The following is a 57,671-nucleotide window of genomic DNA, read 5'->3' as shown; positions in this document are numbered from 1 at the left end:
TGGCCGGGTTGGCCACCCAGATCAGGGCGTCCACGAGGTCGCGCGCGGAGGAGTGCCGGGGGCAGGCGCTCCACAGCGGGCAGGCGTGCGGGGTACCCATGTGATCTTCGTCGGCGTCGTCCGCAGGGGTCTCTCTCCCGGTGACTCCGCGGGCGCGTTCGAGTTCGCGTACAGCACGCTCGGCCGCAGGTTCCTCGATGGTCTCCTTGCGCCGTGCGGGGTGGAGGGCACCGCACGGCGCGTCGGTGTAGCGCAGCGGCTCCGAGGCGTCCAGCGCGCGCAGGGCGTCCAGCGGGCAGGCGGTGCTGAGGTGCGTGAACACCGAGCCGGTGTGAGTCAGCAGCGAGTGCGCTCCGCGTGCGGCGAGCCGGCGGTGTAGTCGCTGCGTGTGCTGGGGCCGTGTCGTCCCGCCCTGGACCAGGGCCGCGCTCAGATCGAGTGCGCGGAACAGTTCGGTCAGGGCGAGCTGTTCGGCCACGTCACCGACGACGAGTGTGATGCGCAGCCCGTTCTGGTGCGCCCAGACGGCGAGCAGCGTCATCAGGGTCGACTTGCCCGCCCCGACCATGCCGACGAGGTGGGTGAGCTGGTCGAGCGGCAGTGCGGAGGCTGCTTCGAAGGCCGTCCCGTCCGCGGTGCGGGTGTCGAGGTCGAGGTGGCCGAGGCGCTGCTCCCAGTTTCCCGCCTTGAGTCCACGCCGTGCTCCCTCCTCGTCCATCCACCGTGCCACGTTGGAGAGTTCATCGAGTGGGACGTCGAGAGGGCCGGCAGTTGCCGGGCGTTCGGCGGCGAGGGGATGGCCGGGGAAGGGTTCCCGTACGAGGTCGGCGGGGACGGTGACGGAGGTGCGCCGATGGTGGCGGTCCATGAAACGGTGCTCACCGGCTTCTGCCTGCGGGAGCGGCTTGGTGGCGAAGCCCGGGAGGTTCGCGAGCGCATCGTCGTAGGTGGCGAAGCGATCGGCGGCCAGCTTGAGGGGAACCCGGTAAGCGGGTTGGCCGGCAGCCGGGACACGGTACGCGCGCAGCCGTTCGGGCAGTGCCAGGTAGGCGTCCAGGCTCTGCCGCCACATCCGGCCACGGCGCATCGGCCACAGCAGGTGTCGGGCGGCGGTCAGCGCGACCTGTTCGGCCGCGTCGGTGGGGAGTTTCGCGGCGCGCACGAAGGCCGGACCGTAGCCGCCGAGAAGAGTCCACGTCCCGTCGACGGCATGGCCGGGAGCCACGGTCTCCATCAGCCGCAGAGCGAGTTCGACCTGGCAGAGCAGGGCGGGCCGGGTCCGGGCGTGCTCCTCGGGCCAGGGGCCGAGCGCGGCGACGATCGGCTGGTACCAGCTGCTGCGGTCACGCACGGGCCGCTCCGTCCTTTCCGGCGCCGCGGGTCGGCGTCGCGTGTTCTCCGGTCGGCAACGACGCCGTATGCCCGGTTGCCCGGTCCCTTCTCGGTGCCGGGATCTGCTCGGTTCGGTGGGGTGCGATGGAGGCATCCGGTCCACGTTCACCGGACAGCCGCAGCCGCGCGGCCCGCTTCAGCTGGTCGTACGTCAGCAGGCGCAGACCGCCCGCCTCAGCGCTCCGTTCCCTGGCGTAGATGTCGAGATAGTCGCGGCGCGCGCGCACCCTGAACCCCGGCACCACCCAGCAGGCTTCGTCGTACGGGGGTTCGGCGCGGACCGCGGTCGCGGAGCGCCCGAGGAAGGCCGGGTGGGCCCAGTCCTTGACGTCGACGGCCCACACATGACCGTCGGGGAAGGTCACGCGCAGGTCGTACGCGTCGAAGCCCGGCCACATCTCGACGGTGAGCCCCAGGGCACGCAGCTCGGTCTCCAGTGAGGTCTCGGCCTGTCCGGGGCCGGTAACGAACTGTCGTATCGGTTTGCGCAGTTGACGCAGCTCTCCTGCCTCTGACGCGACGAGCATCCGGCCATGGGGTGCGGGGCCCCGGTGCCGGCACTGGTCACGCTCGCACCACCACTCGGTGTCGGACACCGGGTGGAGCAGCGTCAGACAGCGGTGGCAGCACAGGTACGCCCCGTCCCGCCGGAACCCGAGGGGGACGGGGGCGTAGATCTCCTCGACGAGGAAGCGGACGGGGTCGAGGAAGAGGTCGGTGCTGACCTCGACCCAGTCCGCCTCGGTGAGGACGGGCCGGGTGACCAGAAGGCGGCGGAAGGCCGTGTACGACTCCGGCGACGACATGGCGCGGCAGGCGCGCAGGGCTTCGTGGATGACCAGGCGGTCGTACTGCCGTCCGGTGCTGTCGCCGTATCCCCGCACGGCCAGTTCGTGGCAGAGTTGCGAGGGCTCTCCCGAGTCCTTGTCGATCAGCCGGTCGCCGGCATCGAACAGGTCGGTGGGCAGGCGGTCGAGGGGCCAGCTGCCCAGGGGACGGGCGCGGGCCCAGCGCATCATCTCGGGCACCCCGGCCGGGGGCCTGGCCCCGTTGCGCAGGCACTCGAGCACCAGGGCATCCAGGGCCCGCTGCGCGGTGGCCGGGTAGGGCAGGACGAAGGAGTCGAGCCGGTCGACGGCCGCCAGGTGCAGGACGGCAGTGGCGACATTCCGCAGCAGGACGACATCGGGGTTGGACAGCCAGTCCGGTACGAGTTGCTGGTCAGTCATGGGCCGGGGTGTCTCCTCGCGGCGGGGCCTGCGCGTCGGATCCTTCCGGGCGCGGGTGGTCGGTGACGTAGGCCGTGCCGGGCCGGCACCAGGTCCGTGCCTGACAGCCGTGGCAATGGCGCCCGGTCCTCGGCGCGTACGTGGTGTCGTCCAGGAGCGGCTGGGCGAGGTCGGCGATGACGGTCCGGGCCTCGTCGACGTTCTCGGTGCGGCCGGGATCGACGCGTTCGAGCCGGCTCTCACCGTGCTCTTCCCGCAGATGTTCCAGCTCCACCCAGGAGTGGCGCGGAGAGTCACCGAGGGCTCCCGCGTGAAACAGCAGTACACCGAGGGCGAGTTGCGGGTACGTACGGAGCAAGGACTGCCGTTCCCACAGGGGGCGCCCCGATGTCTTGGTCTCACGCCAGATCCACCGCCCACGATGCGTGTACACCAGGTCGGGTTTGGCGAGGACGACGACATCGAGTTCGGGCACGTAGGCCGTCACCCGATGCTGTACGAGCACCTGCTCGTCGGCATCGAGTCCGTTGAGCGGGCACAGCAGCCGGTGCTCGGCGAGCATTCCGACGGCCTCACGTGCGGAGGCGTCGTCGAGTCCGGTCCTGGCGCGTATCGCGGCCAGGTCGGGTATCTTGCGATCCCGGCAGCCCTGCACCGGGCGTTCGGCGTGCTGCTCGTCGAGCCATGCGTCGACGGCGCGTCCGCGCTGGGCTCCCCGGTTTTCGGTGGAAAGGTCGTTGAGGTGCAGACGGCGCACCAGGTGGTACTGGGCGGGGCATTCGGCGTGCAGGCGCAAGTCCCAGGCGGAGACGGAGCGGCGATTGCGCACGAGGGCAGGGGGTAGCCCGCCCCACAGCCGCGGGGTGCGCTTCAGGTCCGTGCAGCCGCTGGTGGCCTTGCAGTCGACACAACTCTCCCCCGGCCGTGTGCCGGTCCCGGACGCGGCCGCGCGGAAGGCGGGCACGGCATGGTCCGTGAACCGCTGCTGCGCCTCGGCGGGACCCTCATAGAGCAGTCTCTCCACTGAGCCGTCGGCACAGCCGACGTCGAAGACGCGGACCAGTCGGGGCGGGTGGGTGCCGTCGGTCTCGGTGGCTGGAGGAATGGCGCGGGCCTTGCGCCGGGGTGTTGGCGCCCCGTACGCCATGACCTGGGCCACGGCCGCGAGTTCCGCGTCGGGGCGTCCCCTCTTGGCCCGGCCCAGGGAGGGGAGCCACAGGTCGCGCACCGTCCCGTCGGCGGAGGCGTACATGCGGCCCCAGAGAGTGTGTTCGTACTGCCGTGCGCCGCGCGGGTCGGGGGCATCCGTGAGGCGTGTGCGCAATGTCCACGGCTGTTTGACCGGGGCGGTCAGGGGCAGTCCGGCCACGGCGGCGGCCTGTTCCCGTGTGCGGGCAGTCACGTAGCGCTCCAGGGCGTGGGCAGTCCAGGCCAGGTGAGCGGGGTGGACGGGCGCGCCCCAGCCCCGGAAGGAGCCGCGGGTGTTGCGGAGTTCCTCGCGGATCCGCTCGACGGGCCAGCCGTCGTGCTCCCAGAGGTCGAGTGCTGTGAAGAGCGGGCCGAAGGGGAACTCCTCGCGCGGGGTGGGGCGGAACGGTACGGGCGGTTCTGCGACGAGCAATGGCCGCATGGCGGTGCGCTGGTGCGTTGGGCAGGCCGCGGCATCGGGCCGGGCCATCCGGGGACTTGCCCTGATCAGCCAGTCTTGGCCGGTGATGCCCGGTAGGTTCTGCATGGTGACCCCCGTGGACGGCGGCATGGCAGGAGAGTGCCCAGGGCCGGCGGAACTCCGGGGAATCCGGGCGCTGTGCGAGCATGTCATACGTCTGTGAACTAAGTCCATGCACGTTTCATGCCGTGATCGCTTCACGTTACTCTGGTGTGCCTGATATGGCGCAGGAGTGCGAAGGGGCACGGCGTGGACGCGGATACGTACCAGCCCGGCGCGGGTGATCTGATCGACGGGCGTTACGAGTTGAAGGACTCACTCGGCAAGGGCGGGATGGCCCATGTCTGGCGGGCCCGAGAGGTGTCCGGGGGCCGCGAGGTGGCGGTGAAGTTCCTGCGCCACGACGCCGAGGCCCTGTACTGCCTCGACCCGCATGAGCGGGAGGCCGAACTCCGCGTCAGGAACGCCCGGTTCCGGCGAGAGGCCGGGCTCCTGGGCACGCTCGACCACCCGGGCATCACGGAGCTGTACGGGAGTGGATCGCACCAGGGCGTGCCGTACATCGCCATGCGCCTGGTGGCCGGAGTGAGTCTGCGGACCTTCCTCGACGAGCACAACCCGCTGCCGCTGGCCGCGGCGGTCGCCGTCGCCGTGCAGATGGCCGGGGCGCTGGCCTGCGCGCACACGCTTCCTGTGGTGCACAGGGACCTCAAACCCGCCAACATCATGATCGACAACGGCGGCGCGGTCGTCCTCATCGACTTCGGCATCGCCAAGCCGCTGCGCGCCGACGCCACGCGGTACACCGCGCACGGCTCGACACTGGGCACCCGCGGCTATCTGGCACCCGAGCAGCTCCTGGAACTGGAGCCCACCCCACGCACGGATGTCTACTGCTTCGGGTGCATCTTCTACGAACTCCTCACAGGGCGCCCCCCGTTCCCGCTCGGCGCAGAGTCCGGGCTGGCCGACAAACACCTCCACGAGGAGCCGCTGCCGCCGAGCGTGTACGCTGCGGGCATCCCGGAGGCGATCGACGACCTCGTGGTGCGGATGCTCGCCAAGAGAGCCGAGCAGCGCCCGCCCGTCGAAGAAGTCCTTGAGACCCTCGCTCCGTTCGGCCCCCGGCCCGGCGACCCGGAGCCCCGGCCGCGCACCTGCCCGGACCCGACCGCCCCCCTGCGCCGGCCACCGGACAGGGCTCCACAGCCACATCCCGCCCCCGCCGTCCATGCTGCCACATCCGCGACGGGTGAGGAGGAGTGGCTGGACAACCGTGAGATCGAACATCTTTGCACGCTGGCCGAGTCGGAGATCGACGCTGGTGAACCGGGCGAGGCGGCCGGACGCCTGCGGGGGCTGACCGCCCGGGTCCGCAAGGAATGGGGAGAGCGCCGCCCCCTGGTGCGCCGCGTGTGGCAGGGGGCCGCGGACGGGTTGCGCCTCGTCGGTGACTTCGGCTCCGCGGCCCGCCTCTACCAGGGAATCGACGACGACCTCATCCACGGGGAGGGGCCGGCCGAGCGCGCCGAACGCGCTGTGGTCCGGTTGCGCCTCGCCGAATGCCGCCTCGCCTTCGGTGAGCTGGACGCTGCCATCACTGTGGTCGACGCGGCGGGACGCACGGCCGCGGGCCTGCCACCGGAAATCGCGGCTCGCGTCGAGGCCGTGCGCGGCGCGGTCGACGCCCAGCTCACGGCCCGGCTCGCGGGCCCGGGTGAGCTGGGGGCGTGACCGCCGGCTGGGCGCCCAGGGATGTGGCCCGGGAGTGGTACGGACCCGGCCACGCGGTCCTCGCCGGCCGAGCGCGACTGCCTGGAGGCCGCGCCGGCGAGGGCGCCGGAATCCGCTGCCCCTACGCTCCGCCCGCCAGGTGTCCGGCCGCCAGTTCGTCGCCGAGGTCACGGACGAGACCCCGGCCGAGATCGGCGGCGCGGAGCACCGTCCGCTCGAAGGCGGCCAGTTCGCGGAACGCCTCGCCGTAACGCCGCTGCTCACCGAGAGGTACCTGGCGGACCTGGAGGCGACGGACGTCGATGCGGGAGGAGCTGGTCGTGTGGGTTCCGGCCTGCCGGGCGTTGGCCGGGGCACGGAGCGAACCGGCGAGGAACCACGGGTCGAGCTGCTCGGGATGCACGCGCACCGCGTGCAGTTGCGGGCCGAGGGCGGTCGGCGGCCCTTCGTGGACCCAGGCGGAGAACGCCCGGGTCACCCCCACCACCACGATGTCCCCGGGTTCGGCGATCACAGCCCCGCAGGCCACCGCGTCATCCGGGGCGAGCCGGCCTCGCGGCTCGCCGCCCGTCAGCAGGTCGGGGACGGTGAGCAGGGGAATATCGTCGCCGGACGGCGGACCGGTACGGATCGACTCCTCCGGCGGTTGCTGGCCGCTGCGCAGGGTGAGCGCCCCGGCCCGGGCCAGTTCGGCGACCGTGGTCGCCGTCGGCGTGTCCGCCGTGGCCGCGGTGAGGTGGAGCGTCCCAAGCAACCGGGCCGATGTGTCAACGCTCCGCGTCAGTCCGGTGAACTCCCGCCAGGATTCGGTGAGCCGGTCCGCGACGTTCGCCGGGGACGGGTTGATGTGTCGGCCCGGCGTGAGGTCGACTTCGCCGTCGAGGAGTTCAATGACGGGCACCTGCCGCACGTAGGCGGAGGTTTGCGAGGGATCGGCCTCGGTGACGGCCTCGTGTACGAAGGCGCTGATCGCCGCCCAGTCGGGGAGCCACTCCCGCTCCGTGGGCCGGGGGAACCGTGACACCGCGTCGACGACCAGCAGCCGTCCACCCGCCTGTGGCTCCTCCCCGGGTGCCGGTGTCCGCAGCACCCACAGGTGCAGGGAGACGCTGTGCGGGGCCGCGCATCCCGGCGGCAGCGCGACCACGGTGCGCAGATGACCGGTGCGCAGCAGCGAGCCGCGGACGCGCCGGCCTGCTTTCCGGGCCGCCACCGTGGGTGGCAGCAGCAGTACCGCAGCGCCGCCGGGACGCAGCTGGGCCAGGCAGTGCTGGACCCATGCCAGTTCGGGCTCGGTGCGGGGTGGCAGCCCGTGGCTCCAGCGGGCGTCGGTGGCGAGCTCCTCGTATCCCCAGTCCCGTTCGTTGAACGGCGGATTGCACAGGACGATGCCGGCCGGGGTACCGGCGAAAGGATCGTCGCGCAGGGAATCTCCCGCCCGTACGTCGATATGCGTCCGCTCCCCTTCCCCCGCGCCCTTGGTGAGGTTCAGACGGGCGTCCGCCAGAGCGGCGAGGACTGGGTCGCGATCGCCTCCGAGCAGCGTGACCGTCCCGGCACCGGAAGCCTTCACGGCTTCGGCGGCGGCCGCGAGAAGGTGCCCGGTGCCGCAGGCCGGGTCCATGACCGCGACGCCGCCCGCGGCGTCGGCGGTGCTGAGGGCGAGGTCCGCCATGAGCGCGGCCAGTGGCTCCGGGGTGGTGGCGATCTGGCGCACATGGACGTCGAGCCAGCGGCGCAGGAGGAACGTGAAGGTCTCCGCGCCCCCCTCGCGCCACCCGATGTCCACGGCTTGTTCGATCAGCTCCCGCTTCTCGTCCGGGAGCTTTTCGCTCCCGCCGCCCTTACGCCCGGAGAGAAGTCCTCCCACCTCCGCGATGGCAGCCCCGGTCGCGTCGCGGCCGCCGAGCGCTTCGAAGCGGGGCCAGAGCCATTCCCGCTCGGCGGACTTCTTGAGCTTTTTGTTGTCGCGCAGCCAGCTCTCGATGTCGGTCATGGCGAACTGCGGGTTCACGTCGGTGCCGGCGATCCGCTCAGGGAAGGATGGATGTCGTCGCCGCCAGTTACTCACGGCGGCTCGCCCCACCCCCGCGAGACGGGCGATTTCCGCCAGGGTCACTGGTACGACACGCGATGTGGACATCTGAACTCCTCAGGGCGTTTTTGGTCGAACGAGGAGATTTCCCCACGGGTGCGTGATCAAGCCACCCTGCGCCCCCCTACTGCGCCCGTCAGGCTACTACGACCATTGACTTTGTTCACAGGTCGGGGGTGGCCGTTTAGACGCCATGCTTCACCAGTCGAGAAACGCGCTCGGCCGCGCGCTGTACGACACGTGCAGTGCCTCCCTGGCCTGGATGCACGCCACGAAGAGCAGGCGCCGTTCGGTGGCACCTCGGCGCGGTTGACAGGGGTCGCCACGCCGATTACCGACTACCCAAGTCCTCGTGATCTCCCTACCGTGGCTTCGGTGAGTTCGCTGATCTGTGGTGCGAGGGGGATCGATGGAGGCCGAGTTGGCGGCGCTGGCGGCGTCGGGGGCGACGACGTTGGTCGGGCTGATGGTGTCGGAGACCTGGTCGCAGGCGCGCGAGCGGGTGGTGCGGTTCTTGGCCCGGGGTGGGGCTGGTGGTCCAGTCGACGAGGAGCTGCGGTTGTCCGAGGAAGAGCTCGTGGCGGCTCGTGAGTCCGACGACGAACCGGCTGTGACGGACATCGAGGCAGAGTGGCGGATGAGACTGCGTCGCGCTCTGCAGGCGGACCCGGGCGCCGCGGAGGAGCTTCGGTTGCTCCTGGCGGAGCTTGCGCCTGGAGTGGAAAGTGACACCTCCATCACCGTGCGCAACAGTATCAGTGGTGGTGTGCAGAACGGGCCCGTGTTTCAGGGCCAGCAGTTCTCCAGCCTGACGTTCCACAGCTCGGGTACTGTCCCGCCGGGACAGAGTGCGGGGCAGTGAGGTGGCTGAGGGTTTCGGTGACCGGTGCGCGGAGCCGTACGTCAGGAACGAACTGTCCGGGAGCGTCAACGGGCCGAGCGTTCAGGCGCAGCACATCCATGGTGGGATCACATTTAACGTGCACGCAGTGTTCCCGTCCGGCCCCGAGGCTCGACCTGATCAAGTGCCCGCCCTGACAGTCAGGTTCATCAACCGTTCGGCGGATCTCGCTTTGCTGGACGGCTGCTTGAGTGAAAGTGGAAGCGGGTCAGGCGGAGTGGGTTATGGCGTGATCTCGGGCATGCCCGGAGTCGGCAAGACCGCCATGGCCTGCCGGTGGGCGGAGAAGGCCCGGGCGCGGTTCCCGGACGGGCAGATCTACATCGACTACGCGGCGTTGCGTAACCGGGCGGGTGGTGATGTGGCAGAAGCGGTGGGTATGTGCCTGAGAGCGCTTGGGGTGGACGATGCCTACGTCCCGAAGTCTTTGGAAGAGCGGGCTTCGCTGTTCCGGTCGAGGACCGCGGACCGGTGCGTCCTCGTGGTTCTCGACGACGTCAACCAGCCGGCCCAGGTCACACCCCTCGTACCCAAGGGGCCGGGGAGCGTCGTGCTGGTCACGAGCAACGGAAAGCTTTCCGAACTGGCCCTGGACGGGGCCCGTCCGGTCCACCTGGACCCACTGGGCATGGACAGTGGCCTGCGGTTGCTGGCCGACCGGTGCGGCGAAGCGGCCGTGGCGTCCGAGCGACAGGCGGCCGAGCGACTCGTAGGGTTCTGCGGGGGCCTGCCGAAGGCCCTGCAGTTAGCGGCAGCCCGCCTCCTGCCCGCAGGAGACCTGACGATCAGTGAGCTCGCTGAGGAACTGGCTGACGAAACCCGTCGCCTGCAAGGGCTGTCGCTGGGAGGGGACCACTCCGTGTCGGCCGTACTCGAAGTGAGCTACCGCGATCTGCCACCGGACGCCGCGCAGCTCTACCGAATTCTGGGGTGGCTTCCCGGCCTCACCTTCGACGCCGGGACGGTCGCCCGCGCCGCGGACGTCGATGTGTCGACAGCCAGAGCTCTGCTGGGCACCTTGGTGAAGTCGCACCTCCTGGATATGACGAAGGACCGCCGCTACCGCTTCCACGATCTTGTACGCCTGCATGCCCGGGAGCGCGCCGAGCAGCAGGACTCGCGGTCGACGCAGCGTGCAGTGGTGGACCGCGTGGCCACCCACTATCTGGCTCTCACCGCATTCGCCGACCGTGCGGTACGGGAGGATCGGTTGCGGATCGCGAACCTGACTGAGCTCCTTCGTAGCGCCCCGAACCCCTTCTCGGCAAAAGAGGGGCCGGCCCCTCTGGAGTGGTTGGACACTGAGCGCGCAACGATCCTCGCCGTACTGCGGGAGGCATCACGACTGGCTCTGCACAAGCATGTATGGCAGCTGGCGGAGGCTTTCACGGTGTTGTTCCTGCACCGCAGATACCTGGGGGAGTGGAAGGAGTCCCTGGAGCTGGGCGCGAGGGCGGCGGCGGAGGCCATGGTGCCGGCGGCGGAGGCCCGGCTGCGCAGCCTCCTGTCGCGTCCGCTGATGGATCTCGGGCAGTACGACCAGGCGCGCACGGAGCTCGAGACAGCCGTCGCATGTGCGGAGGTTTCTGCCCACACCGCGCTGAGCGCTTCCGTCCACGAGTTCTTCGGGCGCTACTGGGACCGCTTCGACGCCGACCACGCCGTACAGGCATACCGGCGGTCTGTCGAGCTCAACATCGAGGCCGAGGAGTGGCGCGGGGTGGCCATCGCCACGTATTTCCTGGGCTGCGCGCAGGACACCGCCGGTCACCATGGCAAGGCGCTGACCACTTTGCGCAGTGCCCATCAGGGACTCGTGGATCGCCGCGACAGCCGTATGGCGGCCAGGGTCATGGTTGCCATCGGCGTCGTCCACGAGCATCTTGGTGACATGGACGCGGCGAAGCGTGTGCTGAGCGACGCGGTCCGGGAACTCGAGGCGCAGCAGGCGAGCCACTACGAGGCGCAGGCCCGGGTCCGGTTCGCAGACCTTCTCGAACGGACGGACGGCGCCCAGGACGCCGTACGTGAACACCTGACGCGTGCCCACGAGATCTACCAGGCAGGCGGCAGCCCGGAGGCCGAGATGCTGACGGAACGCCTTGACCGCATGGAGGCATCGGATGACGGTGTGGGCTGACGGGGCAGGGCTCGTGTCAGGGCCAGGAGCCGGTCGACGACCGAGGCCGCAGGCGTAGCGTGACCTCTTCCTCGCGCACGTCACCGATCCGCAACGTCATGAACGCATCGTCGAGCGGGAGCCCGGCACGCAGGCAGGTGTAGACCACGGCGGCCGACAGCTCCGGGGCGATGGTCGGGCCGGTGACTGTCGCCTCCACGATCCGCCCGTCACGTGTGCCCACCAGGAAGCCGCCTCCGCTCAGCGCCACGGCAACGACGCGACTGCCGGGAAAGCGGCTCAGTGTGTCCTGGATCCAGACAAGGGCCCTGATTGTGGTGGGAGCAAGGTCTCGGCGCACCAGTACCGAGGCGCTCTCAGCGAGGCGGTGGTCCCGTTCCTCCTGGTCGCAAGCAAGATGCAGATATGTATCAGCCGCTTCCTCGTGGTCGCCGGAAACGGCCGCAGGGTGACGGCGTACCGTGACCACCGGGTGTCCGGCCGCGGATGAGGTGACGGCGGTGCTTACCATCCATGAGGTGACGGTCGCGGCCGGCGGGCCGGGCTGGGGCAGCGACAGCAGGGGCGGTGGGCCGGTGGTGGGCTCCGTCAGCTTCAGCAGGCGGTACAGAGTCGTACGGAGCCGAGCGAGTGCCTGCCCCGGTTCCGCGAAGGCGAGCTCGGAGATCGCGGCGTATCGCTCGCGAGTGTGGTCCTGCACTGCGGCCTCGATTTGCAGGCGCAGGTCGCCTCGCGGATCTAGGCGGGGAGCGGTTTGCCCCAAGTGGGCGACCGCTGTGCCGGGTACCGCGTCACTGCCGAAAGCCGCGAGCAGTACCGGTTTGCCGAGCGCGGCGCCCATGAGCGTCACCGATCCGTGGTCCCCTACGACCACAGACGCTGCAACGAGCGCGGAGCGCCAGGCATGGACCGTCGGCATCATCAGCAGCCCGGCCTCCAGCGCCGCAGCCTGCAGGGTACGGACCTGCCAGGAACCGTGTGCAGACCACACGTTGGGATGGATGATCGCAGCTACCCGGTACTCGTCATAGGGCAGCGAGGCCAACAGCTCGGCCGACAATTGCGGGTATTGGCTGAGCAACGACGTCGGACCCCAGGTGGAGCTGACCACGACAAGACGCCGGTTCTCGGCGACACCCAGGGCGCGCCGGTAGGCGTCGGCTTGAGGGAGACTGATGGCCAGCTCGTCGAAGCACGGGTCCCCGATCAGCAGTGTGCGGCCCGAGGTCTTCGGATGGGTGACGAGTAGCTGCTCTTCCTGATCAGGGTGCGATACGGCCAGCCATGCCCGCCCGGACTCGAGCAGCGAGTCCGGTACGACGCCGGACAACCGAGACCGTGGGGCCCGGGAATCCGGCACGAGCTTTTGGAATCCGATGCCGTGCGGTAGCACAAGGACCGGGCAGTCGCCTTGAGGAACCTCGATGTTCTCGCTGGCGGACAGGATGAGGTCAGGTGCCATGCTCCCCAGCTGCGACCAGGGCATGATCCGGCAGCCGGCGTCGCGGAGCAGATCGAGAACTCCGTCGTTGAAGGCGGAGGTGGGATCGTAGGCGAACACCACGGTGACCCGGCTGTCACCCCGCAGGAGCGCCGGCAGACATTCCAGAACTCGGGCGGTCGACGTGACCGTACGTGCTGCCACCACCAGCGTTTTCTCGCCGTGGAACGTGCTCCACCGATGAGCGTCGTCGCCCACAGGAACACGAAGATGAGTGCCGCTCCTACCGTCCACGGCCACCCCGGACGACTACCCGAGGCCCCTCGCCGGCCAGGTACGACTCAGCCGGTTCGCGGTTCGCGGTTCGCGGTTCGCGGTTCGCGGTTCGCGGTTCGCGGTTCGCGGTTCGCGGTCATGGTCGGCTATCGCATCTCAAGCGGCGGGGCAACCCTTCTGATAAACCAACTGGTCGGGAGAGGGAACCTACGATACCGGGTGGGGCGGATGAGGCTCCGCCGCCCCAGGCGCGAGCCCCACGGCGGGCCGAGGCGGTGCCCGTAAACTCCTGTGCCGCCCGGAGCCCGGTGGGCTGCGTCAGATCCAGGATCGGCATTGTCGGTGGGGGCCGTATCGTCGCTGCCAAGAGGTCCTGGTGGGGCGAGACGATCGAGGACGGACACCGTCATGCAGGCTAAAGAGACACTGTTTGCCGACCTGGTGCAGGGGCGGGCTCAGCAGTTCCAAGTCCCTCTGTACCAGCGTACGTACTCCTGGTCGGAGAAACAGCTGGCGCAGTTGTGGAACGACATCCTCGAGCAGGCTGAACTGCTCGAGTCCGGTGCCATGGTGAACACGCACTTCCTCGGTCCGGTCGTGCTTGCCCCGTCCCCTCAGAACGAGGCGACGTTCCCCCGTTGGCTCGTTGTCGACGGCCAGCAACGGCTGACCACTCTGTCCCTGGCGCTGGCAGCGATCCGTGACCACCTTGTCGACGGGCGGCCGGACGAGGCCGAGCGGATCGACGAGGAATACCTCATCAACAAGCGCAAGAAGGGTGACGACTACTTTCGCCTGCTGCCCACCCAGGCAGACCGTCCGCAGTACGCCGCACACATCCGCAGTGTCCACTCGGAGCGGTCCTCGGGGGACAGAGTCGCCGCCGCCTACCGCTTCTTCCGCCGCAAGCTGGTCGAAGCGGATGATCCGGCAGGCGTACAGGACGTGTTGCGTATCGAACAGGCGATTACGTCCCGGCTCACCCTGGTGGCGGTGACCGCCGAGCGCGGTGACAACGTCCACCGCATCTTCGAGTCGCTCAACAACACCGGATTGAAACTCAGCCAAGCGGATCTGCTGCGCAACTATTTGTTCATGCGTCTGCCGACTAGGGGTGAGCATGTCTACGAGACTCATTGGCTGCCGCTGCAAGCCAGTCTGAGCAATGACGAGCTCGAACAGCTGATGTGGCTGCAGCTGGTGCTTGACGGGGAGGACAGGGTCCGTCGGCAGGACCTGTACGCGGCGCAGCAACAGCGCTTCGAGCGCGGGAGGACGGAGGGGGCGGGTGCCGAGGCGGACGTCGAGTCCTACATCAAGGAGTTGCACCGTCGCAGCTCGCTCTTCCGCAAGCTGATCCACCCGGCGGAGGAGACCTCCCCCCTGGTCCGCGGCCACTTGAACCGGCTGCACGATTGGCAGGCCGTGGTGACCTATCCGGCGCTGATGCTGTTGCTCGATCGACGGGGCCGGGGAGAGCTGGACGACCGTGAGACAGCGCGGGCCATGTCGTACATCGAGAGCTTCCTGGTACGGCGGACAATCTGCCGGGTGCCGACGAACAACCTGAACAGGATCTTCCAGTCCGTGCCCGCCCAGCTCCCGCAGGACATGCCGGTGGCCGACGGGCTGCATCAGCTTCTTTCGGCCGATAACCGCTTCTGGCCGGATGACGAAGAGCTGCGTCAGAAGATCCGAACCGCGCCTTTCTATCAGTACGGGCGGCCGAATCAGCGCAGGCTGGTGCTCCAGAGGCTGGAAGAGAGCCATGAGCACCCCGAGCCGGTGGATTTCGGCTCGGCGCAGCTGACCGTTGAACACGTGATGCCGCAATCGCCCGGCGGGGAATGGATGCGGATGCTGCGTGAGGACGTGGCCGAGGACGAGAGCCCGGAGGACCTCCACGCCCGGTTGCAGCACACGCTCGGCAATCTGACGCTGACCGGTGTCAACTCGGAGCTATCCAATCACCCCTTCGGGCGTAAGCAGGGGCTTCTGCAAGGTAGTCATCTGGAGATGAACAGGCGCATTGCCGCAACCGAGCGCTGGGGGGCCCGGGAGATCCTCGACCGAGCTGACGAACTCGCCGACCGGGCGGTCCGGCTGTGGCCCGCCCCGCTGAGCGGTGTCGGACGCGCGGAGCGCAGCCGCGACTGGCACCTGGCCCACCAGGTTCTCGCCGGCCTTCCGCACGGCACCTGGACGTCCTACGGGGATGTGGCCGCGTTCATCGGGTCCGGAGCCCAGGCCGTGGGCAGCCATCTCGCCAAGGCGGACGGAGTGGCCAACGCGTACCGGGTGCTCAACGCCGATGGCAGGGTCGCCGAGGGTTTCCGGTGGACTGGACAAGACGGCGGCGATGTCCGTGCCCGGCTCAGTGCCGACGGCATCCACTTCACTGTCACGGGGGCGGCCGATCCGGCCCAGCGCCTCACCAGCGACGATCTCGCTCTGCTCCTCGTCGGCACCGAGGGCGAAGGCGAGTCGGCGGTGCCGGGGGAGGCCGCGCGGGACGGCGCGGAGCCGCGAGGCGAGGAGACCCGCGCTGCGAGGTTCTTCCGTCAGCTCGCGGCGGACGACACTCCCGCGACCGTGTCAGCCGTGCGCGAGCTGTTCACTCGCTGGGAGAAGCTCGGAGGCTGGATCGGTCACGGCGCCGGTGAGGTCACGACCAGTGCATTCCTCATGCTCGGGAACGCCGGCAGCCCAGGCCGGGGAATCTGGCCGCTGACCGTCTATCCGGGCAGCGGGCGCGGCGGCGTGGCGGAGGTCGTGTTCCAGCACCTGGCGAGCCGTGAGCCCTTCACAGACCGTTCTCTGCGCGCCGAACTGCTCGGCAGGCTGAACGAGCTGGAAGGCGTCTCGATTCCGGAGGGCAAGCTGGAGCTGCGCCCCAGCTTCCGGCTCTCCTTGCTGGAGAATGACCGTGACCGCGAGGCCCTGTGCGAGACGCTGGGCTGGTTCCGGGACTGCTGGGAGAGCCGGGACGCGACCTGAACCGAAGGCTGCCCTGCTCGCGCAGGGCTGCTCCCGTGGCCGGACTCCGGTGTGAGGATGCAGGAAGATGGCACTCCGGAGAAGCCAGGGCGGGGTGGGGCCATGGGCGGCTACACCGGAAGCGGACCTGAGGGCATGGACAGGCGCGCGGTCCTTCGAGCGCGGCCAGGGATGTCTGGACGCAGTGGAGGGGCCGGTTGAGGAGGAGCTGATCTTCACCAGGGTCCGCACGGCGTGGGGCCTCAACCGCTCGGGGCCGGTCGTCCGGGACAGAATCCAGTGGGCGCTGCGGAGCCTGGCACGCCAAGGCAAGATCGTGCGGACCGGGACGGCCTACGACCGGCCCGGGCGGGCGATCACCTGCATGCGCACGCCGACACCGGAGTGCAACCGGAAGGCCGGGCTCGTCCCCGCGACCGAGCGCCGGTTCGCCCTGCGCCGCGTGGTGGACGAAGGGCCAGGCACTCACCGCGAGGACCTGATGCGCGAAGCGGCGCGGCTCTTCGGCTGGACCCGGATCGGTCCCGACATCCGTCGCGCGCTGACGGCGGACATCGATGCATTGATCACCGAGGGACACGTGGTGGAGACGGAAGGCGGGATCATGCCGGTCAGTGACGAGTGAGCCACCCAAAGTCGTTTGGTCCTGGCACTGGCCGACTGCGCCCTTCCAGGTCCCAAGATCAGTGAGTCAGCTCTTCGGGACTGCGACGCTCGCTTGACGCTCAAGCGCCCTTCGGCGGTCTCCGAGCCGTTTCACAATGAGCCTGACCTGCGCTTCTGTTTCTGTCGCCGAGGTGAACTCTTTCCCGATGACGCACCATGTGGAGTGCGTCGCCATCCTGAAGCCCATGGGGAAGGACGCCTGACCCTCGGCCTGAGGCGCAGTCACGGAGACCCTGAGGTAGCGATGGCGGCCGTGCCCCGAGGCGAACGCGGACGGAAGCTCTGCCTTCAGTAGGAGTTGGGGCCGTAGGGGCTCCAGCCGTTCAGGAAGGGCTTCAAGTCCTCGGTGCGCGGTTCCGGGACCGTTGGCAGACGGGGCGGTGTGGTCAGAGGATTCAACCGTTTCAAGTGGGCGTCGGCCCAAGCGATCCACGCCTCGGCGTCGGCTCTGACCTGCCCCTTCGGCAAGCTCTCTACCTGTAGGCGGACGGCACTGAGGTACTCGGCCAGGCGGGCCGCGCGGCGCCACGCCTCCTCCTGCGCCTCCAGGTGCTTCACGCGATACGCCTCGGCGTACTCGGTGCGTGCTTGCTGCATCGCGGCTTCCCAGCGCAGCCGCTGCTGCTTTGCCGCCTCCAAGTCGGCCAGCCGCTTGCGTTCGGCGGCTTCTCCTCGGAGATCCACCTCCTGCACGACCTCCGCGAGCTGATCCTCGAGGGTTCGGTCCGGAATGTCTGCCCATTCACTGGCCCGGTGCGGCCGGCCGCCGCTGAGAACGATCCGCAGGCGGTCGGCAGGGGTGTAGTCGAACCGAGGAATCTTGACCCAGGAGTACCTCTTGGCCTCTGCGAGTTCCTTCTCGGTGGGCGTGTGCTCGCTCCGATCCTGTTCCTGGATGATGAGGACGCCGCACTCCTGCCCCTGAGCGGTGATCGTGAAGTGGGGATCGGCACTTCGCCGCCGATGCGGCAAGGGCGCGCCACGAGTCGCCCCGGCCTTATTGCTGTGGCCTCGCTTCTGAGTTGCGGTGATGAGCGCTTGAACAAGCCTCAATGCTCGCGCTTGCACGGCCTTGGTCAGCCCCATGGGCGGGGATTGGCTTTGCAGGGCTCTGACCACGGCATGGGGCTGAGTGAGTCTGACAGGTACGGGGATGGGTTCGAGGACGGCCAGGCGCCAGGCAGGGATGTCTGTCAGCCGGATTTCGTAGCCCTCGCGGCACCAGTTTCCGTGCAGGTCCTTCGTCTTGGGAACCCTTCCGGACCTGCGCGCCGCGCTGACGCGGGCCGGCCAGTTCACGGCATTCGGGCCGCGTGCACTGCTCTTGACGATCCGGCCTCCCGCTTCGGCCAGTTCCTCCAGAAGCTGCTCGGTGACCGTCTTGCGTGTCTGCTGTGCCTGTGGCGCCTTCCGCGGGGCAGCGGGCGCAGCCGGTCCTGCGACTGTGCCACTGCCGCTGGACGTGGCGGGAACCGTGGGAGCCGACTTCTCCACTGGTCTGGTGCGTCTGACCAGAGGCTGGGCAGGCGGGTAGTTCCCGTGTTGGAGATGGTGCCGGCCGGCACTGGTCAGAGCGGTGCTCCACTGCCCCCGCCGCTTCGTGACCGTGAGCAGTCCGCGGTTCTGCAGGGCCTGGCAGGTGATCTTGTAAGAGCTGCCCTCCCATACACCGTCGGGGCAACCTCGCTGGACCCACCGCAACACTGCTAGCTGACGTTCATTGAGCTTCTGTTTCACATGAGCCTCCAGCCGGAGCGATAATACGCCGCCGGTCGCGAGCTGTGAGATCCCGCTGGATCCCTGGCTTTTTCTGTCGGGACCGGTATTCGTCGTACAGAATGACTGGGCGATGACCCCGACGCCCAAGACCCCGCCCCCCACCGGATACGCCCCCTTCGCGCACCTCACCGCGCCCAACGCCGGGCTCTACCGCCGAACGATGCGGACGTTTCTCGCCGCCAAGGAGCGGTTCGCGGTGCACCTGCGGCCCGAGGACGTGTATGCCGCTCTGGCGGGCGGGGAGCGACCGGTCGAACTGGAGGCCGTGGTCAAGGCACTCGACAGCCTCGTGGAGTGGGGGAACCTGCGAGCCGATCCCGATACCGCGCGCGTCACCGCCGTCGAGGACTTCTATCGCAAGAGGTTCGTCTATCAGCTCACCCGGGCAGGGGAGGCTGCGGAGGAGGCGCTGTCCACGTACGACGAGGCGCTCGGCCGGCGTGGAGCGCTGCAGGCGGTGGCTCTGCATGACATCGTCACCCAGCTGCGCGCCTTGCTCGTCCTGGGGGCCGGGGACGAGCTCGACCCGGGCAAGACATACCTCGCACTCGACATGCTGACCAGCCGGTTCGCGGCCCTTGCCGAGAACGCGCGCGCTTTCATGGGCTCCCTGCAGCGCACCATCGACCTGCACGACGTCGAGGAGGAGGTGTTCCTCGCCTACAAGGACCGGCTCATCCAGTATCTGGAGCGGTTCATCCAGGACTTGATCACCCTCGGAGGGCGCACCGCCCAGCTGATCCTGGAACTCGAGGACACCGATGCCATCGGGCCACTGCTCCGGACCGCCGCTGCCCGCGAGGCCGCCGACGCCTCTCCGGAGGATGCGGCGCACGCAGAGCGGGAGGCGTACACGCGGTGGACGGGGCGTTGGGAGGGGCTTGCCGCGTGGTTCATCAGCCGGGACGGGCGCGAGTCGCAGGCACGGTTGCTGCGCGGACGGGCCCTTGGGGCGATTCCTCAGCTCCTGGCGGTAGTACGGGCGCTCAACGAGCGCAGAGCCGGTCGCTCCGACCGTTCGGCCGACTTCCGGACCCTCGCCTGCTGGTTCGCCGAGGCGCCCGACGACGAGGCCAGGCACCGTCTGTGGCGGAGTGCCTTCGGGCTGTACCCCGCCCGCCATCTCACCATCGACGCCGAGACCCTCGCGGACCGCACGGCATGGCCGGTTCCTGCCGCCACGCCGTGGGCCGAATGTGACCCCTTGTTCATCAGCCCGCAGTTACGCCGCACGGGTAGTTACGAACGGCGTGGCAAGACCCGCAAGGTCGAGGACCGCTCCGAGGCGCGCCGTCATCTCGCCGAGATCGCCGCCAAGCAGGGGGCCGAGATCGCCGCGGCCCGTGCCCGGCTCGCCACCGATGGCGTCATCCGGCTTTCCGCGCTGGGGGAACTCGACCCTCTCGCCTTCGGTCTGTTTCTTCAGCTCCTGGGTGATGCCCTGGCCACGTGGCGGCCCGGCATGACCCGCACGTCGGCCACCAGCAACGACGGCTCCATGGAGATCCGTCTCACGGAGCTCGGGGACGGGATGATCGCGGAGATCACCACCCCCGGCGGCAGGTTCCGCGGCCCTGATCACGCTGTTGAGATCGTCGACCTGACGGAGACCGCCCCGGAGACCGACCCGGAGACCGACGTGACGGATGAGGACAGCAGGTGATGAGCACTCCACTCCCCGAGGTGCTGGACGGGCAGCACGCCGCAGATCTGCGCAAGGCCGCCCGGGCTCTGCTCAAACAGCCGCTCCTGCTCGCCCACGGTCCGCACTCCGACGACTTCCGGCTCGTCCGTCGCCATGCTCCGGAACTGCGGGAGTGGTTCGACCGCAACACCGGCTGGTCCCTTCAGGTAGGTCCTGAGGCGGCCCGGCTGCGGAAGGTCCCCGGCACCCTTATCGGCCCGGCACACCCTGCTCGTGAGGCCGGCCGGTCCGGTGCCCCCTTCACCTGTCGCCGCTACGTTCTGCTCTGCCTGGCCCTTGCCGTCCTTGAGCGAGGAGAGGCGCAGGTCGCGCTGGGCCGTCTCGCCGACCACATTCTCCTGGACGCTGCAGATCCTCGGCTCACGGCCGCCGGAATCCACTTCACCCTGGACCGGCGCGACGAGCGCCTCGACCTCGCCGCAGTCGTACGGTTCCTGCTGAAGCTCGGAGTTCTGCGGCGCGTCGCCGGAGACGAGGAGGCGTATGTCAGCGGGGCGGGAGATGTGTTGTACGACGTCGAGCGGCGCGTATTGGCGGGCCTGCTCGTCACTCGCCGAGGGCCCTCGACGGTCCACGTCGGCTCCTTTGAGGAACGCCTCGCCGAACTGGTCGCCGAAACCGCCCTGGACAGCGACGAGCTGCGGTTTCGCGCGATGCGTCGCTCACTGACCCGTCGTCTGCTCGACGATCCGGTGCTCTACTACGACGAGTTGACGGACGCGGAACTGGCCTATCTCACCCGGCAACGAGGCTTCCTCATCGCCCGCATCACGGAACTGACCGGACTCGTCGCCGAAGTACGGGCCGAGGGCATCGCCATGGTCGACCCCGAAGACGACCTGACCGATGTCCGCATGCCCGAACAAGGAACGCACGGCCACATCACCCTCCTGCTCGCCGAGCACCTCGCGGCTGCCGACGGTCCCGTCACCACCGACGATCTCCAGCGCAAGGTCCGTGACCTTGCCGTCGAGCACGGCGGCTTCTGGGCCAAGTCGGCCAGGGAACCGGGTGCGGAGGGGGAACTGGTCGAACAGGCGCTCGCCAAGCTCGCCTCCCTCGCGCTCATCTCCCGTCAGAGCGGCACGGTCGTGCCACGCCCGGCTCTCGCCCGGTACGCCGTCGGCAAGACGGTCGTACACGAGTCCGCCACCCGTCGCACTACGTGTATGCCTCAGCAGCGAAAGGCGAACCAGAGTTGACCGCCCTTCCCATCCCCTCGCGCACTCGTTGGCAGCCGTTGCGCATCGGACTAGTCGACCTCTTCCACTATGACGTGGAAGAGTTCCACTTCCGTGACGGCCGCCTCCTGCTCCGTGGCAACAACGGCACCGGGAAGTCCAAGGTTCTCGCCCTGACACTGCCCTTCCTGCTGGACGGAGACCTCACGCCGCGTCGCGTCGAGCCCGACGGCGACCCGGGTAAGCGCATGGAGTGGAATCTGCTCCTCGGCGGCGAACACCCGCACTCCGAACGGCTCGGCTACACGTGGATCGAATTCGGCCGGCGGGACGAGGTGAGTGGCGAAGAGCGCTTTCGTACCCTCGCCTGCGGCCTCAAGGCCGTCGCCGGGCGCGGTATCGCCCGCCACTGGTACGCGGTCACCGATCAGCGCATCGGCCGGGAGCTCAGCCTGCTCGATCCCACGGGCACCGCCTTGTCCCGCGACCGGCTCGCCGAGGCGATCACTGGGCACGGCATGGTGTACGACCAGGCCAAGGCCTACCGAAGGGCCGTCGACGAGGCGCTGTTCGGACTCGGCGAGCAGCGCTACGCAGCCCTCGTCGACCTGCTCATCCAGCTTCGCCAGCCCCAGTTGTCCAAGCGTCCCAACGAGGCCGCCCTCTCCCGGGCCCTGACCGAAGCCCTGCCGCCCATGGACCAGGCGGTCATCGCCGACGCGGCCGAGTCGTTCCGCTCCTTGGACGAGGAGAAGGAGGAACTGCGGGCCGCCACCGAGGCCGAGCACGCCGCCTCTGCGTTCCTGGACCACTACCGACGCTACGCCCGCATCGCCACCCGCCGCCGGGCACGTCTGCCGCGCAGTGAGCACTCCCGCTACGAGCGGCTGCAGCGGGACCTCGCAGAGGAACAGACGCACAAGGCCCGCGCGGAGGAGGAAAGGGCGGCTGCGGAGAGACGGGTCGCTGCCCTGGAGGAGGCCTCGACCCGCCTGCGGGCCCAGGACGCCGCCCTGCGCGAAGGCCCCGAGATGCGCAGCGCCCGCGAGCTGGAGCAGGTGGCCGCAGCAGCGGACCGCACGGCTCGGGCGCAGGAGCGCGCGGCAGCCGACCGCGAACAGGCTGCACGGCTCCACGCGCGGGCACTGGAGAGGCTCGGCGCCGCCGAGAACCGGCTCGCCGTGGCGCGGCACCGGGCCGAAGGTGTCCTCGACCGCGTCCAGGGGGCGGCCGGGGAAGCCCGCCTCTCGCTGCCGGACGAACCCACCCGGGAAGAGTCCGAGGAGACGGTGGAACGTCGGCGGCGCACCCTCGATCTCGTCGAGCGCTTGGCGAACGAGGCCGACCGGGCGCTGGCCGAGCGGCACGCGGCAGCCGGGCGGCTCGACGAGGCGGAGGCCGATCTCGCGCTCGCGGCCGAGGCGCAGAACCGGGCGGAGGAGGCCGTGGCGGCCGCCGGCCAGGAGCTCGTGGATGCCGTACGCGACCATGCCCGCGCATGCCAGGAACTGACCTATCCGGACCCGGTCGGCCTCCTCGACGAGGTCCAGGACTGGGTGCGCCACCTCGACGGGCCTTGCCCGGCCCGTACCTACGCCGCACGGGCCCACAACTCCGCTTCGGTGGAGCTGGCCGACGTGGCGGCAGGTCTGGTACACCGCAGTACGGAGCTCGCGGATCGCCGTCAGGACGGGGAACGGGAACTGGCCGTACTCGAAGCCGGAGGCCAGCGGGGTCCCGAGGCCCCCTACACCCGTACCCGGGGACTGCGTGAGGGCACACCCGGGGCGCCGCTGTGGCGGCTGGCGGACTTTCGCGAGGCGCTCGGGGCCACCGAGCGCGCAGGTCTTGAAGCGGCGCTGGAGGCTTCCGGACTGCTGGACGCCTGGGTGTGCCCTGACGGTCACGTCCTCGGTGGTGACGGGCACGACGTGCTGCTCGAACCACAGACCGGGCCTGTGCCGGGGCCGTCGCTGGCCGACGCGCTGCGCCCTGCCGTGGATCACGGTGACGAGCGGGCAGCGGCGATCGACGAGGACACGGTGGCGCGGCTGCTCGCGGCGATCGGTCTTGGCGGGGGCGATGCCCATGCCGTTCGGCCGGCGGGCGAGGGCGCTGACACCTGGGTGGCACCGGACGGACGATTCCGCGTCGGCGCGCTGACCGGCAAGTGGTCGAAGCCCGCTGCCGAATATCTCGGGGAAGGGGCCCGTGAACAAGCCCGGCGATCCGGCATCGCCACCTTGCGGGCCGAGCTCGCCGTGCTCCAGGACGAGTCCGCGGCCGTGACCGCCCAGGCGGAGGCCAACGCCGTGCGTCGCCGCAAGCTCGATGCCGAACTGGCCGCCGCACCTGATGACGCTCCTCTCCGGCAGGCATACGCCCGTGTGTCGGCGGCCGCCGACACCGTCCGTCGGGACCGCGGCCGACGCGACGAACGGGCCGCCGGCTTCACCGAGGCCGCCCGGACGGCGGAGCACGCCGCGGTCGAACTCGACACGACCGCAACGGACCTGGGTCTGCCCGCCGACCGGACCGAACTAGCCGCTGTACGCCAGGCCCTCACCGACGTCGCCCTCGCGTTCGCCGCCCTGTGGCCCGCTCTGCGGGAGCGCACCGAGGCGGCCCGGCAGGCAGGGGAGGAGCGCGACGAGGCCGAACAGGCGGGGCAGCGGACCGCGGAGTACGCGTTGCGCGCCGAGGAAGCGGCCCGCGAGGCCGCCGCAGCGGGCGAGCGTCACAGCACCCTCCGCTCCACAGTCGGCGCTGCCGTCGCCGAACTGGAACGACGCCTCGCCGAGACCGCCCGCTCCCTCCGCGATTGCGGCACCGAGCAGCGGCGTGTCCGCGACCAGCACACGGACGCGGACCGGCGGGCCAGCCGCGCCGAAGGCCGCATCGAGCAGCTGGAACGGGGGCTCGCCGAGGCTACCGCCGCCCGCGCCGAAGCGGTCGCGGCCCTCCAGCGGTTTGCCACCACAGGTCTGATCGCGATCGCGCTGCCCGACCTCGCCGTGCCGGCGGTGGGCGAGGCCCCGTGGGCAGCCACCCCCGCCATCGCCCTCGCCCGCTCCATCGAGACCGAATTGTCCAGAACCGATGACTCCGACGGCGCTTGGGAGCGGGTGCAGCGGCATCTCAGCGAAGAGCTCAAGACCCTTCAAGACGCCCTCTCCCGGCACGGGCACACCGCGTCCGCCCGTATGGTCGAGGACGGCATGGTCGTCGACATCGTGTACCAAGGCCGCGAACGCGCCGTGCCCGACCTCGCCGAGGCACTCGCCGCAGAGGTCCGCGAGCTCACCCGCATCCTCTCCGCCCACGAGCGGGAGATCCTCGAAACCCACCTCATCACCGAGGTGGCGGGCACCCTGCAGGAGCTGATCGGCACGGCCGAACGGCAGGTACGGGCCATGAACGACGAGCTGGAGGAACGGCCCACGTCCACGGGCATGAAGCTGCGCCTGGTGTGGCGGTCGTCGCGCAAGGCCCCGGCGGGTCTCGACCGGGCGCGTGAACGCCTGCGCCAGTCCGCGGATGCCTGGTCACCGGAGGACCGTGCGGCAGTCGGTGAGTTCCTGCAGTCGCAGATCGCCCGGCAGCAGGCCGGCGATGCCGCCGGCAGCTGGCTCGAACACCTCACCGCCGCCCTCGACTACCGTTCCTGGCACGAATTCGGCATCGAGCGTCACCAACAGGGCCGATGGGTCCCGGCCACCGGGCCCGCCTCGGGCGGTGAACGCGTCCTCGCCGTGTCGGTACCCCTGTTTGCGGCCGCGTCCTCGCACTACGCGAGCGCGGGGAGCCCGTACGCCCCGCGTCTGGTCACCCTCGACGAGGCGTTCGCCGGTGTCGACGACGACTCGCGCGCCAAGTGCCTGGGCCTGCTGCACGCCTTCGACCTGGACGTGGTGATGACCAGCGAACGGGAGTGGGCCTGCTATCCGCAGGTGCCCGGCATCGCCATCGCACAGCTCTCGAGGGTCGACGGAGTGGCAGCGGTCCTGGTCACCCGCTGGGAGTGGGACGGCAGTGCGCGACGGCGCGGCGGGGATCCGGCACCGGACCCGTCAGCAGCACCGGCCCACGGCCGGGAAGCGGCCGAGGCGGGCAGCCAGGAACCCCTGTGGGCGTGAACTCCTCACAGCCCTGCGGGGTCGACTCCGGACGCCTGCACAGCCTTCTCGGCGCTCCTGAGCTGGTCTGGCTGGTGGAGCGCGTACGCCGCCGCCTCGAGCGGGAGCAGCCGCTCACCGGGCCCGTCTCACTTGCCGCTCCCACGGAGGACCAGCGAGCGGCCGTCGAGCGACTGCTGGGGCGCCCCCCGAGGGCCGGCCGGACCTTGTCCGTACGGCTCGACGCCGTGGACGCTGTCCTGCGTCGCTCCGGCATCAGCCCCGATGGTCTCGCGGTGGCCGTCACGACCCTCACCGGGGCCGTCACCCCCCTCAGCCAGGTTCACCGCGACGAGTCCTACGCCTGGCGGGAGGCGTACGCCCCGCTTGAGGCCCTCGGCCACGACCACCCGCACTTCGCTGCATGGGTCGCCCGGCTGCGCACCGAGGGTCTCGTACGGCGTCTCGCGCGCACTCCCGACGTCGCGCAGAAACTGCTCGCCGACACCGCACGGGCACTCCGCGAACTCCCGGCCGCCCCTGCCCTGTCCCTGCCCGCCTTCTCCGCCCGGGTGCTGGGCAGCGCGCACGCGCTGGACGACGGCACGCCCCTGTCCACCCTCACACTGTCGGGCATCCGCGCCCTCAACGGCCTTGCCAATGGCAGCGGAGCCGCATGGCGGCGTGACGTGTGGGCGTCGGCAGGCTTGCTGCGCGACGAGTTGTCATCGACAGTCCTCACCCTGAACCTACGCGGTAACACCGCCCTCGACTGGATGGCCGACGCGGGGGAGCCCTGTGTGCTCACCCTCCGGCAACTCACCCACCGGCCGCCTTCACCGGCACCGCGGCAGGTACGGATCTGCGAGAACCCCGCCGTCCTGGCGGCTGCCGCAGACGCCCACGGCGCGGACTGCCCACCCCTGGTCTGCCTCCAGGGCCAGCCGTCCGCTGCTGCCCACGCCCTCCTGCGTCACCTTCACGAAGGCGGCGCGAGGCTCCTTTACCACGGCGACTTCGACTGGGGCGGGCTGCGAATCGCGACTGTGCTGCTGCGAAGCGTGCCCTGGCGCCCTTGGCGGTACACGGCTACCGACTATCGCGCCATGGTCGCCCGCACCCCGTCGTTGCCGCCGCTGACGGGCAAACCCACTGAGGCACCCTGGGACCCCGCTCTGGCGCCGGCCCTCAACGAGCTCGGAGTGCGCGCCGAGGAGGAGACGGCCCTGGACACCCTCCTCGCGGACCTGGCGTGACCATGCCTGCACATGCTGCTTCGCCCCGGCCCCGGACGGCTTCCGCGAACACTGATTCGATGCCTCCTATACCCTGAAACAACACCCTGGACTGCAGGAACGGAGCTCCTCGCCATGTCTCGGCCTCGGCCTGACGTCACGGTCATCATCGCCGCGTACAACGCCATGCCGTACGTGACCGGCAGTGTCGGTTCCGTTCTGGAGCAGTCGCTCGGGGGCGACCGGATCGAGTTGATCGTGGTCGACGACGGGTCCACGGACGGTACGGCTGCCGAGCTGGACCGGATCGCGGAGCAGGCCGGGCCGGGGATGCGGGTCGTTCATCAGGCTAATTCCGGGGGGCCCGCGGGGCCGCGGAATCTTGGGCTCGAGCAGGCCACCGGGCGCTATGTGTACTTCCTCGACGCGGACGACCGGATCGGGCCCGAGGCCCTGGAGCGCATGGTCGCGGCGGCGGACGAGAACGGGTCCGACGTCGTGCTCGGGCGGATCGTGGGGGAGGGCGGGCGCCGGGCGCCTCAGTCGATGTTCCGGCGGAACCAGCCCAAAACCGATGTTTTCGCCTCCCGGGTCTACTGGACGCTCAACCCCATGAAGCTGTTCCGCCGCGAGCTGATAGACCGGCTCGGGCTGCGCTTCGACACCGGGCTGTCGATCGGCGAGGACCAGCCGTTCGTCGCCACCGCCTACCTCCAGGCCGCCGCGATATCCGTCGTCGCCGACTACGACTGCCTCTACTGGGTCGCGCGCGAGGACGGGAACAACATCACCGCGCAGGAGCACGGCGCGCGGATGCGAATAGACCTCTTCCGGATGATGGCGGGCCTCGTCGCCGAGCACGTGCCGGCCGGCCCCGGCCGCGACACGCTGATGCACCGGCACTTCGCCGTCGAGCTGCGCGACGCCGTCCTCCAGCTGAGCCGCGAGCCGCAGCGGGACGTCCAGGACAAGCTGCTGCACGAGCTGTCCGACCTGGTCACGCTGCACTGGAGCGAGGGCCTGGGCGCGCGCCTGCCCGCCGTGGTCCGCCTGCGCTGCCACCTCATCCGCCACAGGCTTCTCGACGAGCTCCTCACCCTCGTCCGCTGGGAGCTCGACCGGGGCGCCGCCAGCTACGGCATCACCACCCTCGCCGCCACCGCCGCCGCGCTCCCGGACCTCCTGGTCGAGGGCGGTCGCGCCTACGCGCTCCACCCCTACTTCCGCGACTCCACGCTCAACATCCCCGACGACTGCTACGACATCACGGACGAGCTGCGCGCCCGCCACCGCGTCGACTCTGCGGAGATCAACACCGCCGGGCTGCGCCTCACGGGGCACGCCTACATCCACCGCATAGCCACGCGCGACGTCACCACCGAGCTCGTCCTCCGCAAGCGCGGCACGGACACGGAGCACCGCCTCCCCGTTCACCACACCGCCACCCCGGGCCTGGGCGCCGAGGAGGACGGCGGTCTGCACGACTACGACGTCGCCGGGTACGACGCGACGATCGATCTCGCGTCGCTGACGGCCGGCATGTGGGACATCTCGCTCGCCGTGGGCGCCCAGGGCATCGTCAAGGACGCCCGCCTCGGCAGCAGCCGCGCGGAGTCCGTGACGACCGCGACGACGATGCTCGTCACGGACGCGGGCACAGCGGTCGCCCTCTTCACCACCAAGCCCTACGGCAACCTCACGCTCGACGTCGGCGAGACCCGCCACCGCGTACTGCCGCGCCTGCGCGTCACCGGCGCGAAGTGGTCGGCCACCGGCCCCGCCACCCTCGCCGTGAGCGGGCGCTGCACGCTGGAGAGCCTGCCCGGGGGCGCGCTGACGGTGCGCGCCAAGGGTCCGAAGGGCGCCGAGCAGACGGTCCCGGTCGAACCCTCGGCCTCCGACGGCACCTTCACGGTGCAGGTGCCCTGCACGACCGCCGGGGAGTGGGAGCTGACGCTCCGCCTCGCCGTGGCCGGCAAGGAGTGGTCCGTTCCCGTACCCCCGCAGGCGTCGCTGAAGCCGGCGCGCTGGCAGCGGCTCGGACTGCCCTGGTACGCGAAGCCGCTGCCGGGACGGGACGTGCTGACGCTGCGCGTCGGGCGCGTGGAGCTTCTGAAGGCCGTACGGGGGCGGCTGAAGCGATGAAGCGGCGCCAGTAGGCCTGCGGTCCTGCGGTCCTGCGGCCCTGCGGTCCGAGCGTCCGCGGGCCCGCGGATCGGAGGCCTCCGGCGGCTCGGTTTTCGCCCGCAAATCCCGACCCCATCCGCTGACCTGCGGATCTTTACAGTTCTTTGCTACCCCCGGGAGCCGCCCGGGCCTCGGTCACCCTCCGTGCTCACGTAGTGTTGATCTTGGTCGGGCGGTCCTTCGGCCACAGCTCCGCCCTGTGCCTCGTACCGGGCGAGGGGCGGCCGGGACCGCGTCGTGTCCAAGAAGGGGGAAGCACGTGGGGGAGTTAGGGCCCAAGCTGCGGGCGGCGCTGGAGGGGGTGCCGGCGAGCAAGCCGCGGAGCTCTGCGGGTGTTCCTGCGGGTGTTCCTGCGGGCGTTCCTGCGGGGGTTCCTGCGGGAGTTTCTGCTGAAGCACCCGGGGCGCAGCGGCTCCAGCAGCCGCAACCGGTGTACAAGCTGTCCGCGAACGAGAATCCGTATCCGCCGTTGCCCGGCGTGATCGAGCGGGCCGTGGCCGGGGCACAGGGGATCAACCGCTATCCGGACCTGTGGTGCGGGGAGCTGACGCGCGAGCTTGCCGCGCGCTTCGACGTGCCGGAGGCGCACATCGCGACCGGTACCGGCTCGGTCGGCGTCACCCAGCAGCTGCTGCAGATCACCGCGCAGCCCGGGGATGAAGTCCTCTACGCCTGGCGGTCCTTCGAGGCGTATCCCGTCCTCACCCACATCGTGGGCGCCCGTCCCGTCGAGGTGCCGCTGGCCGCGGGCGAGGTGCACGACCTCGACGCCATGGCCGCGGCCATCACCGGGCGCACCCGCCTCATCTTCGTCTGCAACCCCAACAACCCGACCGGCACCATAGTGCGCCGGGCGGAACTGGAGCGCTTCCTCGACCGGGTGCCCTCCGACGTCCTCGTCGTCCTGGACGAGGCGTACATCGAGTTCGTGGCGGACGAGGACTTCCCGGACGGCATCGAGGTCTACCGCGATCGTCCCAACGTCTGCGTCCTGCGCACATTCTCCAAGGCGTACGGCCTGGCCGGCATGCGCGTGGGCTTCGCCGTCGCGCACGAACCCGTGGCCGCCGCCCTGCGGAAGACGGCGGTCCCCTTCGGCGTGACGCAGTTCGCGCAGGATGCCGCCGTCGCGTCGCTACGGGCCGAGGCCGGGATGCGGGAGCGCGTGGAGGCCCTCACCGCCGAACGGCAGCGGGTGAGCGCGGCGCTGGCGGAACAGGGCTGGGCCCTGGAGCCGTCGCACGCCAACTTCGTCTGGCTGCGGACGGGGGAGCGCACGGACGGCTTCGCCGAGCTGTGCGAGCGGGAGGGGATCCTGGTGCGGGCCTTCAGCGGCGAAGGCGCGCGCATCAGCCTGGGGGAGCCCGCCGCGAACGATCGGTTCCTTTACGTCGCCGAGCGTTTCCGTAAGGAGTTGCAGGGCCGGTAGCCGGCCCGCATTTCCCGGGAATTCCTTCCCTTCTCGTTGTCCCGGCCTGCTGCCCGCCTTAATTGCCGCAGGCCGGAACACGCCTGCCCGAAATCAAGGGAAGTGCCTTACGAGAAGCCCCTTTTCTGTGACATCCGCCACCGTTGACTGATCCCGGTGACTCGATCAAGGATTGGCGAATACGAGTGCGAATGCACGGAGATCGGTACGGGAGGATTCCTTGGGCACCCACCAGGATGTGCGCCGGCAGCGGAATGTGATTCTGGTCGACAGTTACGAGACTGCCGAGCACGGAGTTCCGCAGACGGCCCGCCACATCGCCCCGGCTTTCATCCGTGCCGGATATTCGTGCGTGCGCGTCCAGAGTTCCGCGAATCCGCCCGCCGTCTACGCGTCCTCGCGCCCCGCGCTGGAGAACTACGTCGCCAACCTCGTGCACGACGGCGACCTCGCCCGGACGGTCGCGGAACTGCGCGCCTACGACCCGGTGGCCGTGGTGCCCGGCGGTGAGTACGGCGTGGCGTTCGCCGACGTGCTGAGCGAGGCCCTCGGCCTGCCCACCAACGGGACCGCCCTCAGCCGGGCCCGCCGGGACAAGGCCGAGATGGCGGAGACCGTACGCCGGGCGGGCCTGCGCACGGCGGAGCAGCTGCGGGCGGAGAGCGAGCAGGAGCTCGTGGACTGGCACCGCAAGCTCGGGGGCCGGATCGTCGTCAAGCCGCTCTCCAGCGCGGGCGGCGACGGGGTCGCGTTCTGCGACACCCCGGAGCAGTCGGCGGCGGCGTTCCGCCGCATCGTCGGCGCGGACGACATCTTCTCGCGCCCCAACACCGCCGTGCTGGCCCAGGAGTACCTGGTCGGAACCGAGTACATCGTCAACACGGCGAGCCTGGACGGCGCCCACCACGCCGCCGAGATCTGGCGCAGCTCGCGCTTCAGCGTCAACGGCATCCGTGACCTGTCGGGCGCCTGCTACATCGTCCCGCGCCGCGGCGAGGTGCAGGACCAGCTGGTCGAGTACGCCTTCGGGGTGCTCGACGCGCTGGGCATCCGGCACGGTCCGGCCCACGTGGAACTCAAGATGACTCCGGACGGCCCGTGCCTCATCGAGGCCGGCGCGCGGCTGTCCGGCGGCGACCTGCCGCACTACGCGCGGCTGGCGGCGGGCGAGTCCCAGCTCGACTGGGCCGTCGACGCCTACGTACGGCCCAAGCGCTTCCTGGCGCGCCGGGGGGAGCCGTACGAGATAGACCGGTACTTCGCCTGGGTGGCGCTGATCTCGCCGGTTGCCGGGCGGCTCAAGAGGTACCGGAGCACCGAAGAAATCCGTTCACTGGAGAGCTTCCGCGAAATGTGGGAGCTGGTCCGGCCGGGGGAGGAGATTGTGCCGACCGTGGATGACACCACTTACCCCGTCATCATCAATCTGATGCACGAGGTGGAAGAAGTAGTGCAGCGCGACATGGGAACGATCCGATATCTGGACGGGGCGGGATTCTATGAACTCGAGGGATGACCACCGGCTCCGTCCGCCGGTTAGCCCGACGGTTCACCTGAACGACGTCCCCGAGGAGCGCACGCCGTGACCACGCAGACCGTAGACCTGAATGCAGCTGTAAATGCAGTTGACGAAATGATGGCGGCGGCTTCTTTCAGCGCCTACATCGACACGGCCACCCGCTACGCCTCCGTGGCCACGCTCGCCGACGACCCGGCGGGGCTCACGTGCAGTGTCACCGTGGGCACGCGCTGGGCGGCGACGGGCAAGGCGAGCCGGCTGCTCGGCTACCCCTCCTTCGAGGAGGCCGCCGCATCGGTGAAGGACGGCCGGAACGACGCGCTGCTCGTGGCCGGCGCCTACCCGGAGATCCGCACGTTCTTCTTCGACCCCGAACTGCGGGCCGTGGAGGCGTTCGTCGGCCCGCTGCCGGACATGGTCTTCGCCGCCCCGCCGCAGGACGCGGACCTGGAGCGGTTCGAGGTCGTCCACTACCACCCGGCGACCAGGAAGCTCTTCGAGTCGCGCGTGAGCGGGCGGACCGGGGAGTCCTTCCACGCCACCTCGAACAGCGCCGCCTGCAAGGCCGCCCTGGCCCACGGCGGCCGTGCCGCCGCCATCACCAACGCCACCTGTGCGGAGCACTACGGGCTGAAGGTCATCGAGGTGCTCTCCGCGGGCACCCCCATGAGCTTCGTCGTCTTCGAGCGGAGAAAATAACCGGATGTCAGAACTCCTCCGTACGGTGATCGCCGTCGACAAGTCCCTGGAAGCGGGCGCTGTCGCCAACGCGACCGCCATCGTGATGGGCCAGCTGGCCCGCGTCGACTCCAGGATCTACGCGGACGACGTGCGGGACGGCGACGGGGTGCACCACGCCGGCATCCGCTTCAACACCGTCGTCCTCTCGGGCCGCACCAGTCACCTCCTGCAACTGGCCGAGTCCGCCCGGGCGGAGGGGCTCGCCCCGGTGGTGTTCACCACCCGCGGGCAGGCGCTCAGCAACAGCTTCGACGACTACCGGGCCATGGTCGAAGGGGCTTCCTCCGGGGAGCTCGGCGTCTGCGCGGTGGGCGTCGTCGGCGAGGACGCCGGCATCCGGGCGCTGACGAAGCGCTTCAGCGTCTACAAGGGCTGACCCGCCCGCCCCATGCGGGTGCGCCGGACGGACCGTAACGGCCGTCCGGCGCTCAGGCGTGTCATTGGTCCTGACGGGTGACGATTGTCCCTAGGATTGTGGGATGCATATAGCGAGCACGTTCCCCGGAGGGGTGAGCCGGTGAACAGGTCCGAGGCCACCGACGAGCAGTGGGAGGGTCTGGCCGAGGTCGTCCCGCTCCGTGGTCACCACGCATGGCCGTCATGGCCCAACCACAGGGCTCTGCCCGAGGACGAGCAGCAGCCCGATCCCAACCAGCGGCGCATGGTCGTGCTGCGGGTCCAGGTCTTCGCGGACGCCCGCGAGGTCGCCGAGCACCTGATGGCCCGGGTGCCGGTCCTGCTGGACCTCACCGGCGCCGACACGGACGTCGCCAAGCGCATCCTCGACTTCTCCAGCGGCGTCGTCTTCGGCCTGGGCAGCGGCATGCACCGGGTCGACACGAACGTCTTCCTGCTGGCCCCGGAAGGGACGGAGGTGGCGTCGGGATACCCCGATCGTAGGAAAAGTGATCAGCCGAAACGGTTTGGCTGAATATCTGTCACATACGGTCCGGGCATGGACACACGCTGTGCCCGACCGGACACTCTTCCCGCCGTCGCTTCCGCCACTTCCGCTGCTTCCGCTGCTCCCGTCTCTTCCGCTCCTGCCCCCGTTCCTTCCGGAGGGCAGCGCCCCGCGGTGACCGAGTTACGGCTCTCCGCCTTCAAGTCCCACCGCAACGCCGTCTTCGCGCTCGGCCCGCTCACCCTCTTCCGGGGCCCGAGCGGCAGCGGCAAGTCCAGCGCCCTCCAGGCCTACGGGGCCCTCGCCCGGCTCGCCGGAGGCGACACCCTGGAGGAAGCCCTAGCCACTGTCGACGGCGGCCCAGCGGCCTGCGTCCCGCTGCAGGCCCGCCCCGACGCGCAGGGCCGGCGCGGCTTCCGCATCGGCTGCACCGTCGGAGGGCCCCTGGGCCCCGTCCGCCTCGACGTCGCCGTCCAGGCCGAACCCGAGCTGCGCATCGTGGGCGAACGGATGACGGCCGCCGGCCGCACCCTGCTCTCCACGGCCCTGCGCGATCCCGGCCGCCGCGCCGTCGAGGCCGCCTGGCATACGGCCGGCGCCGTTCCCGTCACCCGCGCACCCCTGCCGGATGACCGGCTCGGGACCGCTCTGCTGCCCCTGCGCGTCGCGGGCAAGACCGCCGGTCAGCGCCTCGTCCTCGACGCCGCCGAACAGGTCGTCGTGGCGCTGCGCTCCGTCTTCGCCTGCGACCCCCGCCCCGAGCTCATGCGGCTGCCCGCCGCCGCGGGCGACGGGCGGCTGCGCGGATCCTGCGACAACGCCGCGGCGGTCCTCGGCCGTACGCGCCACGAGTGCGCGACCCGCCACGCGGCGCTCGTGGCGGCGGTGGGCGCGGGGTGCCGGGTGCCCGTGGACGAGCTGGCGGTGCGGGAACTGGGTGACGGTCTCGTGACGGCTCTGCTGGAGCGGCGGTCCGGGGCGGCGACGCCCCTGGAGCGGCTGGGGGACGGCGAGTTGCGCTACCTCGCCCACTGCCTCGTGCTGATGACCGGTCCGGGGGTGCTGGACATGGACCCCGCCGCCGAGGTGCTGCAGGCGCGGCAGACCCTCACCGTCCTGGCGGACGGCTTCGACCGCTGCTTGGACGCGCGGCAGGCGCGCGAGCTGCTCGGCCTGGCGGTGCGGATGGGGGAGCGGGGGCACGTCCGGCTGGTGGCGGCGGTACGAGGGGGCGCGGAGCCCTCGGATCCGGCGGCGGATCCGGCGGCGGATCCGGCCCTGCCGGGAATCTCGGTGGTAGATCTTGGGGGTGAATCCTGAACACCGAGAAGAGGGACGCGGCGGCGGAGAGGGCGAGCTGCAGGTGCTGCAGCGCCGCCTGGCCGACTTCGCGGCGGCGCGCCGCTGGCTTCCCTACCACACGCCCAAAAACCTTGTTGCCGCCCTGAGTGTCGAGGCGTCCGAACTGGTTGAAATCTTCCAGTGGTTGACGCCGGAGGAGTCGGCGCAGGTGATGAAGAGCCCGGGAACCGCCGCCCGGGTCGAGGACGAGGTCGCGGACGTGCTGGCGTATCTCCTGCAGTTCTGCCAGGTGCTGGGCATCGACCCGGCGGCGGCCCTCTCCGCGAAGATCGAGCGCAATGAGCAACGGTTCCCGCTGCCCGACCAACCGGCTGAGTCGGACTGTCCGGCCGAGTCAGGCCATCCGGCCGAGTCAGGCCATCCGGCCGAGTCGGACCAACCGGCCGAGTCGGACCGTCAGGGTCGGCCGTCTCAAGCCGACCGTCCGGACCAAGACGCTCCGAAGACGCCAGATCGTCACTCTCCGGAGTGATTGAGTTATCCACACCCCATCTGGTATCCACAGATTTCTGAATTCCCCTGGCGTTTCCGGCGGTTAGTCATCACTCTGGGTAGTGAGCCGGTGTGGGCACGGCGCAGTCGGAAGCGCAGTTGAAGGCGCAGTCGGGAAGATGGGGGATTCAGGCCATGGATGCAGTGCGGCTCATCGGAGCCACCCGGACGGCCCTGGCGCAGGCCAGGGCCGTCCACGACATCGTCACCGAGGCATGGCAGACACAGGCGCTGGCGGGAGCGGTCGGCGGCCATCTCGCGGTGCACGGGCCCTTCGAGGCCCGCGCCGCCGCGGGAAGTCTGAGCGAGGCCGGCACGCGCGCGTCCGGCGCGCTGCGTCACACGCTGCGCGCCGGAGCGATACGGGCCGGGCAGCTCACCGAAGTGCGCGACCCCTGGGGCGCGTTGGCGGGGCTCTGCGGGCTCCTCGGCGAGGTGGGCATCGCCCTGGTGGGTGTCGCCTGCTCCTCCGGCGAGGACGCCATGTACTGGCAGTGCATAGAGGCGATCGACGCCGCCGACGAGACGAGCGACAGGGTCCGCTGGTTACAGAGACGGCTCGCGTCGCGCGAGCGGGAGGGTGGTGCCGCGTGAGGCGCGGGCGGTCAGCGGGCATCCCCTCCGTCGACGGACGCCGGGCGTCCGTCGCGCGGCTGCAGATCGGCGTCGAGCTGCGACAGATCGGCGTTGAGCGCGGCCATCAGCTCCTCCATCTGCTGCAGCAGGCCCTTGGGCTCGCCGGCCTCGCCCTGCTGCCGGGCGGCGGGCTGGGCGGGCACCGTTTCGTCGGGCACGGCTTCCTGGGTCATCGCGGCCTCCTCGGCCCCGGCCCTCCCGGTGCGGGAGAGCGGTGTTGCGGTCGTCGCCTCCGGCAGAGCACACCGGTGCGCGGGCCGGGCGGTCCGGCTCCGCCCGAGCCAACGACCACCGGCCGCGGCGGACACTGGCCGGGGCTCACCCGTCCGGCGGGGGCGACGGAATTTCACCCGACCGGGGTGGGTGGACCGGGGCAGGGCACGGTCGGTTGACGCGCGTGCGGCAGTGCAGGATGGGGGGCATGGATCTGCGAATCTTCACCGAGCCCCAGCAAGGGGCGAGCTATGACACCCTGCTGACGGTCGCCAAGGCCACCGAGGACCTCGGCTTCGACGCCTTCTTCCGCTCCGACCACTACCTGGCCATGGGCTCCGCGGACGGCATGCCCGGGCCGACGGACGCCTGGATCACCCTGGCGGGGCTCGCCCGTGAGACGCGCCGCATCCGGCTCGGCACCCTGATGACCGCGGGCACGTTCCGGCTGCCCGGCGTGCTGGCCATCCAGGTGGCCCAGGTGGACCAGATGTCGGGCGGGCGCGTCGAGCTCGGCCTGGGCGCCGGCTGGTTCGAGGAGGAGCACAAGGCGTACGGCATCCCCTTCCCCAAGGAGAAGTTCGGGCGTCTGGAGGAGCAGCTCGCGATCGTGACGGGCCTGTGGGAGACGGAGGCCGGGCGGACCTTCGACTTCGACGGCACCTACTACCAGCTCACCGACTGCCCCGCGCTGCCCAAGCCCGCACAGCAGAAGGTGCCCGTGCTCATCGGCGGCCACGGTGCGAAGCGCACGCCGCGGCTCGCCGCGAAGTACGCCGACGAGTTCAACATCCCCTTCGCCTCGGTCGAGGACAGCGAGCGGCAGTTCGGCAGGGTGAGGGCGGCCGCGGAGGAGGCCGGCCGCAAGGGTGACGAGCTCGTCTACTCCAACGTGCTGGTCGCCTGCATCGGCAAGGACGACGCGGAGGTCGCGCGCCGTGCGGCGGTCATCGGGCGCGATGTGGCCGAGCTCAAGGAGAACGGCCTGGCCGGTTCGCCCGCCGAGGTCGTCGACAAGATCGGCCGCTATGCGGCCATCGGCTCCTCCCGGGTCTACTTCCAGATCCTGGACCTGGACGACCTCGACCACCTGGAGCTGATCTCCTCGGAGGTCCAGTCTCAGCTGGGCTGACGCCGGCCCGGCGCTACCGCACGACCGAGGAGCACCTGTGACGCCCGCCCCCACCGCCACCCCTCTCGCCGACGCGCTGGAGCGCGGCCCGCTCGTCCTCGACGGCGGACTGTCCAACCAGCTGGCGGCGCAGGGCTGCGACCTGTCCGACGCCCTGTGGTCGGCCCGGCTGCTCGCCGACGACCCGGAGCGGATCGAGCAGGCCCACGCGGCCTATGTGCGGGCGGGCGCCCAGGTCCTCATCACCTCCAGCTACCAGGCCACCTTCGAGGGCTTCGCGCGGCGGGGCCTGGGCCGTGCCGAGGCCGCTGCGCTGCTGCGGCGCAGCGTGGAGCTGGCGCGCGGCGCCGCGGAGCGCGAGGCCCCCGGGCGGGAGATCCGGGTCGCCGCATCCGTCGGCCCCTACGGCGCCTTCCTCGCCGACGGCAGCGAGTACCGCGGGCGTTACGGCCTGAGCACCGCCGAGCTGGAGCGCTTCCACCGGCCGCGGATCGAGACCCTGGTGGAGGCCGCGCCCGACGTCCTCGCGCTGGAGACCGTGCCCGACGTGGACGAGGCCGAGGCGCTGCTGCGGGCCGTGGCGGGCTGCGGGGTGCCCGTGTGGCTGTCCTACAGCGCGGAGGGCGAGTACACGCGTGCCGGTCAGCCGCTGCGCGAGGCGTTCGCGCTGGCCGCCGGGAACGACCAGGTGGTGGCCGTCGGGGTCAACTGCTGCACGCCCGCCGATGCCGGCCCCGCGGTGCGGCTCGCGGCGGAGACCGCGCGGAAGCCCGTCGTGGTCTACCCCAACAGCGGCGAGCAGTGGGATGCCGAGGCCCGGTCCTGGACGGGCCGGCCGGCCTTCGCGCCCGACTGTGTCACCGAGTGGTACGAGGCCGGCGCCCGCCTCATCGGGGGCTGCTGCCGCGTGGGCCCGGCCGAGATCGCCTCTCTGGCGGACGCGATCGGTGCGGACCGGGGTGAGACACGGTCCCCGCGGGCCTGAAAGCCCGGCAGGCCCGCGGGCCTGACGCCTTCGCGGCGGAGACGTTGCCAGACCCTCCCCCTGCAGTCCTCGTAGTGATCGCGGGGTGGCACCGTACGCATTCCGGGCTGTGCTTCGCCGCCGAAGGGTCGCGGCCGTCGGCCTCGCCCTGGCCGTCTCCCCCGGCCGCCTCAGTAGCGACTCTCCGCTCCAGTGGCACCTTCAACACCGCTCCACATCAGGCCAGTTGGTGCAACCGCAGGTCCGGGCCACAGGTTCACCACTAGCGTGGACGCGGACGTGAGAGTTGCGTCGTAGGGGATCCAGGACCGGGGGTGGGGAATGTCCCAGGAATCCGCTGAGACGACCGTCAGGGTGAGGCCGCCGGATCTGGCGCCCGGCGCGGTGATCGCCCAGTCCCTGGACAACCAGTGGGTGACCGCGGAACTGACCAGGGAGATGGTCACGGGAGGGAGATCGCTCGGCGAGGTCGGGGGCGCGCGGGAGAAGGAGGTGCGGGCCGAGTACTTCCGCAGCCTGATCAACACCCGCCAAGTGGTGGCCAACCGCGTGTTCTTCTACAACAACGCCGCCGTCAGCCGCGACCTCGTCGAAGGCGGCCCGGCCCGCCGCGCCCATCAGAAGCTGCTGGCGCAGGCGGCCCTCGTGCCGTACCTGCTGAACGAGCGCGATCCCGCCGAGCGCCCCAGCACCGGGCTGGACTTCGACGAGCGGGCCTTTACCGCCTGGCAGGAGACGCTCGAGGGGATGCCGGCCGGCGAGCGCGTCAAGTGCGTCCGGTTCTCCTGGGAGGACCAGGAGAACCGGGACGCCACCAGGAGCGCCTTGTTCAACGCCTTCGCCGCACGGGTGCAGGGGCTCACCGCGAAGGACATCCCCCTGCTCGCCGCGCAGGTCGGCGTCCCGCAGCGGCGGCACGCGGCGTTCGCCGCTCGGATCGGGGAAGTGGTCGGCCTCAGCAACGAGCGCAGCATCCGCGGCGACCTCGTCACGCGGAACGTGCTCTACGAGGAGTTCGTGACCGTGCCGGGCACGGCCGTCTCGGAGGGCAGGTACGACAGGAACAAGCCCTTCGCGGGGGAGATCAAGCAGCTCCTCGACCTCATCTACAACGTCAACCTCGCCGACGCCCTCGGCATGTATCCGCTCACCCCGGCCGGCAGCCTGCGGAGGGTGGCCCTCCAGGAGTGGCGCGACGTCCGTACGACACCCGCCGGGACGGTCACGGACCCCGAGCAGCTCCTGCTGTTCCTGCAGCGGCAGGCGTTCTCCACGGTCCAGGACCGGCTGGCCCTCACCCCCGCCGCGGTCGACGCGCTCGCCCTGGAGGACATCTGGAGCCTGCGGCAGAGCGACCCGTGGAACGCCTACATACGCGCCTTCGACGAGCTGACCGCCGACCCGGCGTCCTTCCACGAGCGCGTCGGCCCCGTCTTCGACCGCTACGTCAGGCTCAACTCCGAGATCGTCCGCCTTGCCGAGGCCCGCGGCGACAGCCGGGCCCGTGCCAACAAGTGGCTGCCCGTCATCGAGGTCGTCGTCACCGTCGGCGGCGCCGCCTTCACCGCCGTCACCGGGGACGAGACCTGGAGCGTGGCCGGCAGCCTCGGCGGGGTCTCGGCCAGGTACGGCGGATCCGTGCAACTGGTGCTCCGCAACAGGCTGGAGGGCCGGCGCGAACAGAAGTTCGCACGGGAGATGGCCGCGGTGCGGTTCGACGGCGCGCGGGAGTGGGAAAGGTTCCACGACATGGTGCGCAAGCTGCCCGGGTACCGGGAGGAGGGCGGCTCCCCGGCCGCCACCGGCTCCGCCACCGTGCAGGACGAACTCCCGGAGTACTGAGCCAGTGCGAGAAGAGACCCCCGCCACCCCCTACGACCGGCTGCGCGCCACCCGTCCCGAGCTGTTCGGCAACACCCCGGGCGGGATCGACATCCTCTTCGACCCCGCCGAGGTCGAGGAGGCCCGGCGCACGGCGGATGCCGGGGCGGAGAAGGCCGGGGTGGAGAGCACCGGGGTAGAGAGCAGCGGGGCGGAGGGCGCCACGGCTCCGGTCGGCGTCGTCTACGCCGACCGCTTCGTCACCCTCGTACGGGACGCGGTCCGCTTCCCCGGCGGCGCCCCCGGGCTCTACGTCCGCATGCTCTCCACGGTCGCGAGCCCCGGCGCCGTCGTCCTCCCCCTCACCCCCGCGGGAAACGTCGTCCTCGTCGAGCACTACCGCCACGCCACCCGTTCCTGGCACTGGGAGGTGCCGCGCGGCATGGGCGCCCCGGGCGCCACCGGAGCGGAAAACGCCGTGCGGGAACTGGCGGAGGAAATCGGTGCAGAGGTCACCGAATTGATTTCCCTGGGCCGTATGCATCCCGACAGCGGACTGATCGGAGATCACGTCGAGCTGTTCGCCGCCCGAATCGACGACTTCGGTTCTCCGGAGACGGCCGAAGGCATCCGGCGCATCGTCCCCCGGCCTTGGCCGGAGGTCGCGGAAATGGTCGCCGCAGGGGAGATCACCTGCGGTTTCACCATCGCGGTCCTCACCCGCGCCCTGTTGAACGGCCTGCTGTCGAACGGCCTGCCGGGTTAGGGCCTGCCGGGTAACGGCCCGATGGGGAACGGTCTCCCGGGGAACAGCCTTCCGGTGAATACCGCCGAGGGCACCGGCGAAAAGCATTAGCAGAAGGCGCGCACCCCCGGGGATACTCGAGCGCGTGTTCCTGACGATATCCACCACCGCGACGACCGGATCCCCTGCGACCGACCTCGGATTCCTGCTGCACAAGCACCCCGGCAAGGCGCAGCGTTTCTCGACCTCCCACGGCACCGCGCACGTGCTCTACCCCGAGGCCACGGCCGAGCGCTGCACCGCCGCGCTGCTGCTGGAGATCGATCCGGTGGCGCTGGTGCGGCGCTCCAAGGGCAAGGGTCGCGGCGGCGCACCCGACTCCGCCCTCGCGCAGTACGTCAACGACCGCCCGTACGCGGCGTCCTCGCTGCTCGCCGTCGCCCTCAGCAGCGTCTTCTCCACCGCCCTCAAGGGCCAGTGCGCCGCCCGGCCCGAGCTGCCCGGAGCGGCCCGGCCGCTGCGCATCGAGGTGCCCGTGCTGCCCGCCCGCGGCGGCGCGGCGCTCGTGGAGCGGCTGTTCGCCCCGCTGGGCTGGACGGTGTCCGCCGAGCCGGTGGCGCTGGACGAGAAGTTCCCGCAGTGGGGCGACTCGCGCTACGTACGGCTGGTGCTGGAGGGTGAGCAGCGGCTCGCCGACGCCCTGCGCCACCTCTACGTCCTGCTGCCGGTGCTCGACGACTCCAAGCACTACTGGGTGGCGCCCGACGAGGTGGAGAAGCTCCTGCGCTCCGGCGAGGGATGGCTGGAGGACCACCCCGAGCAGCGCCTGATCGCCGGCCGCTACCTCGGCCGCCGCTGGTCGCTGACGCGGGACGCCCTGGAGCGGCTGGCCCTCGCCCGCCTCGCCGAGGCCGACGACAGCGAGGCCGAGGAGCTCGACAACGCCGTCGACGAGGAGACGGACACCGAGGAGCGGCCCGTCCCGCTGGCCGTGCAGCGCCGCGAGGCGATCCTGGGCGCCCTGCGCGCCTCGGGGGCCGCGCGCGTGGTCGACCTCGGCTGCGGACAGGGGCAGCTCGTGGGCGAGCTGCTGAAGGACCCGCGGTTCACCGAGGTGGCCGGCATGGACGTGTCGGCGCGCGCCCTCGCGATCGCCGCGCGGCGGCTGCGCCTGGACCGCATGACTGAGCGGCAGGCGGCGCGGGCCGCGCTGTTCCAGGGCTCGCTCGCGTACACCGACCGCAGGCTGGCCGGGTACGACGCGGCGGTGCTCAGCGAGGTGATCGAGCACGTCGACCTGGACCGGCTGCCCGCCCTGGAGCACGCGGTGTTCGGCGCGGCGCGCCCCGCGACGGTCGTCGTGACCACCCCGAACGTGGAGTACAACGTGCGCTGGGAGACCCTTCCCGCCGGGCACGTGCGGCACGCGGACCACCGCTTCGAGTGGACCCGCGAGGAGTTCCGCGCCTGGGCGGCGGGCGTCGCGGAGCGGTACGGCTACGAGGTGGCGTACGCGCCCGTGGGACCGGACGACCCGCAGGTCGGGCCGCCGACCCAGATGGGCGTCTTCACCCGTACGGAGAAAGAGACAGAGAAAGAGCCGAAGCAGGAGATGGCCGCATGACCACAGCAACCGCCCCCGCGGCCGCCGAGCGCACCCTCGCCGTCACCGACCTCTCCCTCGTGGTGCTGGTCGGCCCGACGGGTTCGGGCAAGTCGACCTTCGCCCGGAAGCACTTCAAGCCCACCGAGGTGCTCTCCTCGGACTTCTGCCGCGGCCTCGTCGCCGACGACGAGAACGACCAGAGCGCCAGCGGCGACGCCTTCGACGTGCTGCACTACATCGCGGGCAAGCGCCTCGCCGCCGGCCGCCTCACCGTGATCGACGCGACCAACGTCCAGGCCGAGGCCCGCCGGCAGCTGGTCCGCGTCGCCCGGGAGCACGACGTGCTGCCCATCGCGATCGTCCTCGACCTGCCCGAGGACGTGTGCGCCGCGCGCAACGCCGCCCGCCCCGACCGGGCCCACCTGCCCCGCCACGTCATCCAGCGCCACCGCCGCGAGCTGCGCCGCTCGCTGCGCGGCCTGGAGCGCGAGGGCTTCCGCAAGGTGCACGTCCTGCGCAGCGCCGAGGAGGCCGAGGCCGCCGAGGTCGTCCTGGAGCGCCGCTACAACGACCTCCGGCACCTGACCGGCCCCTTCGACATCATCGGCGACATCCACGGCTGCAGCTCCGAACTCGAGACCCTGCTGGGCGAGCTCGGCTACGCCGACGGGGTTCACCCCGAGGGCCGCACGGCCGTCTTCGTCGGGGACCTCGTCGACCGCGGCCCGGACAGCCCGGGCGTGCTGCGCCGCGTCATGGGCATGGTCGCCTCCGGCAACGCCCTGTGCGTGCCGGGCAACCACGAGAACAAGCTCGGCCGCTGGCTCAAGGGCAAGAAGGTCCGGCCGACCCACGGGCTGGCCGAGACCATCGAGCAGCTGGAGCGCGAGGACGCCCGCGACCCCGCCTTCCGCGCGCAGGTGCGGGAGTTCATCGACGGGCTCGTCAGCCACTACGTCCTCGACGGCGGCAAGCTCGTGGTCTGCCACGCCGGCCTGCCGGAGAAGTACCACGGCCGCACCTCGGGCCGTGTCCGCTCGCACGCGCTGTACGGGGACACCACCGGCGAGACCGACGAGTTCGGCCTGCCCGTGCGCTACCCGTGGGCCGAGGACTACCGCGGCAGCGCCGCCGTCGTCTACGGCCACACCCCCAACCCGTCGGCCACGTGGCTGAACAACACGATCTGCCTGGACACCGGCGCCGTCTTCGGCGGGAGGATGACGGCGCTGCGCTGGCCCGAGCGCGAGCTGGTGGACGTACCGGCCGAGCAGGTCTGGTACGAGCCGGCGCGGCCGCTGGCGAGCGACGCGCCCGGCGGGGAGGACGGCCGCCCGCTCGACCTGTCCGACGTCACCGGCCGCCGCGTCGTCGAGACCCGGCACATGGGCCGGGTCGCGGTGAAGGAGGAGAACGCCGCGGCCGCGCTGGAGGTCATGAGCCGCTTCTCCGTCGACCCGCGGCTGCTGCCCTACCTCCCGCCGACCATGGCACCGTGCGCGACCTCCCAGGAGGAGGGCTACCTGGAGCACCCGGCCGAGGCGTTCGCCGCCTACCGGGCCGACGGAGTGCGGCAGGTGGTGTGCGAGGAGAAGCACATGGGCTCGCGGGCCGTGGCGCTGGTGTGCCGCGACGCGGACGTGGCGCGGGAGCGTTTCGGCGCGACCGGCGGGGCGAGCGGGGCGCTGTACACCCGCACCGGCCGGCCGTTCTTCGACGACCCCGCGATGACCGAGCGCGTCCTGCGACGGCTGAGCAGGACGGTCGCTTCGGCCGGGCTGTGGGAGGAGCTGGAGACCGACTGGCTGCTGCTGGACGCCGAGCTCATGCCCTGGTCCCTCAAGGCGCAGGGGCTGCTGCGCCACCAGTACGCGGCCGTCGGCGCCGCGTCCGGCGCGGTGTTCCCCGGGGCGATCGCCGCACTGGAGTCGGCGGCGGAGCGGGGCGTGGACGTGTCCGGGCTGCTGGACCGCCAGCGCGAGCGGGCCGCGGACGCGGCCGCGTTCACGGAGGCGTACCGCCGCTACTGCTGGACCACCGGCGACAGCGCGCACGGCTGGCCGGGGGAGCAGGCGGAGACACAGTCCCTGCGCCGGGTCGGAGCCAAGGGCACGGACGGCCTGGACGGCATCCGGATGGCGCCGTTCCAGATCCTGGCGGTGCAGGGCCGCAGCCTGGCCGGACTCCCGCACGACGAGCAGCTCGCCCTGATCGACCGGATGATCGAGGCGGAGATGTACGGCTCGGAGTCGAACAACGGCATCTGCGCTTACACCCCGGTGTACATGAACCGCCTGCTCGCCCCGACCCGCCGCCTCGTCGTCGACACCGAGGACGAGGCGTCGGTCGCCGCGGGCGTGCAGTGGTGGCTGGACCTGACCGGCGCCGGTGGCGAGGGCATGGTCGTCAAGCCGCTGCAGGCGCTCGTGCGGACCGCCGGCGGGCGGCTCGTCCAGCCCGGCGTCAAGTGCCGGGGCCGGGAGTACCTGCGGATCATCTACGGTCCCGAGTACACCCGCCCGGACAACCTGGCCCGGCTGCGCGCACGCCACCTCGGCCACAAGCGCTCGCTCGCCCTGCGCGAGTACGCGCTCGGGCTGGAGGCGCTGGACCGGCTGGCGGCGGGCGAGCCGCTGTGGCGGGTGCACGAGGCGGTCTTCGGGGTCCTGGCCCTGGAGTCGGAGCCGGTGGACCCGCGGCTGTAGGCGCCGCGGACGGGGTCCGCCCCGTGCGCGGCGGGTGCGGGCGGGGGCACGGGCCGCCGCCCGTACGGGCGGCCCCCGCTCGCCACCCCGCAGGGGCGGCGGCATGCTGGCCGCATGAGTACGCAGCACTGGGGCGACGACTACGCGCACGGTGCGCCGCCGCACGTCCGCCACCGGCGGCACCGGAAGTGGCCGTGGGTGCTGCTCGCCGTCGTGCTCCTGCTGGCCGCCGGGTGCGCGGCGATCGTCGTCGTGCTCGCCGGGCAGAGCGGCAAGACGGTCCGGGTGCGCTACGAGGTCACCGGCAATGCGAAGGGCGTGTCCATCGCGTACAGCACCTGGCGGGACGGGGCCGTCGTGACGCAGAAGGAGGGCCCCCGGGACCTGCCCTGGCGCAAGGAGCTGGAGACGACGGAGTTCGAGAAGGGCGGCCTGCTGGCCGTCACGACCGGGAAGGACGGCGGCACGGTCACCTGCTCGGTGACGGTGGACGACCGCCGGCCGTGGACCGCCACGACGTCCGGCCGGGAGGCGACGGCGACCTGCTCCGGCTTCTGACCCCCGCGCCCCCGGGGCCGGCTCACGGCAGCATCGCGATCCCGTCCAGCTCCACCAGCGCCTCCTCGTCCCACAGGCGCACCGCGCCGATGACGGCCATCGCCGGGTAGTCCCGCCCGGCCAGCCGCCGCCAGATGCCGCCCAGTTCCCGGGCGTGCGCGCGGTAGGCGGCGACATCGGTGGCGTAGACGGTGACGCGCGCGAGGTGCTGCGGCTCGCCGCCCGCGGCGCGGAGGGCGGCGAGCAGATTGCCCAGGGCCCGCTCGAACTGCTCCGGCAGCACGCCGGGCACGATGCGGCCGGCGCCGTCGAGGGCGGTCTGCCCCGCGAGGAAGACGAGCCGGCCCCCGGTGACGGCGACGGCGTGGGAGAAGCCGGTGGGCGGGGAGAGCTCCGGCGGGTTGATCCGGCGCACGTCGGCGCCCCCGGCCCCACGGGGGCCCGTGCTCCCGGCGCCGGGCGTGTCCGTACTTCCGGCGCTGCGCGTGTCCGTGCCCCCGGCCTCGTGGGTGTTCACCGGTACAGCTCCTTCGCGATGATCGTGCGCTGGACCTCGCTCGCACCTTCGTAGATCCGCGGCGCGCGCACCTCCCGGTACAGGTGCTCCAGCAGGTGCCCCCGGCGCAGCGCGCGGGCGCCGTGGAGCTGGACGGACGCGTCGACGACGTACTGCGCGGTCTCCGTGGCGAACAGCTTGGCCATCGCCGAGCGGGCCGCGATGCCGGGCTCGCCCGCGTCGTACGCCGCGGCCGCCGCGTACACCAGCAGCGACGCCGCCTCCGTACGGGTGGCCATCTCGGCGAGCTGGTGGGAGACGGCCTGCAGGTCCTTCAGGGGGCCGCCGAACGCGCGCCGCTCCCCGGCGTGGGCGACGGCGGCCGCGAGCGCGGCCCGGGCCATGCCGACGGCGAAGGCCCCCACGCTCGGCCGGAAGAGGTCGAGCGTGCGCATGGCGACGCGGAAGCCGCCGCCCGGCACCCCGAGGACGTCCCCGGCGCCGACCGGCACGCCGTCGAAGGTCAGCGTGCCGATGGGGTGCGGGCTGAGCATGTCCAGGCCGCGGCCGGACAGTCCCGCGCTGTCGCCCGGGACGAGGAAAGCCGTCACGCCCCGCGATCCGGGCGCCTGTCCCGTGCGGGCGAAGACGGTGTAGACGTCGGCCTCGGGGGCGTTGGAGATCCACGTCTTCTCGCCCGACAGGCGCCAGCCGTCCCCGGCGCCGGACGGGTCCGGCTCGGCGCGCAGCTCCAGCGCCGCCGCATCGGACCCGGCGGCCGGCTCGCTCAGCGCGAACGCGGCCACGGCCCGGCCCGCGATCACCTCGGGCATCCAGCGGGCGCGCTGCCGGGCGGTCCCGGACTGCACGACGGGGTAGGCGCCGAGCCCCTGCAGGGCGAGCGCGGTCTCGGCCTCCGTGCACTCCCGCGCGAGGGACTCCCGCAGCAGGCACAGGTCCGTCGCGCGCACCGGCCCCCCGGCGGGGAAGAGCCGGGCCAGCAGGCCGAGTTCGCCGAGGGCGGCGACGAGGGGCCGGTCGACGCGGCCCGGCTCGCCGCCGGCCGCGAGGGGGCGCAGCCGCTCCGCCGCGAGGGTGCGCAGGTCGTCGCACCAGGCGCGCTGCTGCGGGTCGAGGGCGAACGGGGTGACCATGGGCGGCCCCTTCGTGGTATCGCGCTGTGTTGACTGCCGTCACCAAGTCGCTACGCTGACAGCGGATCCGCACGGCTGGCAAGACCCCCGTTCACCTCCATGTCACCGGCGCGAGGGGGCGCATCAGCGATGGCAGCTACCGAGCTTCAGCCGTCGGCCCACGTCGACACCTTCCCGCGCGACCACCTCCCTCCCGCCCGCCACTGGCCCGCCCTCCTGCACCGGAGCGACGCCCTGCCCGCCTACCCGGCCCGCCTCAACTGCGGCAGCGAACTCCTCGACGCCACCGTGGCCCGGCTGGGCCCGGACCGCCCCGCCGTGCACGACGACACCGGATGCCGGTGGACCTACGGCCAACTCGCCGCCCATGTCGACCGCATCGCCCACACCCTCACCGGCGACCTCGGCGTCGTCCCCGGCAACCGCGTCCTGCTGCGCGGCCCCACCACCCCCTGGCTCGCCGCCTGCTGGCTCGCCGTGATGAAGGCCGGCGCGGTCGCCGTCACCGTCCTGGCCGCCCAGCGGCCGCACGAACTCGCCACGATCTGCGAACTGGCCCGCATACGGCACGCCTTGTGCGACGCCCGCTCGCTCGACGGCCTCGACGCCCTCGCGCGGGCCCCGGAACCTCTGCGGATCACCCCGTACGGCGGGGACACCCCGGGCGACCTGCTGCGCCTGGCCGCGGACAAACCCTCATCGTATGCGGCGGTGGACACCTCCGCGGACGACGTCGCCCTCATCGCCTTCACCTCCGGCACCACCGGACGCCCCAAGGGCTGCATGCACTTCCACCGCGACGTGCTCGCCATAGCCGACACCTTCTCGGCGCACATCCTGCGGCCGCGCCCCGACGACGTCTTCGCCGGCAGCCCGCCCCTGGGCTTCACCTTCGGCCTCGGCGGCCTGGTGATCTTCCCCCTGCGGGCGGGCGCCGCCACCCTGCTGACCGACTGGCGCGGCCCCGAACACCTCCTCGCCGACATCCGGCGCCACCGCGTCTCCGTGCTCCTCACCGCCCCCACCGCCTACCGCTCGATGCTGGAGACGCTGGAACAGCCCGGCCCGCACGACGTCTCGTCGCTGCGCCGCTGCGTCTCGGCCGGCGAACACCTGCCCGCGGCCCTCTGGCACGCCTGGCGGCAGGCCACCGGGCTGCGCGTCATCAACGGCATCGGCGCGACCGAGATGCTGCACATCTTCATCTCCGCCGCCGACGACGCGATCCGCCCCGGCACCACCGGCCTGCCCGTCCCCGGCTACGAGGCCCGCGTCGCCGGCCCCGACGGCCGGACGCTGCCGGACGGCGAACCCGGCCTGCTGGCCGTGCGCGGACCCACCGGCTGCCGCTACCTCGCCGACGAACGCCAGCGCGAGTACGTCCGCCACGGCTGGAACCTCACCGGAGACACCTACGTGCGCGAGCCCGGCGGCCACTTCCGCTATGTCGCCCGCGCCGACGACATGATCATCTCGTCCGGGTACAACATCGCCGGCCCGGAGGTGGAAGAGGCCCTGCTGCGCCACCCCGACGTCCTGGAAGCGGCCGTCGTCGGGCGCCCCGACGCGCGGCGCGGCGAGATCGTCGTGGCTCACGTGGTGCTCCGGGCCGGGGTGCCGCGCACCGCGGAAACCGCGGCGGCGCTGCGGGAGTTCACCAAAAAGGAGATCGTTCCCTACAAGTGCCCTCGCGAGATCGAGTTCCCGGAGGCCCTTCCCCGCACGCCCACCGGCAAATTGCAGCGCTTCCGGCTGCGTCACGGCGCTTTACAGTTTCCCCGTGACTGACCAGCAACCACTCCATACTCCTCGGTCCCTCATCGTCACTTTCTACGGCGCGTACGGCCGCGGGGGCGCCGCCCGCCATACGGGCGGCAGGCCCGTACCGATCGCGGCCCTGATCCGGTTGCTGGGTGCCGTCGGCGTGGACTCGCCCTCGGTGCGGTCGGCCGTCTCGCGGCTCAAACGGCGCGGCCTGCTCGTCGCGGACCGCACGCCCGACGGGGCCGCGGGCTACGGGCTCTCGGAAGCCGCGCGGCAGCTCCTCGACGACGGCGACCGGCGCATCTACGGCCGGGTCTCCACGCGGACGGCCGGCGGCTGGCTGCTGGCCGTCTTCTCCGTGCCCGAGGAGGAGCGGCACAAGCGGCACCTGCTGCGCTCGCGGCTGGCCCGGCTCGGGTTCGGGACCGCCGCCCCCGGCGTGTGGATCGCTCCCGCACATGTCCACGACGAGACGCGGCACACCCTCGAACGGCTCGGACTGGCCTCCTACGTCGACCTGTTCAGGGGCTCCCACCTCGGCTTCGAGCCGACCGCGGAGGCCGTGGGCCGCTGGTGGGACCTCGCATCCCTGGCCGGGCAGCACCACGCCTTCCTGGAGGCCCACGAGCCGGTGCTGCGGCGCTGGGCGCGGCGCCGGGTGGTGCCGCCGCGCGACGCCTACCGCGACTACCTCCTCGCGCTGGACTCCTGGCGGCACCTGCCGTACGCGGACCCCGGCCTGCCGGGCGGCCTGCTGCCGGCCGACTGGCCCGGGGTGCGGGCGGCGCGGGTGTTCGGTGCGCTGCATTCGCGGTTGCGGGAGGCGGGGGCGAAGTTCGTCGCGGGGGAGCTGGCCTAGGCCCCTCCGTCCCTCTCCGGTCTATCCCTTTCCGGTCGGCGGCCGCCGGCTCCCCGCCCGGTACGGTGCGGGCCACCACACCCCCGGCCCCGCGTACTCCTGTTCGGCCGCCGCGTGCAGCGTCCAGTGCGGGTCGTACAGGTGCGGCCGCCCGAGCGCGCACAGGTCGGCACGGCCCGCCAGGATCAGGGAGTTGACGTCGTCCCAGGAGGAGATCGCGCCCACCGCGATCACGGGGACGCCCGCCTCGTGGCGGATGCGGTCGGCGAAGGGCGTCTGGTACGAGCGGCCGAAGGCGGGCCGCTCGTCGGCGACGACCTGGCCGGTGGAGACGTCGAGCGCGTCGGCCCCGTGGGCGGCGAAGGTGCGCGCGACGGCGACGGCGTCCTGCGCGGTGGTGCCGCCGTCGGCCCAGTCGGTGGCGGAGATCCGTACGGTCATGGGCCGGTCGGCGGGCCACACCGCCCGGACGGCGTCGAAGACCTCCAGGGGGTAGCGCAGCCGTCCGGCGAGGTCGCCCCCGTAGGCGTCGTCGCGGTGGTTGGTCAGGGGGGAGAGGAAGCCGGACAGCAGGTAGCCGTGGGCGCAGTGGAGTTCGAGGAGGTCGAACCCGGCGCGGGCGGCGGCCTCCGCGGACCGTACGAACTGATCGCGCACGGCGTCCATTCCGGCCACCGACAGGGCGTGCGGGGTCTGGTTGACGCCGGCCCGGTACGGCAGTGCCGACGGGGCGACCAGAGGCCAGTTCCCCTCCGGGAGCGGCTGGTCGATGCCCTCCCACATGCGGCGCGTGGAGCCCTTGCGGCCCGCGTGCCCCAGCTGGAGGCCGATCGCCGTGCCGGGCGCCCGGTCGTGCACGAAGCCGGTGATGCGGCGCCACGCCCGCTCGTGCTCCGGGGTGTACATCCCCGAGCAGCCGGGCGTGATCCGGCCCTGTTCGCTCACGCAGACCATTTCGGCCATGACGAGCCCGGCCCCGCCGAGGGCGCGTGCGCCGAGGTGGACGAGGTGGAAGTCCCCGGGGGTGCCGTCGGCCGCGGAGTACATGTCCATGGGGGAGACGACGACCCGGTTGCGCAGGGTCAGGCCGCGCAGCCGGAAGGGGGTGAACATGGGGGGCGTGCCGGGCGGGACGCCGGCCTCGTCCTCCACGGAGGCGACGAAGTCCGCGTCGCGCAGGCGCAGGTTGGCGTGCGTGACGCGGCGGCTGCGGGTGAGGAGGCTGAAGGCGAACCGGCGCGGGGGCTGGTCCACGTGCACGGCGAGGTCCTCGAACCACTCCAGGCTGGCGCGGGCGGCGCGCTGGGTGGAGGCGACGGCCGGGCGCCGCTCGTCCTCGTAGGCGGCGAGCGCCGCGGGCACCTCCGGGTGCCGCTCCAGGGCCCGGGCGAGGGCGAGGGCGTCCTCGACGGCGAGCTTGGTGCCGGAGCCGATGGAGAAGTGGGCGGTGTGGGCGGCGTCGCCGAGGAGGACCGTACGGCCGTGGTGCCAGTGCTCGTTGACGACGGTGCGGAAGGCGGTCCAGGCGGAGCGGTTGGAGCGCAGGGGGCGGCCGCCGAGGGCGTCGGCGAAGTACTTGCCGCAGGCTTCCAGCGTGGCGTCCTCGTCGGCGCGGTCGAGGCCCGCGCGGCGCCAGACCTCCTCGCGCATCTCGACGACCACGGTGCTGGCGTCGTGCCGGTACGGGTAGCCGTGGAGCTGCATCAGGCCGTGCTCGGTCTCGGCGATCTCGAAGCGGAAGGCGTCGAACGCGAAGTCGGCGGAGAGCCAGATGTAGCGGCAGCGGTGGGTGGTGAGAGCGGGCCGGAAACGGTCCGCGTGGGTCTCGCGCGTGCGGCTGTGGATGCCGTCGGCGGCGATGACGAGGTCGTGGGTGCGGGCGAGCTCCCCGGCGGGCGGCGCCTCCGTGCGGAAGCGGAGCCGGACGCCGAGCCCGTGGCAGCGCTCGTGAAGGATCTCCAGGAGCCGGCGGCGGCCGAGGGCGGCGAAGCCGTGTCCCCCGGAGCGCAGCGCGGTGCCGCGGTGGACGACGTCGATGTCGTCCCAGCGGACGAACTCGCGGCGCAGCGCCGCGTAGACCTCCGGGTCGGCGCTCTCGATGCCGCCGAGGGTCTCGTCGGAGAGGACGACGCCGAAGCCGAAGGTGTCGTCGGGGGCGTTGCGTTCCCAGAGGGTGACCTCGCGCTCCGGGGCGAGGCGTTTCAGCAGGGCCGCGGCGTAGAGGCCGCCCGGCCCGCCGCCGATGACGGCGACCTGTGCGGCGGCCGTCATCGCCCCCGCCACTTCGGGGGCCGCTTCTCGGTGAAGGCGGCGTGGAACTCGGCGTAGTCGGCGCTGTTCATGAGCAGGGCCTGGGTGGCGGCGTCGAGTTCGAGGGCGGCCGCCAGCGGCATGTCGAGCTCGGCGGTGAGCAGCGCCTTGGTCTGGGCGTGGGCGAGGGCGGGCCCGTCGGCGAGGCGGCGGGCGAGGGCCTGCGCCGCGTCCCCCGCCCGCCCTTCGCCGGTCAGCTGACTGATCAGGCCGATGCGTTCGGCCTCGGCGGCGCGCACGGGCTCGCCGAGCATCAGCAGCCGGGTGGCGTGCCCGAGGCCGACGACGCGGGGGAGCAGGTAGGCGGCGCCCATGTCGCCGCCGGAGAGCCCGACCCGGGTGAAGAGGAACGCGAAGCGGGCGGTCGGGTCGGCGACGCGGAAGTCGGCGGCGAGCGCGAGGACGGCCCCGGCGCCCGCGGCGACCCCGTGCACGGCGGCGACGACCGGGAAGGGGCACTCGCGCAGGGCCCGTACGGTCTGCCCGGTCATCCGGTTGAAGTCCAGGAGCTGCCCGGTGTCCATGGCCAGGGTGGCGCCGATGATCTCGTCGACGTCGCCGCCGGAGCAGAAGCCGCGGCCCTCGCCGCCGAGCACGAGCGCGCGCACGGAGCCGTCGCGGGCCAGCTCGGGCAGGAGGTCGCGCAGGTCGGCGTAGGCGCCGAAGGTGAGGGCGTTGAGCTTGCCGGGGCGGGCGAGGGTGACGGTGGCGACGCCCTCGTCGAGGGTCAGGCGCAGGTGCCGCCACTCCTCGGTACGGGACGCGGAGCCGGTGAACGGACTCATGGAGCGCGGCCTCCTTCAGCCGGGGGGCTGGTGCGTGCCTGCGCTGTGAAGTTATCACCGGTGCGTGACTGTCGTCACGAGTGCGCGATAGAAGGGGAGTTGCCCCGGGCGGCCGCCGGCCGCCGGCCGCCGGCCGCCGGCAGCCCGGGGCGACCGGGCCGTCAGCCGGCGAGCGTCGCCACCAGCACCGCCTTGATCGTGTGCATCCGGTTCTCGGCCTGGTCGAAGACCACGGAGTGCTGCGACTCGAAGACCTCGTCGGTGACCTCCAGGGAGGTCAGCCCGTGCCGCTCGTGGATCTCGCGGGCGACCGAGGTCTCCAGGTCGTGGAACGCGGGCAGGCAGTGCAGGAACTTCACCGCCGGATTGCCCGTCGCGCGCAGCACGTCCATGGTGACGGCGTACGGCGCGAGCAGGGCGATCCGGGCGTCCCACACCTCCTTGGGCTCGCCCATCGACACCCACACGTCGGTGGCGACGAAGTCCGCGCCCTTCACGCCCTCGGCGACGTCCGGGGTGAGGGTGATCCGCCCCCCGCTCGTCTCGGCGAGCCGCCGCGCCTCCGCGATGATGTCCGCGTCGGGCCACAGCTCCTCCGGGGCCACGATGCGCACGTCCATGCCGAGGAGCGCGCCGGTGACGAGGTAGGAGTTGCCCATGTTGTACCGGGCGTCGCCGAGGTAGGCGAAGGCGACGTGGTCCAGGGACTTGGCGGTGTGCTCGGACATGGTGAGGACGTCGGCGAGCATCTGGGTGGGGTGCCACTCGTCCGTCAGGCCGTTGTAGACGGGCACCCCGGCGTGCGCGGCCAGCTCCTCCACGACGTCCTGGCCGTGGCCCCGGTACTCGATGGCGTCGAACATCCGGCCGAGCACGCGCGCGGTGTCCTTGACCGACTCCTTGTGCCCGATCTGGGAGCCCGCCGGGTCGAGGTAGGTCGTGCGCGCCCCCTGGTCGCCCGCCGCGACCTCGAAGGCGCAGCGGGTGCGCGTCGAGGTCTTCTCGAAGACCAGGGCGATGTGCCGGCCGAGGAGCCGCTGCTCCTCGGTGCCGGTCTGCCGTGCGGCCTTGAGCTCGGCCGCGAGCTCGACGAGGCTGTGGAACTCCTCGGCGGTGAAGTCCGTCTCCTTGAGGAAGTGACGGCCCTTGAGGTCTGTCGTCATGGGGATGGACTCCTAGCTGGCTCTGGCTCGCGGGCTCACGACTGCGGAAAGATGGAATTCTATACATGCTTCCGCATTGCTATGCAATCAAGTGTGCGAAGGACCACCCGGGGCGGAGGGCGCTGCGGGGCCCGGTGCGGCGGGGCTCGGCGCCGCGGGGCCCGGGGCGGGCGGTCCGGCCGGTGGTCCGGCGGGGTGCCCGCCCACCGGGTCCCGCTCGATCGGACAGCTCATGCAGCGCGGCCCGCCCCGCCCCCGGCCCAGCTCGCTGCCCGGGATGGTGATCACTTCGATGCCGTTCTTGCGCAGGTGGGTGTTGGTCGTCACGTTGCGCTCGTAGGCCACCACCACGCCCGGCTCGATGGCCAGCACGTTGCAGCCGTCGTCCCACTGCTCCCGCTCCGCCGCGTGCACGTCCTGCGTCGCGGTCAGCACCCGCACCGAGTCCAGGCCGAGGGCCGCGGCGATCGCCCGGTGCATGTGCTCCGGCGGATGGTCGGTGACCTTCAGCTCGCGCTCGCCCGCCCCCGGCTCGATCGTGTACGAGCGGAGCATCCCCAGCCCGGCGTACTGGGTGAAGGTGTCCCCGTCCACCATGGTCATCACGGTGTCCAGGTGCATGAACGCGCGCCGCTTGGGCATGTCCAGCGCCACGATCGTGCGGGCCGACCCGGCCGCGAAGAGCCGGTGGGCGAGCATCTCCACCGCCTGCGGGGTGGTCCGCTCGCTCATCCCGATCAGCACGGCGCCCTCGCCGATGACGAGCACGTCGCCGCCCTCGATCGTGGACGGGTAGGCGGCCTGGCCCTCGGACCAGACGTGGAAGCCGCCGCCCGAGAAGAGCGGGTGGTAGCGGTAGAGGGCCTCGTAGTGCACGGTCTCGTGCCAACGCGCGGGCCAGCGCATCGCGTTGACGCACACCCCGTCGTAGACCCAGGCGGAGGTGTCCCGGGTGAACAGGTGGTTGGGCAGCGGGTTGATCAGGAAGTCGTCCAGCTCCATGGCGTGGAAGCGCACGGAGACGGGCTCGCTCCAGCCCTCCAGGAACTCGCGCTTGGTCATCCCGCCGACCAGCCACTCGCCCAGGTCCGCCGCCGGCAGCCGCTCGAACGCGGCCCGCAGGTGCCCGGTGGCCAGCGGTCCGTACTCCTTCTCGTCGAAGACCCGGTCCAGCACCATGGCCCGGGCCTCCGGCACCGTCAGGCTCTCCTCCAGCAGGTCCTGGAAGAAGTGCACCTCGACCCCGCGCTCGCGCAGCACGTCCGCGAAACCGTCGTGCTCGGCGCGGGCCCGCCGCACCCAGAGCACGTCGTCGAAGAGGAGAGCGTCCTTGTTGGAGGGCGTGAGCCGCTTCAGCTCCAGGCCGGGGCGGTGCAGTATGACGCGGCGCAGCCGCCCGGCCTCGGAATCGACATGGAATCCCATCCCCCCATCCTGTCCCGGATCACTCGTGATGACCCGGTTCACCACGGCGAAACGTCCACCGGCGGTTCGCCGGGCCCCGTGACGGGAGGGGGAGAGGGGGAGGGGGCAGGGGAGCCTCGGGCTCAGATGTCCCTGAAGATCTCGATCTGGGCGCCGATCGAGTTCAGGCGCTCCGCCAGGTCCTCGTAACCGCGGTTGATGACATACACGTTGCGCAGGACCGACGTGCCCTCGGCGGCCATCATGGCCAGCAGGACGACCACGGCGGGGCGCAGGGCCGGCGGGCACATCATCTCCGCCGAGCGCCAGCGGGTGGGTCCTTCGACGAGGACGCGGTGCGGGTCGAGGAGCTTGACGTCCGCGCCGAGGCGGTTGAGGTCGGTGAGGTAGATGGCGCGGTTGTCGTAGACCCAGTCGTGGATGAGGGTCTGGCCCTGGGCGGCCGCGGCGATGGCCGCGAAGAAGGGCACGTTGTCGATATTGAGGCCCGGGAACGGCATGGGGTGGATCTTGTCGATCGGGGCCCGGAGCTTGGAGGGGCGCACGGTCAGGTCCAGCAGGCGCGTGCGGCCGTTGTTCGCCGGGTACTCGGGGCTGCGCTCGTGGTCGAGGCCCATCTCCTCCAGGACCGCGAGCTCGATCTCCAGGAACTCCACCGGTACGCGCCGGATGGTCAGTTCGGACTCGGTGACGACCGCGGCGGCCAGCAGGCTCATGGCCTCCACCGGGTCCTCGGAGGGGGCGTAGTCCACGTCGCGGTCGATGGTGGCGACGCCGTGCACGGTGAGGGTGGTCGTGCCGATGCCCTCGACGCGCACGCCGAGCTCCTCCAGGAAGAAGCACAGGTCCTGGACCATGTAGTTCGAACTGGCGTTCCGGATGACGGTCACGCCGTCGTGCCGGGCGGCCGCCAGGAGGGCGTTCTCGGTGACGGTGTCCCCGCGCTCGGTCAGCACAATCGCCCGAGTGGGTGCGACCGAACGGTCGACCTGTGCGTGGTACGTGCCGTCGGTCGCGGTGACCTCCAGGCCGAAGTGGCGCAGGGCCGTCATGTGCGGCTGAACGGTACGGGTGCCGAGGTCGCAGCCGCCCGCGTACGGAATCTTGAAGTGGTCCATGCGGTGCAGCAGCGGGCCCAGGAACATGATGACGCTGCGCGTCCGGCGGGCGGCCTCGGTGTCCATGGCGGCCAGGTTGAGCTCCGCGGGCGGCACGATCTCCAGGTCGTTGCCGTCGTTGATCCAGCGGGTCCGGACGCCGATGCTGCCCAGCACCTCCAGGATCCGGTAGACCTCCTCGATCCGGGCGACCCGGCGCAGGGTCGTGCGGCCGGCGTTGAGCAGGGTGGCGCAGAGCAGGGCGACACACGCGTTCTTGCTGGTCTTGACGTCGATGGAACCGGAGAGCCGGCGTCCGCCGACCACCCTGAGGTGCATGGGCCCCGCGTAACCGAGGGAGACGATTTCGCTGTCCAGCGCCTCACCGATCCTGGCGATCATATCAAGGCTGATGTTCTGATTTCCTCGCTCAATGCGGTTCACGGCGCTCTGGCTGGTGCCGAGGGCCTCCGCGAGCTGCGACTGGGTCCAGCCTCGGTGCTGACGGGCATCGCGGATCAGCTTGCCGATACGGGCGAGGTATGCGTCTGTCATGCCGTAGACGTTATCTCACATATGAGATTTCATCCGCATGGCGGTTCTGGCCATTGGTTGTTCTATTACGATGCGTACAACTCGGAGGTGCCCCGGAGGTGCCATGACTGTGACCCCGCGCCCGGTGAGCGGCGTTCGTGCGCCCCTCGTCGTGACTGCCGCCCATCTGCTGGCCTGCGCCGCCTTCCTGACGGTCTTTCTGACGCGCCGCGACGCCCTGCCCGACCCCGTCGCCACGCACTTCTCGGGCTCCGGCGGCGCCGACGGTTACAGCGCGCTCGGCTCCTTCCCCTACCAGGCGCTCGGTCTCCTGCTCGTGACGGCGCTGCTCTTCGGCGGGCTCGTCCACGCGGCGCGCGGCGCCCGGGCGCTCGTCGCCCTCGGCTGCGGCGTCGCGGGCTTCCTTTGCGCCGTCGCCGTCTCCGTCGTCCTCGGCAACGCCCGCGCGGAAACGGCGGATCAGGCGCACCTCA

General features: G+C 71.4%; 40 protein-coding genes and 2 pseudogenes (1 of these 42 running past the window's edge). 28 read left to right on the top strand and 14 right to left on the bottom strand.

The genetic code is table 11. The annotated features are described in order from the left end of the window. The 3 genes in view from V7793_RS03095 to V7793_RS03085 are tightly spaced (each overlapping or abutting the next) and all read right to left on the bottom strand, a layout consistent with a single transcriptional unit that may run on beyond the window. Window positions 1-1,351: the 5' end (the start) of a hypothetical protein gene (locus tag V7793_RS03095; RefSeq protein ID WP_335581315.1), read on the bottom strand. It extends 2,387 nt beyond the left edge of the window; 1,351 of the gene's 3,738 nt are visible here — the first part of the coding sequence; its start codon is at window positions 1,349-1,351; its stop codon lies beyond the left edge, outside the window. After that, window positions 1,344-2,621 (bottom strand): restriction endonuclease-related protein, encoded by a 1,278-nt coding sequence (locus V7793_RS03090; RefSeq protein ID WP_335581314.1) that lies wholly within the window; start codon window positions 2,619-2,621, stop codon window positions 1,344-1,346. Before V7793_RS03090 ends, V7793_RS03095 begins: the two co-directional genes overlap by 8 nt. Beyond that, a complete protein-coding gene (locus V7793_RS03085; protein WP_335581325.1) occupies window positions 2,614-4,251 on the bottom strand; it encodes a PD-(D/E)XK nuclease family protein in 1,638 nt (545 codons plus the stop codon). The genes V7793_RS03090 and V7793_RS03085 overlap by 8 nt, the downstream gene beginning before the upstream one ends. Window positions 4,252-4,539: 288 nt before the next feature. Here V7793_RS03085 and V7793_RS03080 point away from each other — a divergent pair, with 288 nt between their 5' ends. After that, on the top strand, window positions 4,540-6,024 hold the full coding sequence (locus V7793_RS03080; RefSeq protein ID WP_335581313.1) for a serine/threonine-protein kinase: 1,485 nt from the start codon (window positions 4,540-4,542) through the stop codon (window positions 6,022-6,024). Window positions 6,025-6,145: 121 nt separating this feature from the next. Here the strand turns inward: V7793_RS03080 and V7793_RS03075 are convergent, their stop codons facing one another. After that, window positions 6,146-8,167, bottom strand: a complete 2,022-nt coding sequence (locus V7793_RS03075; protein ID WP_335581312.1) for an N-6 DNA methylase — start codon at window positions 8,165-8,167, stop codon at window positions 6,146-6,148. Window positions 8,168-8,528: 361 nt separating this feature from the next. Between V7793_RS03075 and V7793_RS03070 the strand changes: the two genes are divergently transcribed. Together V7793_RS03070 and V7793_RS03065 are read left to right on the top strand one after the other, a co-directional pair. Beyond that, on the top strand, window positions 8,529-8,981 hold the full coding sequence (locus V7793_RS03070; RefSeq protein WP_335581311.1) for a hypothetical protein: 453 nt from the start codon (window positions 8,529-8,531) through the stop codon (window positions 8,979-8,981). 163 nt (window positions 8,982-9,144) lie between these two features. Beyond that, window positions 9,145-11,160, top strand: a complete 2,016-nt coding sequence (locus tag V7793_RS03065; RefSeq protein WP_335581310.1) for an NB-ARC domain-containing protein — start codon at window positions 9,145-9,147, stop codon at window positions 11,158-11,160. Window positions 11,161-11,176: 16 nt separating this feature from the next. On the opposite strand, the gene V7793_RS03060 is transcribed toward V7793_RS03065, so the two are convergent. Then, window positions 11,177-12,859 (bottom strand): hypothetical protein, encoded by a 1,683-nt coding sequence (locus V7793_RS03060; protein ID WP_335581309.1) that lies wholly within the window; start codon window positions 12,857-12,859, stop codon window positions 11,177-11,179. A 426-nt stretch (window positions 12,860-13,285) separates the two neighbouring features. Between V7793_RS03060 and V7793_RS03055 the strand changes: the two genes are divergently transcribed. Together V7793_RS03055 and V7793_RS03050 are read left to right on the top strand one after the other, a co-directional pair. Beyond that, window positions 13,286-15,874, top strand: coding sequence for a GmrSD restriction endonuclease domain-containing protein (locus V7793_RS03055; RefSeq protein ID WP_335581308.1), 2,589 nt, complete (start codon window positions 13,286-13,288; stop codon window positions 15,872-15,874). 184 nt (window positions 15,875-16,058) lie between these two features. Continuing rightward, window positions 16,059-16,499: a DUF3320 domain-containing protein gene (locus V7793_RS03050; protein ID WP_335581307.1), complete on the top strand. Its 441-nt coding sequence runs from the start codon at window positions 16,059-16,061 to the stop codon at window positions 16,497-16,499. A gap of 329 nt (window positions 16,500-16,828) precedes the next feature. Here V7793_RS03050 and V7793_RS03045 read toward each other — a convergent pair whose 3' ends face one another. Further along, the gene (locus V7793_RS03045) at window positions 16,829-18,277 is read right to left on the bottom strand and encodes a hypothetical protein (protein ID WP_335581306.1); all 1,449 of its coding nucleotides are present in this window, start codon (window positions 18,275-18,277) and stop codon (window positions 16,829-16,831) included. 112 nt (window positions 18,278-18,389) lie between these two features. On the opposite strand from V7793_RS03045, the gene V7793_RS03040 reads away from it, so the two are divergent. From V7793_RS03040 to V7793_RS02980, 13 genes and pseudogenes are all read left to right on the top strand, one after another. Next, window positions 18,390-19,982, top strand: coding sequence for a TIGR02677 family protein (locus V7793_RS03040; RefSeq protein WP_335581305.1), 1,593 nt, complete (start codon window positions 18,390-18,392; stop codon window positions 19,980-19,982). Next, a complete protein-coding gene (locus tag V7793_RS03035) occupies window positions 19,982-21,226 on the top strand; it encodes a TIGR02678 family protein (RefSeq protein WP_335581304.1) in 1,245 nt (414 codons plus the stop codon). The genes V7793_RS03040 and V7793_RS03035 overlap by 1 nt, the downstream gene beginning before the upstream one ends. Further along, the gene (locus V7793_RS03030; protein WP_335581303.1) at window positions 21,223-25,341 is read left to right on the top strand and encodes a TIGR02680 family protein; all 4,119 of its coding nucleotides are present in this window, start codon (window positions 21,223-21,225) and stop codon (window positions 25,339-25,341) included. Before V7793_RS03035 ends, V7793_RS03030 begins: the two co-directional genes overlap by 4 nt. Continuing rightward, window positions 25,338-26,576 carry a TIGR02679 family protein gene (locus V7793_RS03025; RefSeq protein WP_335581302.1) on the top strand — a complete coding sequence of 413 codons (1,239 nt, stop codon included), beginning with the start codon at window positions 25,338-25,340 and terminating at the stop codon, window positions 26,574-26,576. The genes V7793_RS03030 and V7793_RS03025 overlap by 4 nt, the downstream gene beginning before the upstream one ends. Before the next feature lie 114 nt (window positions 26,577-26,690). Then, window positions 26,691-28,700, top strand: coding sequence for a glycosyltransferase family 2 protein (locus V7793_RS03020; RefSeq protein ID WP_335581301.1), 2,010 nt, complete (start codon window positions 26,691-26,693; stop codon window positions 28,698-28,700). Between the two features lie 301 nt (window positions 28,701-29,001). Further along, window positions 29,002-30,171: a histidinol-phosphate transaminase gene (gene hisC, locus V7793_RS03015; RefSeq protein WP_335581300.1), complete on the top strand. Its 1,170-nt coding sequence runs from the start codon at window positions 29,002-29,004 to the stop codon at window positions 30,169-30,171. A gap of 220 nt (window positions 30,172-30,391) precedes the next feature. Further along, window positions 30,392-31,687 (top strand): ATP-grasp domain-containing protein, encoded by a 1,296-nt coding sequence (locus V7793_RS03010; protein ID WP_335581299.1) that lies wholly within the window; start codon window positions 30,392-30,394, stop codon window positions 31,685-31,687. Window positions 31,688-31,753: 66 nt separating this feature from the next. Further along, window positions 31,754-32,389 (top strand): hypothetical protein, encoded by a 636-nt coding sequence (locus tag V7793_RS03005; protein ID WP_335581298.1) that lies wholly within the window; start codon window positions 31,754-31,756, stop codon window positions 32,387-32,389. Between the two features lie 4 nt (window positions 32,390-32,393). After that, complete coding sequence (locus V7793_RS03000; protein ID WP_335581297.1) at window positions 32,394-32,807, top strand: DUF2000 family protein; 414 nt, start codon at window positions 32,394-32,396, stop codon at window positions 32,805-32,807. A gap of 141 nt (window positions 32,808-32,948) precedes the next feature. Then, window positions 32,949-33,362, top strand: coding sequence for a cell division protein SepF (locus V7793_RS02995; RefSeq protein ID WP_058042284.1), 414 nt, complete (start codon window positions 32,949-32,951; stop codon window positions 33,360-33,362). A gap of 24 nt (window positions 33,363-33,386) precedes the next feature. Beyond that, complete coding sequence (locus V7793_RS02990) at window positions 33,387-34,655, top strand: ATP-binding protein (protein ID WP_335581296.1); 1,269 nt, start codon at window positions 33,387-33,389, stop codon at window positions 34,653-34,655. Window positions 34,656-34,692: 37 nt separating this feature from the next. Beyond that, window positions 34,693-35,013: pseudogene (locus V7793_RS02985) on the top strand (nucleotide pyrophosphohydrolase); the annotation flags it as partial. A 311-nt stretch (window positions 35,014-35,324) separates the two neighbouring features. Further along, a complete protein-coding gene (locus V7793_RS02980; protein WP_335581295.1) occupies window positions 35,325-35,783 on the top strand; it encodes a DUF6099 family protein in 459 nt (152 codons plus the stop codon). An 11-nt stretch (window positions 35,784-35,794) separates the two neighbouring features. Here the strand turns inward: V7793_RS02980 and V7793_RS02975 are convergent, their stop codons facing one another. Then, window positions 35,795-35,998: a hypothetical protein gene (locus V7793_RS02975; RefSeq protein ID WP_335581294.1), complete on the bottom strand. Its 204-nt coding sequence runs from the start codon at window positions 35,996-35,998 to the stop codon at window positions 35,795-35,797. 248 nt (window positions 35,999-36,246) lie between these two features. On the opposite strand from V7793_RS02975, the gene V7793_RS02970 reads away from it, so the two are divergent. The 7 genes from V7793_RS02970 (at window position 36,247) to V7793_RS02940 (ending at window position 45,590) form a co-directional block, all read left to right on the top strand. Then, on the top strand, window positions 36,247-37,170 hold the full coding sequence (locus V7793_RS02970) for an LLM class F420-dependent oxidoreductase (RefSeq protein ID WP_335581293.1): 924 nt from the start codon (window positions 36,247-36,249) through the stop codon (window positions 37,168-37,170). Window positions 37,171-37,207: 37 nt separating this feature from the next. After that, window positions 37,208-38,155 (top strand): homocysteine S-methyltransferase, encoded by a 948-nt coding sequence (mmuM, locus tag V7793_RS02965; RefSeq protein ID WP_335581292.1) that lies wholly within the window; start codon window positions 37,208-37,210, stop codon window positions 38,153-38,155. 321 nt (window positions 38,156-38,476) lie between these two features. Next, window positions 38,477-39,997 (top strand): hypothetical protein, encoded by a 1,521-nt coding sequence (locus V7793_RS02960; RefSeq protein ID WP_335581291.1) that lies wholly within the window; start codon window positions 38,477-38,479, stop codon window positions 39,995-39,997. Between the two features lie 4 nt (window positions 39,998-40,001). Next, window positions 40,002-40,742 (top strand): NUDIX hydrolase, encoded by a 741-nt coding sequence (locus V7793_RS02955; protein ID WP_335581290.1) that lies wholly within the window; start codon window positions 40,002-40,004, stop codon window positions 40,740-40,742. Between the two features lie 124 nt (window positions 40,743-40,866). Further along, window positions 40,867-42,345, top strand: a complete 1,479-nt coding sequence (locus V7793_RS02950) for a 3' terminal RNA ribose 2'-O-methyltransferase Hen1 (RefSeq protein ID WP_335581289.1) — start codon at window positions 40,867-40,869, stop codon at window positions 42,343-42,345. Continuing rightward, complete coding sequence (locus V7793_RS02945; protein ID WP_335581288.1) at window positions 42,342-45,032, top strand: polynucleotide kinase-phosphatase; 2,691 nt, start codon at window positions 42,342-42,344, stop codon at window positions 45,030-45,032. Before V7793_RS02950 ends, V7793_RS02945 begins: the two co-directional genes overlap by 4 nt. Before the next feature lie 114 nt (window positions 45,033-45,146). Further along, window positions 45,147-45,590 carry a hypothetical protein gene (locus V7793_RS02940; protein ID WP_335581287.1) on the top strand — a complete coding sequence of 148 codons (444 nt, stop codon included), beginning with the start codon at window positions 45,147-45,149 and terminating at the stop codon, window positions 45,588-45,590. 22 nt (window positions 45,591-45,612) lie between these two features. Here the strand turns inward: V7793_RS02940 and V7793_RS02935 are convergent, their stop codons facing one another. Then, window positions 45,613-46,005, bottom strand: a complete 393-nt coding sequence (locus tag V7793_RS02935) for a RidA family protein (protein WP_335581324.1) — start codon at window positions 46,003-46,005, stop codon at window positions 45,613-45,615. Between the two features lie 98 nt (window positions 46,006-46,103). Continuing rightward, window positions 46,104-47,240 (bottom strand): acyl-CoA dehydrogenase family protein, encoded by a 1,137-nt coding sequence (locus V7793_RS02930; protein WP_335581286.1) that lies wholly within the window; start codon window positions 47,238-47,240, stop codon window positions 46,104-46,106. Between the two features lie 129 nt (window positions 47,241-47,369). On the opposite strand from V7793_RS02930, the gene V7793_RS02925 reads away from it, so the two are divergent. Together V7793_RS02925 and V7793_RS02920 are read left to right on the top strand one after the other, a co-directional pair. Beyond that, complete coding sequence (locus V7793_RS02925; RefSeq protein WP_335581285.1) at window positions 47,370-49,028, top strand: AMP-binding protein; 1,659 nt, start codon at window positions 47,370-47,372, stop codon at window positions 49,026-49,028. Further along, window positions 49,021-49,863, top strand: a complete 843-nt coding sequence (locus V7793_RS02920) for a PaaX family transcriptional regulator (RefSeq protein ID WP_335581284.1) — start codon at window positions 49,021-49,023, stop codon at window positions 49,861-49,863. Before V7793_RS02925 ends, V7793_RS02920 begins: the two co-directional genes overlap by 8 nt. 21 nt (window positions 49,864-49,884) lie before the next feature. Here V7793_RS02920 and V7793_RS02915 read toward each other — a convergent pair whose 3' ends face one another. The 5 genes from V7793_RS02915 to V7793_RS02895 form a co-directional block, all read right to left on the bottom strand. Beyond that, entirely contained in the window at window positions 49,885-52,134 is a 2,250-nt protein-coding gene (locus V7793_RS02915; RefSeq protein ID WP_335581283.1) for a bifunctional salicylyl-CoA 5-hydroxylase/oxidoreductase, read from the bottom strand. After that, the gene (locus V7793_RS02910; protein ID WP_335581282.1) at window positions 52,131-52,958 is read right to left on the bottom strand and encodes an enoyl-CoA hydratase family protein; all 828 of its coding nucleotides are present in this window, start codon (window positions 52,956-52,958) and stop codon (window positions 52,131-52,133) included. The genes V7793_RS02915 and V7793_RS02910 overlap by 4 nt, the downstream gene beginning before the upstream one ends. A 161-nt stretch (window positions 52,959-53,119) precedes the next feature. Further along, window positions 53,120-54,121, bottom strand: coding sequence for an ornithine carbamoyltransferase (argF, locus tag V7793_RS02905; RefSeq protein ID WP_335581281.1), 1,002 nt, complete (start codon window positions 54,119-54,121; stop codon window positions 53,120-53,122). 87 nt (window positions 54,122-54,208) lie between these two features. Next, window positions 54,209-55,546 (bottom strand): arginine deiminase, encoded by a 1,338-nt coding sequence (locus V7793_RS02900; protein WP_335581280.1) that lies wholly within the window; start codon window positions 55,544-55,546, stop codon window positions 54,209-54,211. Window positions 55,547-55,668: 122 nt separating this feature from the next. Further along, entirely contained in the window at window positions 55,669-57,198 is a 1,530-nt protein-coding gene (locus tag V7793_RS02895) for a helix-turn-helix domain-containing protein (protein WP_058042297.1), read from the bottom strand. Between the two features lie 103 nt (window positions 57,199-57,301). Here V7793_RS02895 and V7793_RS02890 point away from each other — a divergent pair. Then, window positions 57,302-57,671: pseudogene (locus V7793_RS02890) on the top strand (hypothetical protein); the annotation flags it as partial.

The organism is Streptomyces sp. KLMMK, assembly GCF_036961605.1.
Classification (GTDB): domain Bacteria; phylum Actinomycetota; class Actinomycetes; order Streptomycetales; family Streptomycetaceae; genus Streptomyces; species Streptomyces telluris.
The sequence above is the reverse complement of the archived record's forward strand: the minus strand, read 5'-3'. Positions and strand labels throughout refer to the sequence as shown.

Bases quoted from the DNA above. Each gene is read 5' to 3' on its own strand.
- V7793_RS03000 (WP_335581297.1), top strand. From the start codon at position 32,394: ATGTCAGAACTCCTCCGTACGGTGATCGCCGTCGACAAGTCCCTGGAA.
- V7793_RS02910 (WP_335581282.1), bottom strand. From the start codon at position 52,958: ATGAGTCCGTTCACCGGCTCCGCGTCCCGTACCGAGGAGTGGCGGCAC.
- V7793_RS02990 (WP_335581296.1), top strand. From the start codon at position 33,387: ATGGACACACGCTGTGCCCGACCGGACACTCTTCCCGCCGTCGCTTCC.
- V7793_RS02975 (WP_335581294.1), bottom strand. From the start codon at position 35,998: ATGACCCAGGAAGCCGTGCCCGACGAAACGGTGCCCGCCCAGCCCGCC.
- V7793_RS02940 (WP_335581287.1), top strand. From the start codon at position 45,147: ATGAGTACGCAGCACTGGGGCGACGACTACGCGCACGGTGCGCCGCCG.
- V7793_RS02925 (WP_335581285.1), top strand. From the start codon at position 47,370: ATGGCAGCTACCGAGCTTCAGCCGTCGGCCCACGTCGACACCTTCCCG.
- V7793_RS02980 (WP_335581295.1), top strand. From the start codon at position 35,325: ATGGATGCAGTGCGGCTCATCGGAGCCACCCGGACGGCCCTGGCGCAG.
- V7793_RS03070 (WP_335581311.1), top strand. From the start codon at position 8,529: ATGGAGGCCGAGTTGGCGGCGCTGGCGGCGTCGGGGGCGACGACGTTG.
- V7793_RS03055 (WP_335581308.1), top strand. From the start codon at position 13,286: ATGCAGGCTAAAGAGACACTGTTTGCCGACCTGGTGCAGGGGCGGGCT.
- V7793_RS02960 (WP_335581291.1), top strand. From the start codon at position 38,477: ATGTCCCAGGAATCCGCTGAGACGACCGTCAGGGTGAGGCCGCCGGAT.
- V7793_RS03090 (WP_335581314.1), bottom strand. From the start codon at position 2,621: ATGACTGACCAGCAACTCGTACCGGACTGGCTGTCCAACCCCGATGTC.
- V7793_RS02915 (WP_335581283.1), bottom strand. From the start codon at position 52,134: ATGACGGCCGCCGCACAGGTCGCCGTCATCGGCGGCGGGCCGGGCGGC.
- V7793_RS02895 (WP_058042297.1), bottom strand. From the start codon at position 57,198: ATGACAGACGCATACCTCGCCCGTATCGGCAAGCTGATCCGCGATGCC.
- V7793_RS02945 (WP_335581288.1), top strand. From the start codon at position 42,342: ATGACCACAGCAACCGCCCCCGCGGCCGCCGAGCGCACCCTCGCCGTC.
- V7793_RS03035 (WP_335581304.1), top strand. From the start codon at position 19,982: ATGAGCACTCCACTCCCCGAGGTGCTGGACGGGCAGCACGCCGCAGAT.
- argF (WP_335581281.1), bottom strand. From the start codon at position 54,121: ATGACGACAGACCTCAAGGGCCGTCACTTCCTCAAGGAGACGGACTTC.
- V7793_RS03040 (WP_335581305.1), top strand. From the start codon at position 18,390: ATGACCCCGACGCCCAAGACCCCGCCCCCCACCGGATACGCCCCCTTC.
- V7793_RS03020 (WP_335581301.1), top strand. From the start codon at position 26,691: ATGTCTCGGCCTCGGCCTGACGTCACGGTCATCATCGCCGCGTACAAC.
- V7793_RS02970 (WP_335581293.1), top strand. From the start codon at position 36,247: ATGGATCTGCGAATCTTCACCGAGCCCCAGCAAGGGGCGAGCTATGAC.
- V7793_RS03085 (WP_335581325.1), bottom strand. From the start codon at position 4,251: ATGCGGCCATTGCTCGTCGCAGAACCGCCCGTACCGTTCCGCCCCACC.
- V7793_RS02900 (WP_335581280.1), bottom strand. From the start codon at position 55,546: ATGGGATTCCATGTCGATTCCGAGGCCGGGCGGCTGCGCCGCGTCATA.
- V7793_RS02930 (WP_335581286.1), bottom strand. From the start codon at position 47,240: ATGGTCACCCCGTTCGCCCTCGACCCGCAGCAGCGCGCCTGGTGCGAC.
- V7793_RS03075 (WP_335581312.1), bottom strand. From the start codon at position 8,167: ATGTCCACATCGCGTGTCGTACCAGTGACCCTGGCGGAAATCGCCCGT.